The 56,093-nt window shown below is 71.5% G+C and carries 52 protein-coding genes and 2 tRNA genes (1 of these 54 running past the window's edge); 15 read left to right on the forward strand and 39 right to left on the reverse strand.

What is annotated here, in order from left to right:
- From CUC05_RS19825 to CUC05_RS19850, 6 genes are all read right to left on the reverse strand, one after another.
- Nucleotides 1–957: Ig-like domain-containing protein (locus CUC05_RS19825; RefSeq protein WP_170128070.1), on the reverse strand; the 957-nt coding region annotated here is incomplete at its 3' end.
- Complete coding sequence (locus CUC05_RS19830) at nucleotides 929–2,803, reverse strand: HD domain-containing phosphohydrolase (RefSeq protein WP_157965799.1); 1,875 nt, start codon at nucleotides 2,801–2,803, stop codon at nucleotides 929–931. The genes CUC05_RS19825 and CUC05_RS19830, both read right to left, overlap by 29 nt.
- A 129-nt stretch (nucleotides 2,804–2,932) precedes the next feature.
- Entirely contained in the window at nucleotides 2,933–3,694 is a 762-nt protein-coding gene (locus CUC05_RS19835; protein ID WP_205712446.1) for an SCO1664 family protein, read from the reverse strand.
- Between the two features lie 38 nt (nucleotides 3,695–3,732).
- The gene (locus CUC05_RS19840; protein WP_108667878.1) at nucleotides 3,733–4,251 is read right to left on the reverse strand and encodes a DUF3090 family protein; all 519 of its coding nucleotides are present in this window, start codon (nucleotides 4,249–4,251) and stop codon (nucleotides 3,733–3,735) included.
- Nucleotides 4,248–4,859: a histidine phosphatase family protein gene (locus CUC05_RS19845; protein ID WP_108667879.1), complete on the reverse strand. Its 612-nt coding sequence runs from the start codon at nucleotides 4,857–4,859 to the stop codon at nucleotides 4,248–4,250. Before CUC05_RS19845 ends, CUC05_RS19840 begins: the two co-directional genes overlap by 4 nt.
- 131 nt (nucleotides 4,860–4,990) lie before the next feature.
- The gene (locus tag CUC05_RS19850) at nucleotides 4,991–5,278 is read right to left on the reverse strand and encodes a hypothetical protein (protein ID WP_108667880.1); all 288 of its coding nucleotides are present in this window, start codon (nucleotides 5,276–5,278) and stop codon (nucleotides 4,991–4,993) included.
- 158 nt (nucleotides 5,279–5,436) lie between these two features.
- Here CUC05_RS19850 and CUC05_RS19855 point away from each other — a divergent pair, with 158 nt between their 5' ends.
- Nucleotides 5,437–6,834, forward strand: coding sequence for a class II fumarate hydratase (locus CUC05_RS19855; protein ID WP_108667881.1), 1,398 nt, complete (start codon nucleotides 5,437–5,439; stop codon nucleotides 6,832–6,834).
- Between the two features lie 718 nt (nucleotides 6,835–7,552).
- Entirely contained in the window at nucleotides 7,553–9,721 is a 2,169-nt protein-coding gene (locus tag CUC05_RS19860) for a cation:proton antiporter domain-containing protein (RefSeq protein WP_108667882.1), read from the forward strand.
- A 42-nt stretch (nucleotides 9,722–9,763) separates the two neighbouring features.
- Here CUC05_RS19860 and CUC05_RS19865 read toward each other — a convergent pair whose 3' ends face one another.
- The 5 genes from CUC05_RS19865 to CUC05_RS19885 form a co-directional block, all read right to left on the reverse strand.
- Complete coding sequence (locus tag CUC05_RS19865) at nucleotides 9,764–10,147, reverse strand: hypothetical protein (RefSeq protein WP_108667883.1); 384 nt, start codon at nucleotides 10,145–10,147, stop codon at nucleotides 9,764–9,766.
- Nucleotides 10,148–10,280: 133 nt separating this feature from the next.
- Complete coding sequence (gene glnD, locus CUC05_RS19870) at nucleotides 10,281–12,779, reverse strand: [protein-PII] uridylyltransferase (protein WP_108667884.1); 2,499 nt, start codon at nucleotides 12,777–12,779, stop codon at nucleotides 10,281–10,283.
- A gap of 42 nt (nucleotides 12,780–12,821) precedes the next feature.
- Nucleotides 12,822–13,160 carry a P-II family nitrogen regulator gene (locus CUC05_RS19875; protein ID WP_108667885.1) on the reverse strand — a complete coding sequence of 113 codons (339 nt, stop codon included), beginning with the start codon at nucleotides 13,158–13,160 and terminating at the stop codon, nucleotides 12,822–12,824.
- Between the two features lie 165 nt (nucleotides 13,161–13,325).
- Nucleotides 13,326–13,964, reverse strand: a complete 639-nt coding sequence (locus CUC05_RS19880; protein WP_108667886.1) for a response regulator — start codon at nucleotides 13,962–13,964, stop codon at nucleotides 13,326–13,328.
- A gap of 90 nt (nucleotides 13,965–14,054) precedes the next feature.
- Entirely contained in the window at nucleotides 14,055–15,206 is a 1,152-nt protein-coding gene (locus CUC05_RS19885) for an NYN domain-containing protein (protein WP_108667972.1), read from the reverse strand.
- 91 nt (nucleotides 15,207–15,297) lie between these two features.
- Between CUC05_RS19885 and CUC05_RS19890 the strand changes: the two genes are divergently transcribed.
- The 4 genes from CUC05_RS19890 to CUC05_RS19905 all read left to right on the forward strand — a co-directional run bounded on the left by CUC05_RS19890 (nucleotide 15,298) and on the right by CUC05_RS19905 (nucleotide 19,414).
- Nucleotides 15,298–17,028, forward strand: a complete 1,731-nt coding sequence (locus CUC05_RS19890) for an acyl-CoA dehydrogenase family protein (RefSeq protein WP_170128071.1) — start codon at nucleotides 15,298–15,300, stop codon at nucleotides 17,026–17,028.
- A gap of 10 nt (nucleotides 17,029–17,038) precedes the next feature.
- Nucleotides 17,039–17,112: transfer RNA gene (locus CUC05_RS19895), tRNA-Leu, on the forward strand.
- Nucleotides 17,113–17,231: 119 nt separating this feature from the next.
- Nucleotides 17,232–18,986 carry a sensor histidine kinase gene (locus CUC05_RS19900; RefSeq protein ID WP_108667888.1) on the forward strand — a complete coding sequence of 585 codons (1,755 nt, stop codon included), beginning with the start codon at nucleotides 17,232–17,234 and terminating at the stop codon, nucleotides 18,984–18,986.
- 5 nt (nucleotides 18,987–18,991) lie between these two features.
- Complete coding sequence (locus tag CUC05_RS19905) at nucleotides 18,992–19,414, forward strand: response regulator (protein WP_157965800.1); 423 nt, start codon at nucleotides 18,992–18,994, stop codon at nucleotides 19,412–19,414.
- Nucleotides 19,415–19,427: 13 nt separating this feature from the next.
- On the opposite strand, the gene CUC05_RS19910 is transcribed toward CUC05_RS19905, so the two are convergent.
- Genes CUC05_RS19910 through CUC05_RS19920 form a run of 3 tightly spaced genes read right to left on the reverse strand, consistent with a single transcriptional unit; the run spans nucleotide 19,428 to nucleotide 21,048 of the window.
- A complete protein-coding gene (locus CUC05_RS19910; protein ID WP_108667890.1) occupies nucleotides 19,428–20,186 on the reverse strand; it encodes an NAD(P)H-hydrate epimerase in 759 nt (252 codons plus the stop codon).
- Between the two features lie 51 nt (nucleotides 20,187–20,237).
- A complete protein-coding gene (locus CUC05_RS19915; RefSeq protein WP_157965801.1) occupies nucleotides 20,238–20,732 on the reverse strand; it encodes an NUDIX hydrolase in 495 nt (164 codons plus the stop codon).
- A 10-nt stretch (nucleotides 20,733–20,742) separates the two neighbouring features.
- Nucleotides 20,743–21,048 (reverse strand): MTH1187 family thiamine-binding protein, encoded by a 306-nt coding sequence (locus tag CUC05_RS19920; protein ID WP_108667892.1) that lies wholly within the window; start codon nucleotides 21,046–21,048, stop codon nucleotides 20,743–20,745.
- A 207-nt stretch (nucleotides 21,049–21,255) separates the two neighbouring features.
- Between CUC05_RS19920 and CUC05_RS19925 the strand changes: the two genes are divergently transcribed.
- A complete protein-coding gene (locus CUC05_RS19925; RefSeq protein WP_108667893.1) occupies nucleotides 21,256–22,998 on the forward strand; it encodes a nitrite/sulfite reductase in 1,743 nt (580 codons plus the stop codon).
- A 312-nt stretch (nucleotides 22,999–23,310) separates the two neighbouring features.
- Here the strand turns inward: CUC05_RS19925 and CUC05_RS19930 are convergent, their stop codons facing one another.
- The 18 genes from CUC05_RS19930 to CUC05_RS20015 all read right to left on the reverse strand — a co-directional run bounded on the left by CUC05_RS19930 (nucleotide 23,311) and on the right by CUC05_RS20015 (nucleotide 42,435).
- Complete coding sequence (locus CUC05_RS19930) at nucleotides 23,311–24,270, reverse strand: Ppx/GppA phosphatase family protein (RefSeq protein WP_108667973.1); 960 nt, start codon at nucleotides 24,268–24,270, stop codon at nucleotides 23,311–23,313.
- Nucleotides 24,271–24,275: 5 nt separating this feature from the next.
- Nucleotides 24,276–24,872 carry a DUF501 domain-containing protein gene (locus CUC05_RS19935; protein ID WP_108667894.1) on the reverse strand — a complete coding sequence of 199 codons (597 nt, stop codon included), beginning with the start codon at nucleotides 24,870–24,872 and terminating at the stop codon, nucleotides 24,276–24,278.
- A 41-nt stretch (nucleotides 24,873–24,913) separates the two neighbouring features.
- On the reverse strand, nucleotides 24,914–25,354 hold the full coding sequence (locus CUC05_RS19940; RefSeq protein WP_108667895.1) for a GNAT family N-acetyltransferase: 441 nt from the start codon (nucleotides 25,352–25,354) through the stop codon (nucleotides 24,914–24,916).
- Nucleotides 25,342–25,686, reverse strand: coding sequence for an FtsB family cell division protein (locus tag CUC05_RS24920; protein ID WP_157965802.1), 345 nt, complete (start codon nucleotides 25,684–25,686; stop codon nucleotides 25,342–25,344). Before CUC05_RS24920 ends, CUC05_RS19940 begins: the two co-directional genes overlap by 13 nt.
- Nucleotides 25,687–25,937: 251 nt before the next feature.
- Nucleotides 25,938–27,215, reverse strand: coding sequence for a phosphopyruvate hydratase (eno, locus tag CUC05_RS19950; protein WP_108667897.1), 1,278 nt, complete (start codon nucleotides 27,213–27,215; stop codon nucleotides 25,938–25,940).
- A gap of 98 nt (nucleotides 27,216–27,313) precedes the next feature.
- Complete coding sequence (locus CUC05_RS19955; RefSeq protein WP_108667898.1) at nucleotides 27,314–28,333, reverse strand: substrate-binding domain-containing protein; 1,020 nt, start codon at nucleotides 28,331–28,333, stop codon at nucleotides 27,314–27,316.
- Between the two features lie 34 nt (nucleotides 28,334–28,367).
- Nucleotides 28,368–29,531 (reverse strand): nucleoside triphosphate pyrophosphohydrolase, encoded by a 1,164-nt coding sequence (gene mazG, locus CUC05_RS19960; RefSeq protein ID WP_108667899.1) that lies wholly within the window; start codon nucleotides 29,529–29,531, stop codon nucleotides 28,368–28,370.
- A gap of 30 nt (nucleotides 29,532–29,561) precedes the next feature.
- A complete protein-coding gene (locus tag CUC05_RS19965) occupies nucleotides 29,562–30,599 on the reverse strand; it encodes a peptidylprolyl isomerase (RefSeq protein ID WP_108667900.1) in 1,038 nt (345 codons plus the stop codon).
- A 61-nt stretch (nucleotides 30,600–30,660) separates the two neighbouring features.
- Complete coding sequence (gene mfd / locus CUC05_RS19970; protein ID WP_157965803.1) at nucleotides 30,661–34,212, reverse strand: transcription-repair coupling factor; 3,552 nt, start codon at nucleotides 34,210–34,212, stop codon at nucleotides 30,661–30,663.
- Nucleotides 34,213–34,275: 63 nt separating this feature from the next.
- Entirely contained in the window at nucleotides 34,276–35,556 is a 1,281-nt protein-coding gene (locus CUC05_RS19975; RefSeq protein ID WP_170128073.1) for an EAL and HDOD domain-containing protein, read from the reverse strand.
- A gap of 64 nt (nucleotides 35,557–35,620) precedes the next feature.
- Complete coding sequence (gene pth, locus CUC05_RS19980; RefSeq protein WP_205712448.1) at nucleotides 35,621–36,202, reverse strand: aminoacyl-tRNA hydrolase; 582 nt, start codon at nucleotides 36,200–36,202, stop codon at nucleotides 35,621–35,623.
- Nucleotides 36,203–36,268: 66 nt separating this feature from the next.
- Nucleotides 36,269–36,904 carry a 50S ribosomal protein L25 gene (locus tag CUC05_RS19985; protein ID WP_108667904.1) on the reverse strand — a complete coding sequence of 212 codons (636 nt, stop codon included), beginning with the start codon at nucleotides 36,902–36,904 and terminating at the stop codon, nucleotides 36,269–36,271.
- Between the two features lie 426 nt (nucleotides 36,905–37,330).
- Nucleotides 37,331–38,302 (reverse strand): ribose-phosphate diphosphokinase, encoded by a 972-nt coding sequence (locus CUC05_RS19990; protein WP_108667974.1) that lies wholly within the window; start codon nucleotides 38,300–38,302, stop codon nucleotides 37,331–37,333.
- Nucleotides 38,303–38,307: 5 nt separating this feature from the next.
- Entirely contained in the window at nucleotides 38,308–39,702 is a 1,395-nt protein-coding gene (gene glmU / locus CUC05_RS19995) for a bifunctional UDP-N-acetylglucosamine diphosphorylase/glucosamine-1-phosphate N-acetyltransferase GlmU (protein WP_108667905.1), read from the reverse strand.
- Nucleotides 39,703–39,734: 32 nt separating this feature from the next.
- A tRNA-Gln gene (locus tag CUC05_RS20000) sits at nucleotides 39,735–39,808 on the reverse strand.
- A gap of 17 nt (nucleotides 39,809–39,825) precedes the next feature.
- Nucleotides 39,826–40,791, reverse strand: a complete 966-nt coding sequence (locus CUC05_RS20005) for a 4-(cytidine 5'-diphospho)-2-C-methyl-D-erythritol kinase (RefSeq protein ID WP_157965804.1) — start codon at nucleotides 40,789–40,791, stop codon at nucleotides 39,826–39,828.
- Nucleotides 40,792–40,802: 11 nt separating this feature from the next.
- Nucleotides 40,803–41,648 carry a 16S rRNA (adenine(1518)-N(6)/adenine(1519)-N(6))-dimethyltransferase RsmA gene (rsmA, locus tag CUC05_RS20010; protein WP_108667907.1) on the reverse strand — a complete coding sequence of 282 codons (846 nt, stop codon included), beginning with the start codon at nucleotides 41,646–41,648 and terminating at the stop codon, nucleotides 40,803–40,805.
- Between the two features lie 10 nt (nucleotides 41,649–41,658).
- A complete protein-coding gene (locus CUC05_RS20015; RefSeq protein ID WP_108667908.1) occupies nucleotides 41,659–42,435 on the reverse strand; it encodes a TatD family hydrolase in 777 nt (258 codons plus the stop codon).
- Between the two features lie 26 nt (nucleotides 42,436–42,461).
- Between CUC05_RS20015 and CUC05_RS20020 the strand changes: the two genes are divergently transcribed.
- The 3 genes from CUC05_RS20020 to CUC05_RS20030 all read left to right on the forward strand — a co-directional run bounded on the left by CUC05_RS20020 (nucleotide 42,462) and on the right by CUC05_RS20030 (nucleotide 44,953).
- On the forward strand, nucleotides 42,462–42,761 hold the full coding sequence (locus CUC05_RS20020; protein WP_108667909.1) for an AbrB/MazE/SpoVT family DNA-binding domain-containing protein: 300 nt from the start codon (nucleotides 42,462–42,464) through the stop codon (nucleotides 42,759–42,761).
- A gap of 215 nt (nucleotides 42,762–42,976) precedes the next feature.
- Complete coding sequence (locus CUC05_RS25445; RefSeq protein ID WP_205712450.1) at nucleotides 42,977–43,807, forward strand: hypothetical protein; 831 nt, start codon at nucleotides 42,977–42,979, stop codon at nucleotides 43,805–43,807.
- Nucleotides 43,808–43,849: 42 nt separating this feature from the next.
- Nucleotides 43,850–44,953, forward strand: a complete 1,104-nt coding sequence (locus tag CUC05_RS20030) for a pyridoxal-phosphate-dependent aminotransferase family protein (RefSeq protein ID WP_108667910.1) — start codon at nucleotides 43,850–43,852, stop codon at nucleotides 44,951–44,953.
- An 18-nt stretch (nucleotides 44,954–44,971) separates the two neighbouring features.
- Here CUC05_RS20030 and CUC05_RS20035 read toward each other — a convergent pair whose 3' ends face one another.
- Complete coding sequence (locus CUC05_RS20035; protein WP_108667911.1) at nucleotides 44,972–45,505, reverse strand: helix-turn-helix domain-containing protein; 534 nt, start codon at nucleotides 45,503–45,505, stop codon at nucleotides 44,972–44,974.
- 83 nt (nucleotides 45,506–45,588) lie between these two features.
- Between CUC05_RS20035 and CUC05_RS20040 the strand changes: the two genes are divergently transcribed.
- The gene (locus CUC05_RS20040; protein WP_108667912.1) at nucleotides 45,589–46,602 is read left to right on the forward strand and encodes an alpha/beta hydrolase; all 1,014 of its coding nucleotides are present in this window, start codon (nucleotides 45,589–45,591) and stop codon (nucleotides 46,600–46,602) included.
- Between the two features lie 5 nt (nucleotides 46,603–46,607).
- Here CUC05_RS20040 and CUC05_RS20045 read toward each other — a convergent pair whose 3' ends face one another.
- From CUC05_RS20045 to CUC05_RS20060, 4 genes are all read right to left on the reverse strand, one after another.
- Nucleotides 46,608–48,194, reverse strand: a complete 1,587-nt coding sequence (locus tag CUC05_RS20045) for an outer membrane protein assembly factor BamB family protein (protein WP_108667913.1) — start codon at nucleotides 48,192–48,194, stop codon at nucleotides 46,608–46,610.
- Between the two features lie 107 nt (nucleotides 48,195–48,301).
- Entirely contained in the window at nucleotides 48,302–49,126 is an 825-nt protein-coding gene (locus CUC05_RS20050) for a methyltransferase domain-containing protein (protein ID WP_205712451.1), read from the reverse strand.
- A 60-nt stretch (nucleotides 49,127–49,186) separates the two neighbouring features.
- On the reverse strand, nucleotides 49,187–49,561 hold the full coding sequence (locus CUC05_RS20055) for a DoxX family protein (protein WP_108667915.1): 375 nt from the start codon (nucleotides 49,559–49,561) through the stop codon (nucleotides 49,187–49,189).
- Between the two features lie 60 nt (nucleotides 49,562–49,621).
- A complete protein-coding gene (locus CUC05_RS20060; RefSeq protein ID WP_108667916.1) occupies nucleotides 49,622–50,377 on the reverse strand; it encodes a Bax inhibitor-1/YccA family protein in 756 nt (251 codons plus the stop codon).
- Between the two features lie 70 nt (nucleotides 50,378–50,447).
- Between CUC05_RS20060 and metG the strand changes: the two genes are divergently transcribed.
- Nucleotides 50,448–52,154: a methionine--tRNA ligase gene (gene metG / locus CUC05_RS20065; RefSeq protein WP_108667917.1), complete on the forward strand. Its 1,707-nt coding sequence runs from the start codon at nucleotides 50,448–50,450 to the stop codon at nucleotides 52,152–52,154.
- 42 nt (nucleotides 52,155–52,196) lie between these two features.
- On the opposite strand, the gene rsmI is transcribed toward metG, so the two are convergent.
- On the reverse strand, nucleotides 52,197–53,039 hold the full coding sequence (rsmI, locus tag CUC05_RS20070; protein WP_205712452.1) for a 16S rRNA (cytidine(1402)-2'-O)-methyltransferase: 843 nt from the start codon (nucleotides 53,037–53,039) through the stop codon (nucleotides 52,197–52,199).
- 63 nt (nucleotides 53,040–53,102) lie between these two features.
- Here rsmI and CUC05_RS20075 point away from each other — a divergent pair, with 63 nt between their 5' ends.
- Nucleotides 53,103–54,770 (forward strand): phospholipid carrier-dependent glycosyltransferase, encoded by a 1,668-nt coding sequence (locus CUC05_RS20075; RefSeq protein ID WP_205712453.1) that lies wholly within the window; start codon nucleotides 53,103–53,105, stop codon nucleotides 54,768–54,770.
- A gap of 13 nt (nucleotides 54,771–54,783) precedes the next feature.
- Nucleotides 54,784–55,113, forward strand: coding sequence for a hypothetical protein (locus tag CUC05_RS20080; RefSeq protein ID WP_108667920.1), 330 nt, complete (start codon nucleotides 54,784–54,786; stop codon nucleotides 55,111–55,113).
- A gap of 12 nt (nucleotides 55,114–55,125) precedes the next feature.
- Here CUC05_RS20080 and CUC05_RS20085 read toward each other — a convergent pair whose 3' ends face one another.
- A complete protein-coding gene (locus CUC05_RS20085) occupies nucleotides 55,126–55,947 on the reverse strand; it encodes a Cof-type HAD-IIB family hydrolase (protein ID WP_108667921.1) in 822 nt (273 codons plus the stop codon).
- A gap of 101 nt (nucleotides 55,948–56,048) precedes the next feature.
- Here CUC05_RS20085 and CUC05_RS20090 point away from each other — a divergent pair, with 101 nt between their 5' ends.
- Nucleotides 56,049–56,093, forward strand: partial view of a GlsB/YeaQ/YmgE family stress response membrane protein gene (locus CUC05_RS20090; protein ID WP_108667975.1) — the start only. The gene runs 210 nt beyond the window's last position; the window shows 45 of its 255 coding nt (coding positions 1–45); the start codon lies at nucleotides 56,049–56,051; its stop codon lies beyond the right edge, outside the window.

A 56,093-nucleotide genomic window follows, 5' to 3' on the forward strand; every position in this document is an offset into this window, starting at 1 on the left:
GCCCACGACCACCGCCACGCCGTCGCTGGGCGGACTGGACACCGCCAACGTCGTGTCGTCGATGTCGCCGTCGGGGTCGGTGTCGTTGGCCAGCACGTCGACCAGCACCGGAACGTCCCGTGTGGTGCTGGCGGTGTCGTCCACGGGGAGCGGGCTGCTGCCGAACGGGGTGACCGTCACCGTCACGGTGGCCGTGTCGCAGCCGGCCACGAGGTCGCAGACGGTGTACTCGAAGGTGTCGACCCCGATGAAGAACAGCGAGGAGGCGTACTGGACCTCTCCGCCGATCACGGTGGTCGTGCCGCCGTTCGAGCCGTCGGTCGCGGTGAGGCTGGTGGGATCCAGGTCGTTCTCGACGTCGGTGTCGTTGGCCAGCACGTCGATGGTGACCGGCACGCTGCGACGGGTCGTGGCCGTGTCGTCGTTGGCGACCGGCGGGGTGCCGAGGAGCGACACGGTGATCCGTACGGAAGCCGAGTCACATTCCCCGGCGGGGTCACAGACCTGGTAGCCGAGCGTCGCGGTGCCCACGAAGAAGGGTGGGCTCGTGTAGCGGATGTTCAGGTCCGAGCCAACGGTCGCCGTCCCCCGGGACGGGCCGCTGATGATGGCGACGAACATGTCGCCGCGGACGTCGTCGACGTCTGTGTCGTTGGCCAGCACGTCGACGATCACCGGCTGGAGCGTCCCGGTGGACGCGACGTCGTCGAGGGCGACCGGCGGGTCGTTGACCGCGGTCATGGTGACGGTGACGGCGGCGGATGCGCAGCGCCCGCCGGCATCGCAGATGCGGTAGGTGAAGCTGTCCGTGCCCACGACGTCGAGCCCCGGCACGTAGCTGACGGTGCCGTCGCTGAGAGGCACGGCGCTGCCCGTTCCGGCGGCCACGCTGATGGTGAGGTCGGCCGGGTCGACATCCCCGTCGGGGTCACTGATGGCCCCGGTGAGGTCGATCACCACCGGGGTGTCCTCGGCCGTGGTGACCGAGACCGAGGCGGCGCTCGGCGGCGCCGTGGCGGTGGGGGTGGGCGTCGGGGTGGGCGTGGGCGTGGCCGTCACCGTGGGCGTGGCTGTCGGCGTCACCGTGGGTGTTGAGGTGATCGTCGGCGTCGGCGTGACCGTCGCCGTGGGGGCCGCGGGGCCGGCCGGGGTCGTCCCGGTCGGCGGCTCCGGGGATGGTCCCGGCTCGGGGTTCGGGGACCGGCTGCGGGGTGGGTCCGGGCTGCGGGCTCGGCGCCGGCTGGGCAGTGGGTGATGACGACGGCGACGACGTGGCCGGGCTCGAGGCCACAGGGCTCGACGTCGGCGCAACGGTGGGTTCGTCTTCCGCGGACGGGGCGAGGGGGGTCGTGTCCGTGGGCGGCGCGATGACGGGGAGATCGATCGGCAGGTCCAACGTCGGCGACGACGGGGCTGCGGGCGACGGCACGAACGGCGGCTGCGTCGCCTCGGGTCGGACCACGACGCTCGCCGGTGGCTCCTCCGCCTCCTCCGACGCGGTCACGGCATCCAGGCCGAGGGCCTCGGGTGTGGGGGCGACCGTCAGCTGCTCGCCGGTGGTCACGACCTGGCGGGCGCCCGACTCCCCTGCAACCCCGACGGGGGCGTCGACCACCGTCGATACGCCGTCGGCCTGCGACAACGGGAGGGCCGACTCGACGGGCACCGAGGCCTCGACGACCTGCTGGGACTGGGTGACGATCGTCGCGGCCATCCCGGGCAGCACCCCGGACGTCACGCCCAGGGTCAACGCGCTTGCCGCACCGACGGCGGTCCGAACGGCGCTCGGCACCCGACCGAGCAGCGGGACCGCACCTTCGAAGAACGGCATGTTGGACAGCCACGACAGCGGTCCAGCGGCCCACCGGAGCCGGCCGAGGGAGATGTTGAGGAACGCCCGCACGATCGTGGGGTCGAAGTGGCTGCCGGCGCTGCGGACCAGCTCCTTGCGTGCCTCCTCCGGCGACATCGCCTTCTTGTAGGAGCGGGCGGCGGTGATGACCTCGTAGGCGTCGGCCACGGCGACGATGCGTCCGCCGTAGCTGATGTCGGTCCCGGCCAGCCGTCCCGGGTACCCGGTCCCGTCCCAGCGCTCGTGGTGGTGGCCGATGGCGTCGTACCACTCACCCAGCCAGGGACGCAGCGGTTCGCAGATGCGCGCACCGTGCCCCGGGTGGGACCGCAGCTCCTCCCACTCCGCCTCGTCCGGCTTGCCCGGCTTGTTGAGCGTCTCCGCCCGGACCTCGAGCTTGCCGATGTCGTGGACCATCGCGGCCCAGGTCAGCCGGTCCCGGTCGGCCTTCGACAACTTGAGCTCGTCGGACAGCATCGCGGTGAACAGGTGGGTGCGTTCGCTGTGCCCGCGGGTGCGCTTGTCGTGGTTGCTCAGCGCGGTGACGAGGACGAGGATCTCCTCGGCCGCCTTCGACGGGTCGTCCTCGAGTCCCTGCTCACGGGCATCACGAACACGTTGTTCGAGGTTCCGGATCCCTGCGGTCCTGCGCGCGACCTTGTACCGCGACGGGGCGTTGTCGGGGAACGCCAGCGTCATCCTGAACAGGCCCGCGAGCGGCAGCGCACGCTTGGCCAGGCGTTCGGTGGCGAACAGCACCGCGGTGGCCACGACGAGCACGACCAGCCAGCGCAGCACTGCATTCCAGAAGGAGGGGCCGAACGACGGCATGGCGGCGTCGACGGCCGCACCGGCTCCCCAGGAGCAGAGGATCGGCACGACGAACACGAGGACGCGCACGGTTCGGGCCGCCCATGGCCGCCCGTCCCAACGCTGGTTTCGTCCGCTCACCACCCACTCCTGCTCGCCGCTGACACGTCAACTCATCGGCCGCTGCGATGGGGGAGATGAGCCGGCGTGACATACCGGAGCAGATTCGGCCGATCCGACGGGAGGCCGGCACGTGTCAGCGGCGAGACGTCAGAGCGGGGGCCAGGGGTAGTGGCGGTCCTCGGGGTCGATCCTCGGGACGGCGTCCAGCTGGGCCACGAGGTCGGCACGTCGGGCGAGGACGTCGACCTCCGCGGGCGCCAGCAGCTCGCACAGGGCCGCGCGGAGGACGCCGTCGCTGTCGAGCCCGTCCTGCAGCCGACGGAGGTCCTCGACCCAGGCCCCGGCGAAGGGGACGTGGGCGATGTCCCACACGACCGTGCGGATCTTCTCCTCGACGTGGAAGGTCAGCCCGTTGTCGATGCCGTACAAGTGGTCGGTGTCGCGCCGGCGGAGCACGTGGCCGCCCTTGCGGTCGGCGTTGTTGGTGACGAGGTCGAACATCGCCAGCCGGGCGAGCGGGACGTGCCAGCGTGACTCCTCCACCAGGGCGAAGTAGTGCTCGGCCGGGTCGTGGGGGACGAACAGCTGCACCGACCCCGGCCCCTCCGGGCCGTCGCGCAGCACCGTCGGCGGGACCACGTCCCAGCCCAGGAAGTCGCTGACGAGGAACGTCGCGACCTCACGACGGTGGAGGGTGCCGTCGGGGAAGTCCCACAGCGGACGCTCGCCGGCCTCCGGTTTGTGAACGGCGTACAGCTCCTCCGCCGGGTCGCCCAGGCGGCAGAGCATCGTCCCGTTACTGGCCGAGGTGATCCAGCCGAGCGGCTGCAGGTCGTCGGCCGCCAGACGGGCGAGGGCCTCGTTGGGATCGTCGATCCATCCGGTCCGCTGTGCGCTGAACGGCTCCACGGCTCAGCCCCCGACCGCCGTGCAGGCGTGCGCGTCGGTCATATCCGCTTCGGCCCGCTGCCGTTGGTCAGCGGGCAGCCCATGCACCCCGCCAGCGGGTCACGCAGGCCCTCGCACACCTGGCAGCGCTCGCGCCCACCGTGCTCGACGGCGAAGGCCGCGAAGGCGACCAGCCCGATCATCCGTTCGAGGTCCATCACGAACCGCGCCGTCGCCGGTTCCTCGTCGCCCTCGACGACCAGCTCGACGATCTCCAGGACGAACATCTCGTCCTCGGGGTCCATGCCGAGGCTCATCTGCCCGGCCCGCCACAGCGGCTGGACCGGACCGTGCAGCTCCTGGTCGCCGGTCACGTCGTCGGGGGTGACGGTGATGTCGACGCGCTCGAGCAGCTCCTGTCCCAGCTCGGCGAGCGCACGCACCTGCGCCTTCTCTGCCACCAGGGCGACGTACTCGCCGTCACGCCGGGACTGCACATAGAAGGTGCGGTCGCCCGGCGGCCCGATCGAGGATGCCGTGATCCAGTCGGTGGGGTCGTGCACGACGGAGCGGCTCATGCCGCACCTCCGACGGGCGGGACATGGTTGAAGGAGTGCAGCGTGGGACGCGCGCCCTTGCCGGTCGTCAGGACGGTCACCGAGGCGGGGCTGACCACGAGGCGCTGGAACGTGTCGAGCGGCATGCCGACGTAGAAGGCCACCACCGCCTTGATGATGTCGGCGTGGCTGACGACGGCGACGGTGCGCTTGTCGTGACGCGTGGCGATCTGCTCGATCGCGGTGACCGCACGTTCCTGTGCCGCGCGGATGGACTCGCCGTCGGGGAAGGTGACCAGCGACGGGGTCTGCTGGATGACCGGCCACAGCTTGTTCCTGAACAGCGGCTTGAGCGGACGGTCGGTCCAGCGGCCGTAGTCCACCTCGATCATGCCCTCGGCCGCACGCACCTTCTTGCGGTGCGGCTTGGCGATGATCTCCGCCGTCTCGGTCGTCCGCGGCAGCGGAGAGGCGTAGATCGCGTGGTAGTCGACGTCGGAGAGGTGGTCACGTGTGGCTTCGGCCTGGTGACGTCCCTTCTCCGACAGCGGCGCGTCGGTGCGGCCCCCGAGCCGCGTGCCCGTCGCCGCGGTGACTGCATGTCGGATGAGGTGAACGGTGGCAACCATCGGCGACGCAGCCTACTGGCCTGCCCCCGCGGCGTCCGTGGCCCCGGACGCGGCGGATGCCGACAGCCCCTCCCCGGGCTGCCGGCATCGGGTGTCCCGTCGAGGGGACGGTGATGGTCAGGTGGCGGCGGTCACGCGCCGAGACGTGGGGAGGACTTGACCCAGTCGACGATGCGGTCGACGTGGATCTCCTGGTTCTCGGGTTCCACCCGGTCGATGGCGTCGACCTCGATGACGAGGTCCTTGCCGAAGAAGCGGCCGCCCGAGTGGACGACGAGGTGGTGGTCGTCGACCTCGTCCTGGTGGGGTGAGACGTGGCCGGCTTCGCCGTCGATTGCCTTGACGGTGAAGTCCTTGAGCTGCTCGGGTCGGGTCTGGACGATCCGGGCGATGTCGGTCCGTTCGGTGATCGCGCTCATGGCGCCCTCCTTGTCTGCCGGATACTGCAGTTCCGGATGGGTTGACTATCCCCGGCATGGGGTTGCGGATCACTCGCCCGGTGGGCCGTTGATCCGTCGACCACGTTTGAGTGGCCCCCATGTGCTCGTGCACCGCCCACGGGCGTATCGTTCCCGGCATGAGCGACTTCCGGACCGAACGTGACTCGATGGGCGAGATGCAGGTTCCTGCCTCGGCCTACTACGGCGCCCAGACGCAGCGGGCAGCGGAGAACTTCCCGATCTCCGGCCAGCCGATCCCCCCTGCGCTGATCAAGGCCCTCGGGCAGATCAAGGCCTCCGCCGCCGTGGTGAACCACGCGAAGGGCGTCATCACCGACGACCAGTTCAAGGGCATCAGCGAGGCGGCCCAGGAGGTCGTGGACGGCAAGCTCGACGCCCACTTCGTGGTCGACGTCTTCCAGACGGGGTCCGGGACCTCCTCCAACATGAACACCAACGAGGTCATCGCCAACCGGGCGACCGAGATCCTGGGCGGTGACCTCGGCAGCAAGCTGGTGCACCCCAACGACCACGTCAACGCCGGTCAGTCCTCCAACGACGTCTTCCCCACCGCGGTCCACGTGGCGGCCTACCAGGCCTGCGCCGACGACCTGCTGCCGGGCCTGCGCTACCTCCACTCCGCGCTCGCCGACAAGGCCGCGGAGTTCGACGACGTCGTGAAGTCCGGTCGTACCCACCTGATGGACGCGACCCCGGTGACGCTCGGCCAGGAGTTCGGCGGCTACGCCCGCCAGGTGGAGCTCGGGATCGCCCGCGTCGAGTCGGCGATGGAGCGCGTGGCCGAGCTGCCGCTGGGCGGCACCGCTGTCGGCACCGGCCTGAACGCCCCAGAGGGCATGACGGAGGGGGTCATCGCCGACCTGCGCGAGCGGACCGGCCTGGACGCCCTGCGCGAGGCCGACAACCACTTCGAGGCCCAGGGTGCACGTGACGCCCTCGTCGAGCTGTCCGGCGCGTTCAAGGTCATCGCCGCGTCGCTGACCAAGATCGCCAACGACCTGCGCTGGATGGGGTCCGGGCCACGGACGGGCCTGGGCGAGATCCGACTGCCGGAGATCCAGCCCGGTTCCTCGATCATGCCGGCCAAGGTCAACCCGGTGATCCCCGAGTCGGTCACGCAGGTCGCGGCCCAGGTGATCGGCAACGACGCTGCGGTGACGATCGGCGGCATGTCGGGGGCGTTCGAGCTGAACGTCTTCATCCCGATGATGGCCCGCAACGTCCTCGAGTCCATCACGCTGCTGGCCAACACCAGCCGCAACTTCGTCGACAAGTGCATCGCGGGCATCCAGGCCAACGTGGAACGCAACACCGAGCTGGTGGAGAAGAACCTGTCGGCCGTCACCGCCCTGGTCCCCGCCGTCGGCTACGACCTGTCCGCCGAGATGGCCAAGAAGGCCCTCAAGGAGGACCGCCCCCTCCGCGAGGTCGTCTACGAGGACTCCGGCCTCCCCCGCGACGAGGTCGACCGCATCCTCGACATGAAGAAGATGACCGAAGGCGGGGTCCTTTAGGACACGAGCTACCGAGCGCAGCGAGGTCTTGCGAGGCCCGCAAGGACCCCGCGGGGGGTCGAAGGGGGCGGAGCCTGCGAAGCCCCCCTGGGCAAACAAGGTGGCGTGCTGTAGGGCCGGAGGAGGATCCGAGCCACCGAGCGCAGCGAGGTCTCGCGAGGCCCGGACGCAGGCCCGTGCACGGCGGAGCCGTGCCAGCCAATTAGGACACGAGCTACCGAGCGCAGCGAGGTCTTGCGAGGCCCGCAAGGACCCCGCGGGGGGTCGAAGGGGGGCGGAGCCTGCGAAGCCCCCCTGGGCAAACAAGGCGGGGTCCTTTAGGACACGAGCTACCGAGCGCAGCGAGGTCTTGCGAGGCCCGCAAGGACCCCACGGGGGGTCGAAGGGGGGCAGAGCCTGCGAAGCCCCCCTGGGCAAACAAGGCGGCGTGCTGTAGGGCCGGAGGAGCACGGGCCGATGTGCAGCAGGGTCGGCGCATCGGCCGTGCTGCACACACTGGCTGGCGAGAGGTGCAGCACGGCCGGCACCTTGGCCGAGGTGCACAACTCGGGGGGGGGGCCGGACGGCGGGCTGGGGCCGGCTCCCGCGCTCCAACCGCTGTACACCGGTCGCCGACCGGATTACTGTGAACGATGATCGCTGGGGCCCCGGGAGGGCCGACGCGGGAAGATCTGGCTGACCCGGGCGACCGGGTCCACGAACTCCTCGGAGCTGCCCTGTGGTGGTGGTCCTCGCGTCGGAGGCGATGCAGCCCGGCATCGCCCATCACGACCTGCTGTTGCTCGTCCTGCAGCTCGCGCTCCTGCTCGGCCTGGCCCGTGTGCTCGGCATGCTGGCGTCGCGGGCGGGCATGCCCGAGGTCGTTGGTGAGCTGACGGCCGGTGTCATCATCGGGCCGAGCATCTTCGGCAACATCGCACCGGCGGCTCGGGAGTGGCTGTTCCCGGCCACGTCCCAGGCGCAGCTGCTGGCCGTCCCCGCGTTCCTGGGCGTACTGCTGCTGCTGATCCTGACCGGCCTCGAGACCGACCTCGGGCTGATCCGCGCGAAGGGACGCACGGCCGGCCTGGTCTCCGCCGGCGGCATCGTCGTGCCGTTCACCACGGGCCTGGCCCTGGGCTACGTGATCCCCAACGTGCTGGTGCCCGCCGACACCCCGCGAACGACGTTCGCGTTGTTCCTGGGCACGGCCCTCAGCATCTCGGCCATCCCCGTGATCGCCAAGGTGCTGATCGAGCTGCGGATGATCCGTCGCGACATCGGTCAGCTGACCCTCGCTGCCGGCATGATCGACGACACGGTGGGCTGGATCCTGCTGTCGGTGGTCGCCGGCCTGGCAACCTCCGGCGAGCTCGCTGCGGGCGCGGTGGTCGGCAGCATCGCCCGGGTGCTCGGGTTCCTGGTCGTGGCCTACACCGCCGGTGGCTGGCTGGTCAGCCGGACCCTCCGGATGGTGTCCCGACGTGCGCCCGGCGCGGGGCCGCTCATCTCCACCGTCGTCGTGCTGGCCCTGCTGTTCGCGGCGATCTCGCAGGCCCTTGGCATCGAGGCCGTTCTGGGCGCCTTCGTCCTCGGCATCCTTGCCGGCCGGGAACGACGCGTCGACCACCGGGTGGTCCACTCCCTCGAGAGCCTCACCCTGACCGTCTTCGCCCCCCTGTTCTTCGCCTCGGCGGGCCTGCTCGTCGACCTCGGTGCCCTCTTCGACCCCACGACGCTGTGGGTCGCGGCGGTCGTCCTGACCGTGGCCATCGCCGGCAAGTTCCTCGGTGCCTTCGCCGGCGCCTCGATGGCCGGCCTGGGACGTTGGGAAGCCCTGGCCCTGGGTGCCGGCATGAACGCCCGCGGCGCGCTGGAGATAATCATCGCGACCATCGGCCTCTCGCTGGGCGTGCTCACCGAGGGCATGTTCGCCATCATCGTGCTCGTCGCGATCGTCACCTCCCTGATGGCCCCGCCGATCCTGGTCCGTGCCCTCGCCCGTGTGCCGTTGACGCCGGAGGAGGACGCCAGGCTGAAGCGCGAGGCGGACGCGAAGACCAACCTGCTGGACAACGTGCACCGTGTCCTGCTGCCCAGCCGCGGCGGCACCAACTCCCAGCTGGCCGCACAGCTGCTGGCGCGGATCGCCGTCGGTCGCAGCTTCGACGTGACCGTCCTCGCCGGCGGTCCGGACCCGCAGGACACCCACGCCAACCTCACCCGCCACCTGGCGCTGCACCACGGCGAGGTCGAGATGACGCCGATGGAGCACGACGTGCCGGCGACAGAGATCCTCGAGCAGGCGCGTCGTGGCGGCCACGACCTGATCGTCATGGGGGCCACCGAAACACGGACCGACGCGCCCGACTCGGCGTTGTTCTCCGCGACGGTCGACCGCGTGCTGATGGAGTCCCCCGTCCCGGTCCTGCTGGTCAGCAACCGCTTCGACGAGGTCACGACGGTGCTGGAGCCCCGTGCCCCCGAGCGCGTGCTGCTGGTCTCCACCGGCGAGGACGTCAACAACCGCGCAGGCGAGATCGCGTTCGCGGTGGCCAGCGACCCCGAGTCCGTCGTCGACGTCGTGCATGTGGTCGAGCCGCCGCAGAGCACGTGGGCCGAGATCGACCTGACCGAGGTCGGCCGTGCACGGGAGCTCGCCGACGAGCTGGCAACCAAGCAGGCGTCGGTCGGCTTGGCCGCAGGGGTGACGGTACGGACCGACGTGCGCGTCAGCGACGAGCCGCTGGCGCGGGTGGTGGCCGACGCCGCCCGGGCGATCCGGGCGACGCTGGTGGTGATCCGTTCGGATGTGCAGCCGGTGACCCGACGGGCGTTCCTCGGCCACGAGCTGGATCAGCTGCTGCGCGAGGCGCCCTGTCCGGTGCTGGTGATCACCCGCGCCTGACGCGTCGGGCCACGAGCTGCTGGGGCACCGTGCCCCGGACGATCACCAGGCCCTGAACTGGCCGTAGTAGTCGCTGAGCATCCCCCGGTCGATGCCGGCGGGCTGCTCGTCGGGGTCGTCGATCAGGTCGGCCGGGCGTTCCGACGGCGGGGCGTCGAAGTCCGGGGCGGACTTGATCTGGTCCTTGGTCAGCGACAGGGTCACCCGCCGGTTGGCGAGGTCGACCTCGATGATGGCGCTGGCGGGCACGACGCGGCGGGTCCCGAAGATCCAGAACCCGGTGTCGACCACGATGTAGGAGTCCCCGACGTCGTGGGTCGCCTCGTCGATGGTGCCGATGTGGCCGTCGGCGGCGTCGACGTGGAAGCCGTCGAGGCCCTCGGCGTGGGGCTGGATGTCACCCCGGTAGGTCCAGAGGTCACTCATGGTGCGCTCCTTCCGCCCCGTCCGCCGGTGTGTCCGGCGCTCCCTGGGGCACGAAGAACGATCCCCCCTCTCGGCCACGGCAAGCGTGTCCGCCCGGCCGTCGTCCGACGGGCCGGTTTCGGGCTGCGCAGCGTCAGTCCGCTGCGGTCTCGAACGCGGGGACGAGGGCGGCGAACAGCGCGTCGTCGTCCGGGACGTCCCCCCGGACGAAGAAGCTGTCGCGGACCTCGGGGCCGAGGGTGGCCACGCGGGCGCCCAGCAGCGACACGCCGAGCTCGGAGAGCGTGCGGGTCAGGCGGTACAGCACGCCGGGCGAATCGGGACCGCGAACCTCCAGCCTCGTGATGCTGCCCGACGGGCGGGTGAGGACGGTGATCGGCACCGGCTGGGCCAGCAGCGGGGGCCGTGCATCGCGCTGCCGTTCGCGCTTCTCGACCTCGTCGTCGAGCTCGACGTGCCCGTCGTAGGCACGCCGCAGCGCCGGGACGATCCGGTCCCAGGACCGCGACTGCATCGTGCGCACGACGAACCAGTCCAGGGCGGTGCCGTCGGCGTGGGTGAAGACCCGCGCCTCCAGCACGTCGCACTTGTGGACCGCGAGGACCCCCAGGCAGTCAGCGACCATGCCGCGCCGGTCGGGGCCGGCGATGCTGAGGATCTGCACGCCCTCGGCGGGTCCCTCGCGCACGTCGACGTGCAGGCCGTCGGTGACGTCGTGCAGCAGCTTGGCGTGCGCGGCGATCTGATCCGCCGACGCCACGCGGAGGTACCGCTTGGGAAGGCCGTCGACGGTCGCCCGGACCAGCTCCTCGTCGAGCCCGTGGCGGGCCGCCGCACGGATCACGACCTGCGGGGTCGACGGACGGACCAACGACTCCCCCTCCAGGACCCGGCGCAGCCGATGGTGCAGCCGGGTGACGAGCAGGTCCTTCCACGTCGACCAGGCCGGCTTGCCGGTCGCGCGCGAATCGGCGAAGCCCAGCAGGAACAGCCCGTCCAGCAGCTCGGTGTTGCCGATGGTGACGGCGACCTGCTCGACCTCGTCGGCGTCGTCGATGTCGCGCTGGGTGGCGACGTCGGGCAGCAGGAGGTGGTGGCGTATCAGCCCGGCGACCCGGTCGGCCCGTTCCTGGCTGAACCCCATGTGGAGGACCCAGTCGCGGGCGACGGCCTCGCCCGACACGGAGTGGTCCCCCGGCCAGGCCTTGCCGACGTCGTGCAGCCACGTGCCGAGGACCAGCGCGTCGGGGTCCTCCATCTCCGCGAAGATCCGCGCGTGGGCCTCGTCGATCTCGCCCTCGACGACGGCGGCCAACCACGCGCTCGCCTGCATCAGGTGGGTGTCGAGGTCGAAGGTGTGCAGGGGGTTGCGTTGTGGACGGCCACGCACCCGCCCCCACTCGGGCAGGTAGGCCTCCAGCACGCCGAGGTAGTCGGCGTCCGCCATCGCAGGCAGCCCCTTGGCCCCGGCCCGGAGCAGCTCGAGCAGGGCGTCACGGGCCCGCTGGTCCCACGGCAACGATCCGGCCGCTTCCACCTCGCGCTGCAGCCGCACGGCGCTGCGCCGACCCACGACGGTCCGGTGCACGGCGGCTGCCGCGGCGGCCCGGAGCGCGAGCGAGGGGTCGTCGGCGACATGGGCAGCGGCGTCGACCTCGACCAGCCCGTCGACCATGGTCAGGTCGGGGCCGATGACCTTGGGCGTCGCGGGCCGCCGGCGTCGTCCACGCCGCGCGTCCTCCAGCAGGACCGGCCACGTGCGGGCGTGCAGGTGGGCGATGGTGCGGGTCGCCAGGCCAACCTCACGCAGCAGCTCGTCCCCGTCGGCCATGCCGAGGGCCGCGGCGACGTCGTCCTGGAGGTCCAGCCGGAGCTGGTTGCGGATGCTGCGGTCGCCGACGAGGTGCAGGGCACAGCGCGCGGCGAGCAGGGTCTCGCCGGCCGCAGCCAGCGCCGCGCGGTCCGATGCCCCCAGGTAGCGGGCGCCGACCAGCGGGTCCAGCCCGGGATCACCGAGCAGGATGGCCCCGGCCCACCGCAGGGAGTGGAGGTCACGCAGGCCGCCGGTCCCGTCCTTGAGCTCGGGTTCCAGCGCGCCGGCCGTGGTGCCGTGGCGACGGTGACGCTCGGCGTCGGCCTCGGTGATCTCGGTGGCCAGCTTGCCGCCGGCGCGCTTGAGCCACCGGGTGACGCGGGCGGCCAGGTCGTCGGCCATGCCCCTGTTGCCGGCGACGAGCCGACGGTCGGTGACGGCGGTCGCCGTGTCGACACGGTCGCCTGCGGCCTTCACCGCCTCCTTGGTGGTCCGCACCGCGTGGCCGACGGACAGGCCGGCGTCCCACAGCGGATAGCAGATGGCCTTGACCATGTCCTCGAGGTCACGACCGTTCCACCCGTCGTGGAGGATCAGCAGGTCGATGTCGCTGCGAGGACACAACGAGCGGCGGGCGTAGGAGCCGAGCGCGACCAGCGCCAGACCGCCCGAACGGTGCCCGGGTTCGGCGGTGAACGCCTCGAGCAGGCCGCTGAGTGCCTGGTCGACCCGGGCAGTCCACTCCAGCGCCCAGGCCCTGCCGGGTGCGGCGTCGATGGTGGACGCGTCCAGCAGGGCGGGCGCGTCGATGGTGGGCACTGCTGCGGGCCGGCTCGGGCTCCGTGATGCGGTGACGGTGGCCTACAGGGCCTCTGCGCCCTGCTCGCCGGTGCGGATGCGCACGACGTCCTCGAGCGGCAGGACCGCGATCTTGCCGTCACCGATCTTGCCGGTGCGGGCGGACTTGGTGATCGCGTCGATGACGCCGTCGACCTGGTCGTCGTCGACCATGACCTCGATCCGGCTCTTCGGCACGAAGTCCACCTGGTACTCCGCACCGCGGTAGACCTCGGTGTGACCGCGCTGGCGCCCGAAGCCCCTGGCTTCCGACACGGTCAGACCGGCCACGCCCACGTCCCTGAGCGCTTCCTTGACGTCCTCGACCTTGAACGGCTTGACGATTGCGACGACCAACTTCATGGCATCTCCTTGTATCGGCGCCGTCCGGCCGGCGCAACGTCAGTCGAGCCTAGTGTCAGTCGAGTTTCACTGAGGTGCTTGCGGTGTTTCGTTGGCGTTAACTGCCGACGATGTGCGCCGGGACGCACCCGGGATGCGCCCCGATCGGTCGCTCGGGGGACCGTGTCAGCCCAGCAGGCCGCGCCTGAAGGCGTGGGCGACCAGCTCGGTCCGGTCGTGCACCGAGAACTTCTTGAAGAGGTTCTCCAGGTGCTTCTGGGCGGTCCGGGCGCTGATCCCGAGCTGCTCGGCGATCTCGCGGTTGGCCATGCCCTCGGCGACCAGCTCGAGCACTTCCTGCTCGCGCTTGGTGACGTCGGGCTGGCCCATGGGGACCCCGCGCTGGGCGTCCTCCAGCAGCTTCGGCACGAACTCCTGGCCGATGACGGTCTCGCCGGCCACGGCGTTGCGGATACCTGCCGCGAGGTCAGCACCGGCCACGGACTTCAGCAGGTAGCCATCCGCACCGGCTGCAAGCGCCTCGCGCAGGTGGCGGGAGGTGTCGTGCACGCTGAGCATGAGGATCGTGACGTCCGAGCCGTTGGCGCGCAGCTGGCGTGCCACCTCCACGCCCTCCTCCTCGCCCAGGCGCAGGTCCAGCAGCACCAGGTCCGGCTCGACCTCGTTGATGACCTCGACGGCCTCGGCGATCGTGCCCGCCTCGCCCGCGACGCGGATGTCGGAGAACTGCGACAGCAGGCTCTGCAGTCCCTCGCGCACCAGCGAGTGATCGTCGACGATCACGACCCCGATGGGTTCAGACACAGCACCAGCTCCCGTTCATGCGTGTTGAGTGGTTCGTCAGCTTATCCACAACGCTGGCGGTCCATCGGGAAGTCAGCCGGTCGTCGCCCATCAGCTGGGCAGGGTCAGCATGTAGTCGTCGGCCTCGTCGTCCCACTCCATCTCGATGATCTCGCGGGTCCGGGCGGCCTTGCAGAACTGCAGGAAGCCACCGAAGCCGAACCGCTTCTCGCTGAAGTCGGCCTGACGGTTGCGCAGCCGGTCCTTCAGCCCCGACAGCGGCGCCCGGCCCTCCTCGGCCACGACGTCGTGCAGCAGGCGGAAGGCATCCTCCTCGGAGTCCGACGCCTCGGGGAAGCTGACCTCGGGGTCGCCCTTGGCCGCGCCGGTGCTGAGCTCGATGATGTCCTTGGACTCCAGGTCGCGGAGCAGCTCGCCGAAGGCCCTGAACCCCCAGTCGGCCTCGCTGAACGTGGGGTCCTTGCGGATGATCGCGCGCTTCAGCATGGAGGCGAGCACCACGCCGCTGCTCGAGCGCTGCAGGCCCGAGAGGGTCTGGGTCACCAGCTTGTTGACGTCGCGGGGCGGCTCGTCCTCGTCGTCCTCGGTGGAGTCCTCGACGGCCTCCGGCTCCTCCGGGGTCGTCTCCGGCTCGCCGCGGTCGGCGTCCTTGGGCTGCTTGGGCGCCGGACGGTTCGACCCACCGCTGCCACGCCCGCGGCCACCACGACCACGACCGCCACCACCGCCACCACCGCTGCCGCCACCGCGCTTCTTCTTGGTCGGCAGGTCGACGCCCTCGAGGCGCTCGTAGAAGATGAACTCGTCACACGCCGGCGGCAGCAGCTTGGACGTCGACGCCTCGAGGCCCACACCGATCACGCGCTTGTTCAGCTCGCGCAGCTTGTTGACCAGCGGGGTGAAGTCGGAGTCCCCGGTGCAGATGACGAAGGTCGTGATGTAGTCGCGCTCGAAGACGAGCTCGACCGCGTCGACTGCCATCTTGATGTCCGCAGCGTTCTTGCGGACCACACCCATGCGCTGGGGGATCTCGATGAGCTCGACGTTCTCCTTGGTCAGCATCCGACGGTCCTCGTCGAAGTACGACCAGTCGGCGTAGGCGCGACGCACCACGACACGGCCGCGTTCGGCGAGCGCGTCGGCCAGCGGTCGCAGCGCGAACATCATGCCGCGGAGGTCCTCGCGTGCGCCGATCGCCAGGTTCTCGTAGTCCAGGAACAGGGCGATGCGTTCCTCATCCATTGAGCTCATGCGTCGCACGGTACACGGGAGCGGCGGCTGCGCTCCGTTGGGGCGGGTGTCGGCGTCGCAGGGGGCGCACTACGCTTCGCCCATGGACTTCTTCCAGGACGCCCCGGAGCTGATCGACACGTGGACCGCCGACCCGGCGCTGCGCGCGCACCTGGAGCGTCTGCTGCCAGACGAGGTCCTCGCGGAGGTGGGCCCCGGACTGGCCGAGCTGGGTATCGCAGCGGCCACGACGCTGCAGGCCCTCGGCGACCGTGCCGAGGCCGAGCAGCCGCGGCTGGAGCAGTACGACCCCTGGGGGAGGCGGGTCGACGAGATCGTCGTGTCGGACGCGTGGCACGCCCTGCATGTCGAGCAGGCACGGCTGGGGCTGGCCGCCATCCCCTACGAGGGTGACCACGGTGAACACGCCCGGCTCGTGCAGCTGGCGGTGCAGCACCTCTACGGCCCGTCCTCGGCGGTCTACAGCTGTCCCGTCTCCATGACCGACGCGGCGGTCCGGGTGCTGCTGGACAGCGCCGACCCCGAGCTGCGCGACCGCGTCGTCCCCCGGCTGACCAGCCGTGCGGCCGACGCGTGGACGTCGGGGCAGTGGATGACCGAGAAGCCCGGTGGGTCCGATGTCGGCCGCACCGAGACGGTCGCCCGCCCACTTCCCGACGGCGGCTACGCCCTGACCGGGGTGAAGTGGTTCACCTCCGCGACCACCGCGGACTGTGCGCTGGCGCTGGCGCGGACGCTGGACGCGGACGGCAACGGCGTGGAGGGCTCGCGAGGACTGGGCCTGTACCTGGTGGAGATGACCGACCCGCGGGACGGCCGACGGCAGATCGGCGACACGATCCGCGTCCGACGGCTGAAGGACAAGCTGGGCACCAAGGCGCTGCCGACGGCCGAGCTGGACCTCGACGGCGCCTACGCCACACCCGTCGGGCCGCCGGATCGCGGGGTGAAGACCATCAGCGGCATGCTCAGCATCACCAGGCTGTGGAACGCCATGTCGTCCGCCTCGGGCCTTGCCCGGGCGGTGCAGCTGGCCCTGTCCTACGCCACGAAGCGCGAGGTGTTCGGCACGCGGCTGGTCGACCAGCCGCTGCACCGGGTGACCCTGGCCGAGCTGCAGGTCGACTACGAAGCCACCCTGGCGCTGGTGGTCCGGGCGTCGGAGCTGACCGGTCGGGTGGAGGCCGATGTGGCCAGCGACGCCGAAACGGGGATCCTGCGGGCGCTGATGCCGGTCGTGAAGCTGTTCACGGCCAAGTACGCCGTCGCAGGGGCGTCGGAGGCGCTGGAGGCCTTCGGCGGCGCCGGCTACATCGAGAACACCGGCCTGCCCGCCCTGCTGCGCAACGCCCAGGTCCTCTCCATCTGGGAGGGCACGACCAACGTGCTCGGCCTCGACCTGCTGCGGGCGGCCGTCCGCGAGGACGCGCTGCGTCCCCTGCTGGCCGACGTCGGCGAGCGGATGGCCGGTGCCGACGTGCCCGAGCTGGCGGAGTCCGTACGGCTCGTGGCGGACCGGGCGTCGGCGCTGGGCGACGCCGCGATGGGCTGGGCCGATGCCGACCAGGAGGTCGTCGAGGCCGGCATGCGGGCCTTCGCCATGCGGCTGGGCGCCGTCTACACCGGGGCGCTGCTGCTGGAGCACGCCGCCCACCGCCTGGCGAAGCACGACGACGCCGCGGCGGCAGTCGCCAACCGCTGGGTTCGCCGCGAGCTGGGTGGCCCCGACGACATCGCGCCCGACCCGGCCCGCTTGCGCGACGCCGACGTCATCCTGCAGGCTCCGCTGGCCACGATCGGCGGCACGGCCTGATCATGCGCCCGGGGGTGTAGCCCAACCGGCAGAGGCAACCGGCTTAAACCCGGTCCAGTGCGGGTTCGAGCCCCGCCACCCCTACTTCCCCAACCCTCCCGCGGCCGCACACCAAACGGCCCCCTGGGTCTCGCGAAGGTCGGCGGCCCGTCGGCCGATCACGAGCACGGGTACCCTCTTGCCAGCGACGACGAGGAGGTTGGATGCCACAGGCCATCAGCTGGGTCGTGTACGGCACCCTCGGTGTGGTCGCGACGATGTTCTGGTGGCGACGGCGGACCGAGTCGGCGGGATGGTTGGCTGCCACCTTCGTCGTCCTGGGTGCCGTCGTGCTGCAGGGCGCGCTGGTGCCGGCCCCCGATCCGGCGGACCTGCCGCTCCCCCAGTTCAGCCCCCGGGAGCTCTACACCGACCTGGTGATCATCGGGCTGCTCGGGTTCCCCTACCTGCTGCACCGGTTCGTCCGGTCGCTGCGCGAGGTCACACGGCTGTCCGACCGGCTCGCCGATGTGGGCATGGTCGGGATCGTCGTCCTGACCCTGGCCAGCCCGGGGTTCCCCGACCAGGCGGACTTCACGCCGTACCAGCAGGTCGTGCAGCTCGTCATGCTCGGATGGTGGGCCGTCCTGCTCGCCCAGGCGTCCTGGGCCCTCTGGCGATCCGGTCGTGGGCGGCCCGGCATCATCAGGAACCGCATGCGGCTGATGTCGGTCGCGGCCCTGCTCATCAACGTCGCGCTGCTCGGATCCACGCTGGGCGACGCCCAGTCGCAGGACGCCGCCTACGTCATCACCCAGGTCCTCGGGTGGGCCAGCGCCGGTGCGTTCCTCCTCGCCTTCGAACCACCCCTGCTCGTCCGTCGTTCGTGGCGGGCCCGTGAGGAAACGGCCCTTCGGACGGCCGAGAGCCGGCTCGTCGCCGCCACCAGCGCGACGGAGGCCGCCAGCGCGATCGTCGACGCCGCAGCCGCGCTCGTGGGCGGCACCCGCGCGGAGGTGCGTGACGCGGACGGAGCGGTCCTCGCACGCAGCGGCGGCCGGGAGGAGGACCGATCCGAGGACCCCCTGGAGGTGCGGCTGTCACGCTCGACGGTGATCGTGCACCGCTCGCGCCTGACGCCCGTGTTCGGCGAGGGCGAGGAGGCGCTGCTCCGCCAGCTCTGCGGCCACCTCGACCTGGCCCTCGACCGGATCTCGGCGTTCGAGGCCAGCGAGAAGGCGCTCCGGGAGGCCGAGCGGGCCAACACCGAGCTGTCGCAGCTGGTGTACGGGGTCAGCCACGACCTCCGCAACCCGCTGGTGACGGTGCTCGGCTTCCTCGACTTCATCACCGACGACGACACCCCGCTCAGCGATACCCAGATCATGGCGCTGGAGCGGATCACGATCAGCGCCCGCTACATGGAGGGCCTGATCGACGACCTGCTGCAGCTCTCGCGGGTGGGCCGGTCCGACAACGACGCCAAGCCGGTCGCGATCGCCGCCCTGGTGCAGGACATCCGCACCGACCTCGCCCCCCGCTACCCGGACCTCGTCATCGAGATGGACGGCGATGCGACCGTCCTGATGAACGAGGTCAGGGCCCGGCAGCTGTTCATCAACCTCCTCGAGAACGCCGCCCGTCACGGCGGCCGCACCCCCCTCGTCGTCACCGTGACCTGCGTGTCGGTCATCGACGGGGAGGCAACGATCGACGTCGCCGACAACGGCGTGGGCATCCCCGAGGAACACCGCGATCGGGTGTTCCAGATCTTCCAGCGGCTGGACCGGTTCGACGCCCGCACCAAGGGCAGCGGCATCGGCCTGACGATGTGCCGCAAGATCACCGAAGAGGTCGGAGGCGGTATTGTGATCACCGACTCCACTCCCGGGACGACCTTCCGCATCACGCTCCCGGCGGTCCCGCTCGGCCAGACCCCGTCCGGCCCGTTCGCCTCCACCCAAGAGAGAAAGCCGTGATCCACATGCGCCTGGTCAGAGTCCTCATCGCCGAGGACAACGAGGACCACCTGTTCCTGGCCCGTGTCGCCCTGCAGGCCGTGCAGGGCGTGCAGATCGAGGTCGTTGCGGTGCAGGACGGGCAGGAGGCGCTGGACTACCTGCATGGCCGCGGACAGTACGACGGCCGCGAGCTGCCCCACCTGATCCTGCTGGACCTGTCGATGCCCCGCAAGGACGGCCTGACCGTCCTCAAGGAGCTGCGTGCCGACGAGGACCTGCAGTCGCTGCCCGTCGTGGTCCTCACCTCCAGCGACCGGCCGGAGGACGTCAACGCGGCCTACGCCCTCGGCGCGAACTCCTACGTCAACAAGGCCAAGGGCCTGTCCAGCCTGGCCGACTACTGGACCCAGACCGCGAACCTGCCGGACCCCGCGGCCAAGCGCTGAGGACGCGGGGCGGTCACTCGCCCCACTCGGCGGGTCGGTCGACGACCTCGGCCCGCCGCAGCCCGTCACGGTCGACCACGTAGAGGTCGGCGACGAACGGCATCGCCCCGCCGGCCACGTGTCCCGGGACGAGCAACGGCGCCGTGATGGTCACGTCGGCGCTGACCGTCTCGCCGACCATGCCCCGTTCGGGGTCGATACCGCTCGGCAGGTCCACCGCGACGATCGGGGCCGAGACGTCGCGCAGCGCGCGGACGAGGCCGAGCAGCGGGTCGGCCAGCAGTCCGCGCAGCCCGCGGCCGACCATGGCGTCGACGATGACGCTGGCACCGATGAGCGTGTCGCCGTCGAGGCCGTCGATGCCGTCGGCGGCCTCGACCACCACGACGTCCTCGCCACCGGTTCGCAGGATCTCCGCCGCGGCCCGCCCCACCGCACCGACGTTGCCGGGGCCGCAGAGGACCACGACCGGTCCGTCGACGGCGACCGGCCCGGCGCGCCCCTCCAGCTGGACCAGCAGTCGCTGCACGCCCTCGGCCACCCCGCTGGCCCAGGCCCGCCGGTCCTCCTCCGTCGGCGGGATCTCCTCGGAGGCACCTCGCGGGGTGGTCGGCGTGATCACCTGCCGGCTGGCGATGTCCCCCAGCCGGGGCCGTGGCGCCGGGGCACCGGGGACCGGCACGGTCTCCCACGGCCGCACGACCCGGTCGGCCGCGAGGTCGTTCGGCCGGTGCCCGTCGCTCCAGCCGGGAAGGGCCAGGTCCAGCAGCACGCTCGTGACGACGGCGGTCGCACCCCACAGCAGGTCGCCGTCGTTGAGCTGTCAGGCCCACGTGGAGCCCGCTGCGCTGAGCGGGACGGCACGCCAACGCTCCTCCTCGCGGAGGGAGAAGATGTCGACGTGGAGGATCTCGGCGACCTCGTCCTCGGCGGCCCGCAGCGGGTGCGGGTCACGCCAGACGCCGACGACCGCGGACATCCAGAAGCGGGACGGCGGGATGTAGAAGGCGGGCAGGCGGCCCACGACCTCGACCGAGGAGGGTTCGAGGCCGACCTCCTCGTCGGCTTCGCGCAGCGCGGCGGCGACCACGGACTCGCCGGGGTCCACCCGGCCGCCCGGGAAGCTGATCTGGCCGGGGTGGCTCGACAGGTGCGCCTGCCGACGCGTGTAGAGGATGCGCGCCCCTCCCTCGTCGTCGGTGGGCTCCAGCAGCAGCAGGACCGCCCCGCGCCGGGCGGTGACGGGCGCGTCGATGCTGTCGGCCGGGAGCGTCGCGAGGCCGCGCTGCAGCTCGTCGAGCAGGTCCTGGAAGCTCATCGGGCGGTGCTCAACGGTCGGCGCCACGCTTGGCGGCCACGCTCGACAGCTTGTCGGCCCCGGTCTGGCCGGGCTTGTCGGTCCGCACGTCGAACTTGCAGGTGAACGACACCCGTGGGGCGGACTCCAGCACCGCGTCACCGGCCGCGCGCATGGCCGCCATGCACTCCTCCCACGTGCCTTCCAGCAACGTGCCCGACGGGTCGGTGCGATGGGTGATGCCGGTCGCCTCGACCGCATCGAGCGCACGGGCGACCTCGGCCGAGACGCTGCCCGACCCGGTACCGATCGGGGTGACGGAGAACCAGACGAGCACGGGAACCGCTCCTTGCAGTTGGTCGGTCGAGGGTGATGCGCCCGCAGCTGGCTGACGTTGCAAACAGTGCAAAGAACATCGTTTGCACCGTTCTCAACCCATGCGGGTGTTCCCAAGGGGGTGGCCGTTGCCTAATCTCGCAGGACGTCGACGCGCCTGCACCGGGCCGTCACCCCGCACGCCGCCCACAGTCCAGGAGTCAACCCGATGGTCGCAGCCACCTACGCCGACTACGCCGAGATCGACGAGTTCGAGGAGACGATCAAGGCCTGGCGCCGCGGTGAGGTCGACGACACGACCTTCCGTGGAAAGCGCCTGCACATGGGTACCTACGGGATCCGCAACTCCGACGCGCACATGATCCGCGTCAAGATCCCCGGTGGGCTGCTGGAACCCGACCACCTCGACGCCGTCGCCGACATCGCCGAGTCCCACTCCCGCGGGTTCGCCCACCTCACGACCCGCCAGAACTTCCAGGTGCACTTCGTGGAGACCGACGAGGTCCCCGCGCTCATGCGTCGCCTGGCCGACGCCGGGCTGACGACGCGGGAGGCCTGCGGCAACAGCGTCAGGACGATCACGCAGTCCCACCTCGTCGGCATCGACCCCGAGGAGGTCGTCGACACCAGCCCGGCCGCCGAGGCGATCACCCGCTACTTCCTGCGCCACCCGCTGACCCAGCAGCTGCCACGCAAGTTCAAGATGGCCTTCGACGGCTCGACCCGTGACCACGCCCAGCTCGGCATCCACGACATCGGGTTCCTCGGCGCGCTCGACGGCGAGGGCAACCCGGGCTTCAGGCTGTTCGTCGGCGGTGGCCTCGGGTCGGCACCCCGTGAGGCCGACCTGCTCGAGCCGTTCACCCCGCCGGAGCGGCTGCTGCCGACCGTCGAGGCGATCCTGACGGTGTTCGACGAGCACGGCGAGCGGAAGAACCGCGTCCGGGCCCGCATGAAGTTCCTCCTCAACAAGTGGGGCATCGAGCGGTTCCGCGCCGAGGTCGAGACCGTCCGCATCCGGCTCGAGCGCGAGCACACCTACCCGACCTTCGCGGTCCCGACCAAGCCCGCCGCCGACGCCGCGCTGGCCGACCTTCCCCTCCCGGCCGCGGGCGACACGCTGGCCGCCGAGCAGGTTGCCGCCTACGAGCGCTGGCGGGACACCAACACCTTCGCCCACCCCGGGAGCAACGGTGGCGTGGCCTACGGCGCCTACGCCACGTTCCACCTCGGCGACGTCACCAGCGGCCAGCTCCGCGCGCTCGCCAAGGTGTGGCGCGAGCTGGGCGAGGACGTGCAGGTCCGCACGACCATCCGCCAGAACCTGCTGTTCGTCGGGCTGACGGCCGCGCAGGTCCCCGTGCTCTGGTCGACGCTCGACGCCGAGAACATGGCGTTGGCCCGGGCGGAGAAGTCCGGCGACGTCGTCTCGTGCCCGGGGGCCGAGACGTGCAACCTGGCCGTCACCGCCTCGCGCGGGCTGGCCGGTGCCGTCACCGATGCGCTGGAGGCCAACGGCCTGCACGAGATCGAGAACCTGCGCATCAACATCTCCGGCTGCCCCAACGCCTGCGGCCAGCACACGACGGCCGACCTCGGGTTCTCGGGCATGTCCCGGCGTGACCCCGACGGCAACGAGGCACCCGGCTACCGCGTGTACGTCGGCGCGCGGGTGGGCGAGGGCGGGGCCAAGTTCGGCCACTACGTCGCCAAGGTCCCGGCGAAGAAGGCGCCGGACGTCGCCGTCCTGCTGCTGGAGCGCTACGCCGGCGAGCGCGACCTCGGCGAGGCGTTCGCCGACTGGGTCGCCCGGGTCGACCCCAAGTCACTGAAGGCCACGCTGAAGGAGTTCGACGCCATGCCGACGCTGCAGGAGGACCCGGACTTCTACACCGACTTCGGCAACTCCGAGCGGTTCTCGGTGCAGATCGGCGAGGGCGAGTGCGCCTGATCCCGTCGCCCCGGCGGGCCTGACCACCCCCTCCATCGGCCGCGCGAAAAAGAGTTTCGAAGAAAACCGTCACGCAGCCGAACACCTCTCGTTGTGACCGGCAACGAGAGACCAGTCCCGAATCGACCTCCCGCCCCACCAGGCAGGAGGTCGCTTCGGTTTTCCGGCCATCCCGGACTGTGTCGTCGAACCGGCCACATGTCGTGGTTGGGCGACACACCGCGGGTTGGCGTGCGCCTTCCACCCCAGGGGCGTGTCGTCGAACCGGCCACATGTCGTGGTTGGGCGACACACCCTGCGGGGCGGCGGGGGTCAGCCCAGGGAGCGTGCGATGCCGTCGAGGATGTCGGTCTCGCTGACGACGACCTCGACGAAGCCGAAGTGGGCCAGCACGCCGTCAAGGACCAGGGCGCCGGCGGCGATGACGTCGGCTCGGCCGGGTTCGACACCCAGCCGGTCCACCCGCTCGGCCGTGGGCATGGCGCACAGCCGGCTGGCGAGCTCGGCCACCGTGTCGGCCGACAGCCGAACGCCGTGGACGGCGCCGTCCTGCCACTCCCCCAGCCCGAGGTGGACCGCGGCCAACGTGGTCACCGTGCCGGCGGTCCCCACGAGCACGTCGCCGGGCTCGGGGGCGACCAGGCGGGCGACCGCTATCATCTCCGCCGTTACCGTCGCCCGGGCCGCCTTCACCTGCGAGGGGGAGGGAGGGTCGTCGTGGAGGTGCTGCTCGGTCAGGCGCACCGAGCCGAGCTGGCGGGACGTCGAGGCCAGGACGTGGTCGGTGCCGTGGACGAGCTCCGTGGACCCGCCGCCGATGTCGAGGACGACCACCGGCCCGTCGACGCCACCGGCCCCCGCTCGCAGCCCGGCCAGGGCGCCGTCGAAGGCCAGCGCCGCCTCCTGCTCGCCGGTCAGGACCTCCGGCGCCACGCCCGTGACGGCCACGACGGCGTCACGGAAGCCGTCGGCGTTGGAGGCGTCGCGGGCGGCCGACGTGGCGGTGATGCGGACGCGTGCGGCGCCGAGGTGTGTCCAGCGGGCGTGGTACTCCCCGAGTGCTGCGACGGTCCGGTCCACGGCGGCCGGGTCCAGCCGGCCCGTCCGGTCCACCCCGGCGCCCAGGCGGGTGATGCGCAGCTGGCGGTCGAGGGTCCGCAGCCCCCCGTCGCGGGACGGCCGCGCCACGAGCAGCCGGACGGAGTTGGTGCCGATGTCGACGGCCGCGACGACCTCACCGCTCCCGTCGCCCCGCGCCGCCGTCGGCGCCACGGGGGTCACTCCCCCGGGTGCTCGTCGGGCAGCGTCGCGCAGGGCTTGGGGCAGCCCATCGGCTCGAGCTGCTCGGCCACCCACGCGCCGATCGGGTTGTCGTCGGTCGCCAGGTGGTGGCCGTACAGGCTGTGCAGGCACTTGACCCGCTCGGGCATGCCCCCTGCGGCCGGGTCGCTGGGGACCCGGTCGCCCAACGCGTTGCGGAACGCCACGTAGCGGCCACCGGCAGCGGCGTACTCCGCGGCGAGCTCCTCGTCCTCGGCCAGCCGGGCGTTCAGGTCGACCATGACGCCCGACCCCTCGATGGTGCCGATGCGCGAGCTGGCCAGCGGGCAGGCCAGCCAGAACACGGTCGGGAAGGGAGTACCGGTCGCCAGGACCGGGTCGACCCGCATGACCGCCGGCAGCCCCCAGCCGCAGCGCACCGCCGCAGCCGATCGGCCCCGCAGCGGGCGGCCGATCATCTGCTCGCCCAGCGCACGGTCGTCGGCGTCCATCAGCGGCCGCGCCGCCTGGGCCTCGTAGGAGGCGTCTGCCGCGACGGTCAGGGCGTCGACGGTGGGTGATGGCAGGTCCGGGATGGGGTCGGTGGGCTCCATGCCTGCCAGTGTGCCTGCCCGCCCGACAGCGACCTCCGGGCTCAGGTGGCCGGTCGACGCATGGGGACGTGCGGGATGCCGTCCTCGACGAACTCCGGTCCGTCGGGGGCGAACCCGTGGGCGGCGTAGAAGCCCGTCAGGTGGGACTGCGCGTCGAGCACCGTCTCGCCGGGATGGCGGCGGAGCACCTCCACCAGCAGCCGCCCGGCCAGGCCCTGTCCGCGGGCCCAGGCGGCGGTGACGACCCGCCCGATCCGCTGCACGTCGCCGTCGTCGAGCAGCCGCAGGTAGGAGGCGATTCGGCCGTCGTCGCCGGCCAGCCACACGTGTCGGGTGCCGGGTTCGTCGTCGCGACCGTCGACCTCGGGATACGCGCAGGCCTGCTCCACCACGAACACGTCGATGCGCAGCCGCAGGACGGCCAGCAGCGACGCCGCGTCGAGCTGGTCGAAGGACCGCTCGACGAGGGTCAGCGGAACCACGCGCTCACGGTCTCCAGCACACGCTCGATCAGCGGGGGTTCGGGGGCGACGGCCGGGGCGTCGGGCTCGACCGGCGGTTCGGTCGGCGGGTTGACCACGATGTAGGGGATCTCGCCCGGGCGCGTCATGCCGAGCTGGCTGCGCGCCTCCTCCTCCAGCGACACGGGGTCCTCCAGCCGGGTGCGTTCGGACTCCAGGGACTCCACCGCCTCCAGCAGGCCGCGCTGTTCGTCGGTGAGGGTGTCCACCCGCCCACGGGCCGCGGTGTAGTCGGCGTAGGGGCCGATCGCCATGGCCCCGAGCAGGACGACGATGGCCACCAGCCCGCCCATCGCAAGCCGGAGCGTCGGCCGGCGCTGGGCCACCGGACGCTTGGCAGGCGCCTTGCGCCCGGACGACGACCGACCCTTCGCCGGTGTCTTCCCCGCTGCCGCCCGACCCTTCGCCGGCGCCTTCTTCCCGGAAGCCGCCTTCCTGGAAGCCGCCTTCCCGGAAGCCGCCTTCCGCGATGTGGGCGCGCGACGACCGGCCGGTCGCGGGGACCGGCCGGTGGAGCGGGATCGGGCGGGCTCTGCCATGTGTCCTATCGGCGCTGCTTGAAGGCGCTCGCCCCCGCGTAACGGGCGGCGTCGCCGAGCATCCCCTCGATGCGCAGCAGCTGGTTGTACTTGGCGACCCGGTCCGACCGCGCCGGCGCGCCGGTCTTGATCTGCCCGGCGTTCACCGCGACGGCCAGGTCGGCGATGGTGACGTCCTCGGTCTCGCCCGACCGGTGGCTGACCATGCAGGTCCAGCCGTTGCGGTGGGCCATCTCCATCGTCTCGAGGGTCTCGGTCAGGGTGCCGATCTGGTTGACCTTCACCAGCACGCTGTTGGCCGACTCGAGCTCGATGCCCTTGGAGAGGCGCTCGACGTTGGTCACGAACAGGTCGTCGCCGACCAGCTGGCAGCGGTCACCGATCGCGCTGTTGAGCGCGGTCCAGCCGTCCCAGTCGTCCTCGTCCAGGCCGTCCTCGATCGACACGATCGGGTACCGGTCGACGAGGTCGGCCAGCAGGTCGACCATCTCGGCGGAGGACAGCGAGCGGCCCTCCCCCTCCAGGCGGTAGGTGCCGTCCTCGAAGAACTCGCTGCTCGCGACGTCCATCGCGAGGGCCACGTCATCGCCGACGGCGTACCCGGCGTTGCCGATGGCCTCGGCGATGAGGTCCAGGGCAGCGTCCACCGACGGCAGGTCCGGGGCGAAACCACCCTCGTCACCCAGGGCGGTGTTCAGGCCGCGGCCCGACAGCACCTTCTTGAGCTGGTGGTAGACCTCGGTGCCCATCCGGAGGGCCTCGGCGAACGTGGGGGCACCGACCGGGGCGATCATGAACTCCTGGAAGTCCACCGAGGACTCCGCGTGCGAGCCACCGTTGATGATGTTCATCATCGGGACGGGCAGGACGTGGGCGTTGGGCCCACCCAGGTAGGCGTACAGCGGCAAGCCGCGCGAGACGGCCGCGGCCTTGGCGACGGCGAGGCTGGCGCCGAGGATGGCGTTGGCGCCGATCTCACCCTTGTTGGCGGTGCCGTCGAGGTCCAGCAGCGCATCGTCGATGTCGCGCTGGTCGGTCGCGTCGTAGCCGACCAGCAGCGGACGGATCTGCTCGTTGACGTTGGCGACGGCCTGCAGGACGCCCTTGCCGCCGTAGCGGTCACCGCCGTCCCTGAGCTCCACGGCCTCGAACGCGCCGGTGGACGCACCGCTCGGCACGCCGGCCCGGCCGGTGCTCCCGTCCTCGAGCAGCACCTCTACTTCGACTGTCGGGTTGCCGCGTGAGTCCAGGATCTCCCTGGCTGCGACGTCGATGATCTCCATGATGGGTCCTCCTCGGGGGAACCGCTGGGCCTCATGACACCACACGAGCCACAGCAGCAACTTTAGGTCACTCCAGCCACACCACAACGCGGGCCGGGTCAGCGGGGGTGCTGCACCAGCGGCGCGGCGGTCTCGCGGACCACCAGCGACGTGGGCAGGTGGCGCGGATAGTGCCCGATGTCCTCGTCGCGGGCCAGCGACAGCAGGATCTCCCCGGCGGTCCGACCCAGCAGGTGCATGGGCTGGGAGACCGTCGTCAGCCCGATGTAGGAGGACACCTCGTGGTCGTCGAACCCGACGACGGACACGTCCTCGGGACAGCGGAGGCCGCGCTCCTTGATCGCCCGCAGGGCGCCGATGGCCATCTCGTCGGACATGCAGAAGACCGCCGTCAGGTCGGGGTGTGCCGAGAACAACGTGTCCATGCCGTGCACGCCGTCGATGAGGCGGAAGTCACCGTAGAACTCCCACGACGGGTCCGGGGCGACATCGTGTTCCCGCAGCGCCCGCAGCCAGCCCTCTCGCCGGTCGCGGCCGACCCGGAACCGCATCGGGTCCTCCAGCAGCCCCCCGATCAGCCCGACGTGGCGGTGGCCGAGGTCCAGCAGGTACTCGGTGGCCGTCCGACCCGCGGCGGTGTTGTCGATGGACACGCCCGGGTAGTGGGCCCCACGCTCGCCGACGCTGACGATGTCGGTCCCGAGGCCCGCCAGCATGCGCTGCTCGGGGTCGGTGAGGGGGATGTCGATCAGCAGGACGCCGTCGACGCGCTTGCGGAACGGCAGGAGCGTCAGGAACCGCTCTCGCGCGGCCGGGGTCGGCAGGGAGTACAGCAGCATGTCGTAGCCCTGCCCCTCCAGCACCGACTGGGCGCCGGCGAGGACGGCCTGGAAGTACCAGCCCTGCGTGTGGGGGACGACCGCCGCCACGGTCAGGTTGCGGCCGGCAGCCAGCCTCGACGCGTTGGGGTTGACGACGTAGTCCAGCTCGGCCGCGGCACGCAGCACACGTTCGCGGGTCGACCCTGCGACGTTGGGCAGGCCCCGGAGGGCACGGCTCACCGTCGCGACCGACACGCCGGCCCTCGCGGCTACATCTCCGATTGTGGCGTTCATCATCCTGCGGCCTGTAAGCGGTTGCAGTCAGGTGAGCCTACTCGGCGTCACGCGCCTCGGTCCAGCGTGCCCGCCAGTCGTCCTCCGACAGGCCAGCAGGGTCGACACCCTCCGTCGCCAGCGTGTCGACGGTGCGTTCGAACCGGCTGCGGAACCGGCTGACCGCGCCGCGAAGGGCCTGCTCGGGGTCGGTGCCGGCGGCACGGGCCATCGAGACGACGGCGAACAGCAGGTCGCCGATCTCCTCGGCACGATGGGTGTCGTCCTCGGCGTCGAGGACCTCCTCGAGCTCCTCGGCCACCTGCTCGGCGGCCGAGGCGACGTCGGGCCAGGCGAAGCCGAGGCGTTCGGCCCGCGACTGGACCTTGGCGGCGGCGGCGACCGCCGGCAGGCCGCGCGGCACCCCGTCGAAGGGGCCGGTCCGCTCGGGCTTCTCCTCGGCCTTGATGTCCTCCCAGTTGGCGACGACGGTCTCGGCGTCGTCGGCCACCACGTCGGCGAAGACGTGGGGGTGCCGCCGGATCAGCTTGTCGCTGATCCCCTGGGCGACGGCGTCGATGTCGAACTCCCCGGACAGCTCGGCGTGGAACGTCACCTGCATGAGCACGTCGCCGAGCTCCTCGGCGATGCCCACAGGGTCACCCTCGGCGATGGCCTCGGCCAGCTCGTGGGCTTCCTCGATGGCGTAGGGCGCCAGGGACTCGTGGGTCTGCTCGGCGTCCCACGGGCAGCCGTCGGGCGCGAGCAGCCGTTCCTGCACCCGCACGAGGTCCAGGACCTTGACGCCCTTGGGTGCCAGGCCGAAGTAGACGACCTCGACCTCGACGGCCTCGCGGGCCGCCTCCATGCCGAGGGAGCTGGTGAAGGCGTCGGTGTCGTCGGGGCCCAGCACGTAGCCGACGGACCCGACGGCCTTCGCGCGGTCCAGCACCCAGGTGGCGCGGGCCTTGTCGACAAGCGACAGGCCGCCGAGCATCTCGGCGCGGCCCATGGCACGTTCGCCGACGTCGGTGGGCACCGTCTCGTAGCGCTCCTCCGCCATGTCCAGGTGGTGGGCCATGGGGTGCTCGGGACCGGACAGCACGATCAGGTCGCAGCTGCGGAGCGCCTGGAAGGCGTGCAGGGGAAGGAGGCCCGGCAGCTGGTCGACGGTGTCGATCAGGACCAGCCGGGGCATGGGGGCGGCGGTGGTGTCGTCCATGTGGGGTGCGCCGGTGGCGCGGCCCGTGGGCTAGCCGGGCTGCTCGGTCGGCGGCAGCGCAGGCTGGTCCTGCAGGCCGTCCGCTGCGGCTCCGCCAGCCGGCTGGAGGTCGCCCAGCGGGTCACCGGCGACGACGATCTGCTGCGCCCCGTCCCAGCGACCGAAGCGCGGGTTGACGGTGACCTCCTCGACGTTGCTGAGGCCGATCATGAACGCCTGCATGGCCTGCTGGCTGCCCTGCTGCTGGAGGCTCTCCTCGATCTGGGCCCGCAGCTCGTCGTCCAGCTCCGGCGGGGCGGAGGTGCGGATGACGTGCCAGCCGAACTGGGTCTCGACCGGCTCGCTGATCTCGCCCGGCTCGAGGTCCGAAGCGGCCAGCTCGAAGGGCTCGACGAAGGCGCCGGGGGTCAGCTGGCCGACGACGCCACCCTGCTGGGCGCTGCCGGTGTCGAGGGAGCGCTCGAGCGCCAGGGCCTCGAAGTCCGCGCCGTCCTCCAGCTCGGCGATGACGTCCAGCGCCTCGTCCTCGGTCTCGACCAGGATGTGGGCGACCTCGGGGAGGGCGACCTGCTGCTCGTAGAGGTCCTGGATCTCCTCGTCGGTGACCTCGACACCTGCCGCGATGTCGGCCTCGATGGCCTGGGCGAGGGTCTGGAGGCGAACCTGCTCGGTCAGCCCCTCCAGGGTCAGCCCGGCGGCGGCCAGCTCGGTCTCGAACGTCGCCTCGTCGGGGAACTGGTCGATGATGCCCTGCAGCTCGGCCTGCACATCCTCCTCGGTCGGCAGGTCCAGGCCGCGCTGGTCGAGCGCGGCCTCCAGCAGCGCCTCGACGATGAACTGGCCGAGGATGCGGGACCGCTCCTGGATCTCGGCGTCGGCTTCGCCCAGCTGGGCGACCGCCTCGGCGTAGGCAGCGGAGTCGGCGCGCTCGAGGAAGCGGTCCTGGACCAGCGACACCTCGATGTTGCGGTCGCCGACGGCAGCGGCGACGCCGGGGTTGCCGACGGTCTGCCCGCAGGCGGTGGCCAGCAGGCCGAGGACGAGCAGGAGTGGGAGGAGTCGAGGCATCGGAGGGTGGGGGTAGACAGCTGCAGGGGACGACAGGGCCACGATGGGCCCCGGCGGAATGCTACTTGCTCGCGAAGAGGTCCTTGAGCCGCTTGGCCAGCCACCCGATCAGGTCGACCGATCCCTTGGCCGGCATGCGCAGCTCGACGAGCTCCGCCGACGGGTTGTACAGGGCGTTGCGGTCGGTCCGCTGCAGCCGCACCTGCTGGGACTCCGTCAGCTTCACCGGGTGGATCCGCACCGTCCGCCGTGGCGTGGTGGAGATCTCCGTCACCCCCCAGCGTCGCAGCGCCGCCTTGAGCGCGGCCACCGTCAGCAGCCGCTCGACGGGGTCGGGCAGCGGGCCGTAGCGGTCCTTGAGCTCGGCCTTGGCGTTCTTGACGCCGCGGGCGTCGCGGACGCTGGCGATCGTCCGGTAGGCCTCCAGCCGCAGGCCCTCGTCGGCGATGTAGTCCTTGGGGATGTGGGCGTCGATGGGCAGGTCGACCTTCACCTCGGGCTCGCGTTCGGTCGGCTTGCCCTGTGTCAGCTCGGTGACGGCCTCGGCCATCAGCTGGCTGTAGGCCTCGAAGCCGACGGTGGCCACCGAGCCGGACTGGTCGGCCCCAAGCATCGAACCGGCGCCACGGATCTCGAGGTCCTTCAGGGCGATCGACATGCCCGACCCCAGCTGGGTGTGCGTGGCGATGGACTCCAGCCGCTTGTAGGCCTCCTCGGTGAGGGAGGCGTCGGCCGGGTGGAACAGGTAGGCGTAGCCGCGGGCGCGGGACCGCCCGACGCGGCCGCGCAGCTGGTACAGCTGAGCCAGGCCGAAGAGGTCGGCGCGCTCGACGATCAGCGTGTTGGCGTTGGGGATGTCCAGGCCCGACTCGATGATCGTCGTGGCGACGAGCACGTCGAACTCGCGATGCCAGAAGTCCAGCATCACCTGCTCCAGCTCCGACTCGCTCATCTGGCCGTGGCCGATGCCGACCCGTACGCCGGGGACCAGCTCCTTGATGCGTTCGGCGGCCGCGTGGATGGTGCGCACGGAGTTGTGCAGCCAGAAGACCTGGCCCTCGCGCAGCATCTCGCGACGGATCGCCAGCGCCGCGAGGTTCTCGTCCATCGGCCCGACCTGGGTGACGATGGGCTGGCGTTCCTCGGGTGCGGTCTCGATGGTGGACAGGTCACGGATGCCCGTGATCGCCATCTCCATGGTCCGCGGGATGGGTGTTGCCGACATCGTCAGCACGTCCACCGAGGTCTTCATCTGCTTGAGGCGTTCCTTGTGGGTGACGCCGAACCGCTGCTCCTCGTCCACGATCAGCAGGCCGAGGTCCTTGAACTCGATGTCCTTGCTGAGCAGGCGGTGGGTCCCGATGACCAGGTCGACGGTGCCGGCGGCGAGCCCGTCGAGGATCTCCTTCTGCTCCTTGGGGCTGGCGAACCGGCTGAGCACCGCGATGTTGACGGGGAACCCGCTGAACCGTTCGGTGAAGGTCTCGCCGTGCTGCTGGGCCAGCAGGGTGGTGGGCACGAGGACCGCGCACTGCTTGTGGTCGAACACGGCCTTGGCGGCGGCGCGGACGGCCACCTCGGTCTTGCCGAAGCCGACATCGCCGCAGATCAGCCGGTCCATCGGGACCGGCGACTCCATGTCCTCCTTGACCGCGTCGATGGCCTCGAGCTGGTCGGGGGTCTCTGGGTACGGGAAGGCCTGCTCGAGCTCGGCCTGCCAGGTCGAGTCGGGGCTGAATGCGTGGCCGGGCGAGTGCATGCGCGCCTGGTACAGCCGGATCAGCTCGCTGGCCATCTCCTCGACGGCGGCCTTGACCTTGCCGCGGGCGCGGTCCCAGTCGGCCCCGCCCATCCTCATGACCTTGGGGTCCTCGCCGCCCACGTACTTGGCGAGCGTGTCGACCTGGTCGGAGGGGACGAACAGCCGGTCGGCGCCGGCGTACTCCACGATGACGTAGTCGCGGGTGATCTTCCCGGCGCTGCCGCCGCCCAGGGTGGTGGTGCCCCGCAGCTCGCGGGTGACCATCCCGACGTAGCGGCCGACGCCGTGGACGCTGTGGACGATCGGGTCGCCCTCCTCCAGGTCCAGGACCGCCTGCTGGGCAGCTCGGCGGCTGGGCAGCCGTCGGCCGGCGCGGGTCCGTCGGGGTCCGAAGAGGTCGAACTCGCCGAGCAGGCAGATGCCCTCGCGTTCGCTCAGGAAGCCGGTCCGCAGGTCGCACTCGACGATGTGGGCGCGGCCGTCGGGGCTGGAGGGGACGAGGGCGAGGGGGTCGACGTCGGGATCGTCAGGCCGCTTGGGCACGTCGACGGGGACGCCCTCGGCACGCAGGACCTCGGCGAGGCGCAGCGCCGGACCGTGCCCGGCGGTGGTCAGCACGACCGTCATCGGGTCGCGTTCGTCGGTACCGGCCAGGTAGCGCTTGACGGTCTGGGCGGCGCTGACCACGTCGCCCTTGAAGGTGTCCCACGGACGGGCCGTCAGCTTCAAGAACGAGTCGGCGGTCGTGAACGGGGTCAGCCGCCAGACCTTGCCGGTCCCGCCCCGCTCGTAGCCCTCGACGACCTCGTCGAGGTCGGCGAACCCGGCCCGCTCGTTGCGTTCGTGGGCCGCGTCGACGGCCGCACGCCCGTCGGTGCCGGCGGCGGCCGCCAGCTGCTCCCAGTCGGTGATCATCAGCTCGGCGGCCTGGTCGACCAGCTGGGCGGCACGATCGTGGGACTGGGTCGGGTCGACGATGACCAACCCGGTGCGGTCCGGCATCAGGTCGGGCAGGTGGGCCGGGGTGGGGTGGATGGCGGTGACCAGGCCCTCCACGCCCTCGAAGGCGACGCCGTCGGCCAGCATGTGCAGCTGGTCGGCCAGGGCCGGGACCTGCTCGGCCATCTTGCGGGCGGTGCCGGCGGTCTCGGCGTCCAGCACCAGCTCGCGGGCGGCATGGATGACGACCTCGTCGACGGTCTCCAGCGCACGCTGGTCGGCGATGGCGAACTCGCGCAGGCCGTCGACGTCGTCGCCCCAGAACTCGATGCGGACGGGGTGGTCGCCGGTGGTCGGGAACACGTCGACGATGCCGCCGCGGGAGGCGAACTCACCGCGCTGGGTGACCAGCGACGAGCGGGTGTAGCCGAGGGTGGCCAGCTGGTCGACCAGCACCGTCGGCCCACCGTCCCATCCGGCGGAGACCGTCAGCGGCACCCGTTCGGCCAGCCGCGGGTCCATGGGCTGCAGGACGGCACGGACGGGGGCGACGACGATGCGCAGCGCGTCACGGCGCAGCTGGTCGAGGACCCGCAGGCGCTGTCCGACCGTGGCGGGTTGGGGCGACAGGCGTTCGTGCGGCAGCGTCTCCCACGACGGGAAGATGGCGACCGCGTCGGTGCCGACGAACGCGCCGATGTCGTCGGCGAGGGCCTCGGCGTCCTTGGTCGTGGGGGTGACGACGAGCAGCGGACGCCGCTTGGCGAGGTGGGCGATGACGTAGGGCCGCAGCGGCGGACTGACGGTGGCCTCGCTGGTGAAGGCGAGGTCGTCGAAGTCCTCCCCGGCGCGCGAGAGCAGGGAGGAGAGGGGGCCGCGCACATCGGTGGCGGGCAGCGGGGCGGCGCTCATGGGGGCGTCAATGGTGACGTGCCGACCGTCCTCGGACAACCGGCCCACCGACCGGTCGGCGGCTCAGGCAGCCACTGCGGTGGACCCGAAGAACTCGCGACCCCACTCGATCGCGTCGAGGTACAGGCCGATGAGCTCGGTCTCGGGCCAGCGGTGCTGCTCGGCGATGGCCGACACGGTGTCCCACTGGCCGCGCTCGTAGGCGACGACGATGTCCAGCAGGTCCTGCAGCGCACCGGGTTCGCCCTGCAGGGCGTCGGTCACCTCGGGGTCCATGGAGACGTCGGCCAGCGCGTCGGCCATCGAGCGGCCGAGCATGACGTCGATCAGGCTGAACATGCCGAGGCTGAAGCAGGCGTGGGGCGTGGCGACGCCCAGCCGGGTGCCGAGCGACTCGCAGAACCGGGCCCGGATGGCGCACACGAGCGCCAGCTCGCGCGGGCCCGGGTCCGACAGGCCGCTGACGGTGGCGACGCTGACCCACCGACGCACGTTCTCGATGCCGAGCATCACGAGGGCACGTTCGAGGGACTCGATGCGACCGCGGAACCCGAAGTGGGCGCTGTTGACGAACCGCAGCAGCTTGAACGACAGGGCGACGTCGGTCTTGATGACCCGTGCGACCTGGGCGAAGTCCATGTCCTCGGCGTAGGCCAGCCGCTGCAGCTGCAGGTAGGCGACCTTGTGGCCGGGCAGCTCGCGGCCCTCGATCACGCGGGCGGAGGAGAAGAAGAACCCCTGGACGTAGTCGACACCGGCGGCCACGACGTGGTCGCGGTCCTCGGCAGTGTCCACGCTGGTGGCGATGACGGCGCAGCCGTGCTCGCGGATGGGTGCCAGGGCCGCCTCGATCTCCTCGCGGTCCTTGCCACGGAGGTCGACCTTGACGAAGTCCGCGATGGCCAGCAGGGGTTGGCACGACGCGGTCCAGAAGAAGTCGGCCAGGGCGATGCGGTAGCCGCGTCGGCGGTACTCCTGGCAGCGGGCCAGGACGGCGTCGCGGTTGCGGGACGCCCACACGTCGCGGCCCAGCTCCAGCGTCGACTGGTCCGGCGGCATCAGCAGCGGGGTGGAGTCGACGAACTGGGCCAGCGGGAAGCGGACGAACGCCAGGTGGTCGCCGACGACGGTGTCCACACCGAGGGTCAGGACGCTGTGGCTGACGACCTCGGAGGTGGCACGGAACTCGTCGACCTCGGTGAACGCGCTGAACAAGCCGCCGCTGTCACGGAACAGCAGCTCGTAGCCCAGCGGGGTGTGCTGGTCATCGGCGGTGAGGATCGGGCGACGCGCGACCTGGACGGTCGCAAGGGCGCCGGCTCCGAGCTTGAGGGTCTCGGTCATGGCGTGAGTCCTCATCGGCGCGCCCGGCCGGGGACGAAGCGATGTGGGGAAGTTTTCCGCCGCCTCAGGCGGTGTGGACCCGGTTCTGGGTCGCCTCGAGGCCCTCGCTGATGACCTGGACCAGCGCGTCGACGGCATGCTCGACGGCCACGTCGATGACGTCGGCGCGTTCCTTGGCAGGGAACTTCTGCAGGACGTACTTGGCGCCGGGCATGCGGCCGGGCGGCCGGCCGATGCCGAACCGCAGCCGGATGTAGTCCTTGGCCCCGAGGCGCTGGTTGATGTCCCGGATGCCGTTGTGCCCGCCGGAGCCGCCGCGCTTGAGGCGCAGGACGCCGGGATCGAGGTCCAGCTCGTCCTGGACCACGACGAGGCGTTCGGTCGGCACCTTGTAGAACCGCACGAGCTGCTGGACGGGCCCGCCGGAGTTGTTCATGTACCCGTAGGGCACGGCCAGGGTGACCGGGATGCGGTCGGCGCCGGCCTGCACGAAGGTGTCGGCGACCAGCGCCTGGGCCTTGTGCGGCTTGAGGTCCACGCCGTGCCGCGCGGCGGCGGCACGGATGACGTCGGCCCCGATGTTGTGTCGGGTGCCGCCGTACTCGGCCTCGGGGTTGGTCAGGCCGACCGCGAGCCAGCGGTCCATGGTGGACTCCTCCTCGCGGTCGCGACCGTGTTCACGTCGCGCTCGCCAGCGGGCGAGCATCGCGTGCTACTCCTCGCCGCCCTCGGCAGCCTCGGCGGCCTCGCCCTCAGCGGCCTCGCCCTCGGCAGCCTCGTCCTCGTCCTCGACGGGGGAGGTGTCGGGCAGGTTGATCGTGACGGCGGTGCGCTCGGGGTCGTCCAGCAGGTCGACGCCCTCGGGCAGCTCGACCTCGCCGGCGCGGACCACGTCGCCGACCTCGCGGCCCTCGACGGTGGTGGTGAAGTACTCGGGGACCTCGAGGGGCAGCACGTCCACGGTCAGGTAGTTCATGACCTGGTTGACCACGGCACCCTCGACCTCGCCCTCGACGTGCAGCGGGATCTCGACGGTCACCTTGACGTTCTTGTCGATGGCGACGAAGTCCACGTGCAGTACGTCACGACGGACGGGGTGGCGGTGGATCTCGCGCGGCATCGTCAGGTGGGTGTCACCGGCGATGTCCATCTGGATCACGACGTTCTCACCGGCGTCGGTGGCCAGCGCGTGGCGCAGGTCGGCGGCGTCGACGTGCACGGCGGTGGCAGCGTCCAGACCGGCGCCGTAGGCCACCGCGGGGACACGGCCGGCACGACGCAGCGCGCGCGCCTCACCCTTCCCGTCGCCGGGACGGGGGTCAGCGTTCAGCACAACTTGGTCAGCCATCTTGGGAACTCCTTGGGTGGCTCGCGGGCTCCGCGAGATGTCGTGAGCACGACAGAATCCGGGGTGGCGCGCGGGCGTGCCGAAACGCCGCGGCGCGCGGGAGCAGAGGAGTGTACGCCAGCCCTTCGCGTCCCGCCACCCGACGGGTCACCGGTGGGCCGATCAGCCGGCCGAGACTGGCATCGCGCCACGATCGTAGCCAGCGGTGCACCCGTGCACCCGATCGCACAATCGTCGCCGACGACCAATTGTCCGGGATCGGCTTTCCCCCACGATTGTGGCGAGGGGTGCACCTGTGCACCCGATCGCACAATCGTCGGGGAAAGCCAGCCTCGGGAGGATCGGGGCGTGCTGCCTGACCCGACGCAAGCCCACACCGGTCGACTCCCCGCCCATTCGCGGGGAGCTGACCGGACGCAGCGGCGGTCAGATGTTGTCGTCGTCGAAGAGCTCCGACACCGACTCGTCCTCGAAGATCGCGCGCATGGTGCTGGCGATGATCGGGGCGATCGACAGCTGCACGATCTTGTCGCTGCCGCAGTTGTCGGGGATCGGCAGGGTCGAGGTGACCACGATCTTCTCGATGACGCTGTCCTCCAGCCGCTGACAGGCCGGGCCCGACAGCAGCGGGTGGGTGGCCAGGGCGAGGACGCGCTTGGCCCCGCGCTCGGCCAGCGCCTCGGCCGCGCCGCACAGGGTGCCGGCGGTGTCGATCATGTCGTCGACCAGCACGACGGTCTTGCCCTCCACGTCGCCGACGACCGCGAGGGTCTTGGCGACGTTGTGCGCGGTGCGGGTCTTGGCCAGGAAGGCGATGCCGGCCTCGGGGACACGGGACTGGAACTTCTCCGCGAGGCGCACGCGCCCGGCGTCGGGGCTCGCGAAGACGATGTCCTCGTCGGAGGGGATGTTCTCGGTGACCCAGTTGACGAGCAGCGGCAGCGCGGTCAGGTGGTCCAGCGGGTCGTTGAAGAAGCCCTGGATCTGTCCGGTGTGCAGGTCGACGCTGACGACCCGGTCGCAGCCCGCCGCGGTCAGCAGGTCGGCCAGCAGCTTGGCGGTGATCGGCTCGCGCGACTTGGCCTTCTTGTCCTGGCGGGCGTAGCCGTAGAACGGCACCACGGCGGTGATCCGCTTGGCCGACGCGCGCTTGGCGGCGTCGATCATGATCAGCTGCTCCATGATGTTGGCGTTCACCGGCTCGCAGTGGGTCTGCACGATGAACACGTCGCTGCCGCGGACGTTCTCCTGCATGCGGCAGTAGATCTCGCCGTTGGCGAAGCGGTGGATGTCGATGTCGCCCAGCTTCATGCCGAGATGGGCGGCGACGTCCTCGGCAAGCGCGGTGTACCCCGTGCCCGAGAAGATCTGCATCCGCTTCTTGTTCATGATCTCCATGCTGGTCACTCCTCGCGCTCGTGGTCGCGCTCGTGACGGGCGCGACGTCGCGCTGCCCACCCGTCGATGGTTCGGGGCTGTGCTCGCTCGACGACCAGCGCATCAGCGGGCACGTCGGTGGTGATGGTCGATCCCGCGCCGACGAAGGCGCCGGTTCCGATGTCGATGGGGGCCACCAGCATGCTGTCGCTGCCGACGAACGCCCCGTCACCGATCGTGGTCGTGTGCTTGTCGAAGCCGTCGTAGTTCACCGTGATGGTACCGGCTCCGAGGTTGACCCCCTTGCCCACCTCGGCATCCCCCACGTAGGACAGGTGCGGGACCTTGGACCCCTCGCCGATGTGGGCCTTCTTCATCTCCACGAACCCCCCGGCCTTGCTGCCGCGCTCGAGGACCGTGCCGGTGCGCAGGTGGGTGTAGGGGCCGACGGTCGCCTCGGGCCCGATGCGGGCCTCCGTGGCGACGGTGTAGGTCACGCTCGCCCCCTCCCCCACAACCGTGTCGAGCAGCCGACTGTGAGGACCAACGGTGGCGCCCGCGGCGATGTGGGTGCGACCCTCCAGCATCGTGCCGGGCAGGATCGTCGCGTCGGCCTCGACCACCACCTCGGCGTCGACGTAGGTCGTGGCGGGATCGACGACGCGCACGCCGGCGGCCATGTGCCGCAGGAGGATGCGCTGCCGCAGGACCCCCTCGACCTCCGCCAGCTGGGCCATGTCGTTGACACCGGAGACCTCGTCGGGGTCGGCCTCGGTGGCCCTGACGCCGCCGTCGACGGCGAGGGCTGCGACGGTGTCGGTGAGGTACTCCTCCCCCTGGGCGTTTTCGGTGGTCAGCGACGACAGCGCCCGCAGCAGGTCGGGGGTGCGGAAAGCGAACATCGCGGTGTTCACCTCGTCGATGGCGCGTTCCACGTCGGTGGCATCACGGTGCTCGACGATGGCGGTCACGTTGCCGGCGTCGTCCCGGACGATCCGGCCGTAGCCGGTCGGGTCGGGCATGCGGGTGGTCAGCACCGACGCGGCGGCGTCACCCCGGTCGGCACGCAGGCGGGTGAGGGTCTCGGTGGTGATCCCGGGCACGTCGCCGGGCAGCACGAGGACCTCGTCGAGCCCGTCGAGCGCACCGGCTTCCACAGCCATGCGCACGGCGTGGCCGGTGCCGTTCTGCGGGTCCTGCAGGACGGTGACCAGGCCCGGGACGTCCATCGCCTCGGCCGCGGCGGCGACGTCGTCGGCCTGGTGGCCGACCACCACCACGACGCGGTCGAGGCCGAGCGGGCGCAGGGCTTCCAGGGCCCAGCCGAGCAACGACCGGCCGGCCACCTCGTGCAGGACCTTGGCCCGCGAGGACCGCAGCCGCGTGCCCTTGCCCGCGGCGAGCACAACAGCGCCGATCACTCCCGGATCCCGGGGTTCGACGCGTGTGCGGTTGGCTGGGGGGGAAGGTATCGAACCTTCAACTTCGACTCCAAAGGACGACGTGATGCCATTTCACCACCCCCCAAGGCTGGGGCAGTCAGGTTAGCAGCGCTGGACGACGGGACCCCCCGAGGGGGAGGTGGTGATCAGTACACGGGGGAACCGACCGGCGACCCTTCGGGCGATCCGCTGGGCTTCCTGCGCGTCCGCGGCGAGGCCGATGATCGTCGGACCGCTCCCCGAGACGACCGCCCCGAGCGCCCCGGCGTCCAGCAGCGCCTTGCGGTCCGCCGCCAACCTCGGCAGCAGGACCTCGGCCGCAGGCTGCAGGTCGTTGTGCAGCGCCGCACCGAGGGCCTCGGGGTCGCCGCCGGCGACGGCCGCGAGGACCGCGTCGGGCTCGACCTCCGACGGCGTGCAGTGGTCGTCCCAGGCCTTGTAGACCGCCGGGGTGGACAGCTCCTCCTCCGCGGCGCAGACGACCCAGTGGAAGGCCCCGCGGCACAGGACGCGGGCGAAGCCGGTGCCGGTGCCGGTGGCAAGCGCCGTGCCACCCATGACGGTGAAGGGCACGTCGGCCCCGAGGTCGGCGGCCATGTCCCGCAGCTCGCTGCGCGGGATGCCGAGGTCCCACAGCTCGTTGAGCCCGACGAGCGCAGCGGCGGCGTCCGCGGACCCGCCGGCCATGCCGCCGGCAACGGGGATGCGCTTGGCCAGCTCCAGCCGGGTTCGCACCCCGACGACGGGGTCGTGTTCGTGCACGAGCTCCATGCGGATTCCACGGGCGTCGGCCAGCAGCTGGGCCGCACGGACGATCAGGTTGTCGGGTCCGGTCGGGACGGCGGACCCGGCGTCGTGCGCCAGGCTCAGCTCGGTGCGTCGCCCACCCGCCGGGTGGTTGAGCAGCTCGCTCCGGCCCTCGATCCGCAGCGTCAGCTGGTCGGTGATCGCCACGCTCTGGAAGATCGTGACCAGCTCGTGGTACCCGTCGTCACGGATGCCACGGACCGCCAGGAACAGGTTGACCTTGGCGGGGACGCGCACGTTCGTGCAGGGGGCGGATGACACAGGCGGTGACCTTATGCGTGGCCGGCGAGCCGTACCCAATCCTCCGGGCCGAGCTCCTCGGCACGGGTGGTCAGCGGCATGCCCGCGGCCTCCAGCATCTCATCGACGTCGGCGGGTCGTCGTCCGTCCACGGCCAGGGCGTTGCGCAGCAGCTTGCGTCGCTGTCCGAAGCCCGCGTCGACCAGCGCCATGACCGGTTCCATCTCCGCCGGGTCCACGTCGGGCAGCGGTCGCACGTCGACGGTGACGGAGTCGACCTTGGGCACCGGGTGGAACGCCTGACGGCTGATCGGACCGGCGATCCGTGCGGTGGCGAGCAGCGCGATCTTGATGCTCACCGCCCCGTGGGCCTTCTGCCCGGGGGTCGCGACCCACCGCTCCCCCACCTCGCGTTGCACCATGACGTGGTAGCCCGACAGCGCCCCCTCGCGCAGGGCCGTCAGCAGGATGGGGGTGGCGACGTTGTAGGGCAGGTTGGCGACCATCACGGCCGGGGTGTCGCCGATCAGGTCGGCGTAGCTGACCCCCAGGGCGTCGGCGACGAGGATCTCGACGTCGGCGTCGCCGATCACCTCGGCCAGCGCGCCGGCCAGTCCGTGGTCCAGCTCGACCGCGAGCACGCGCGCACCGGCCTCGACCAGCGCCAGGGTCAGGCTGCCCAGCCCGGGGCCGACCTCGACGACCAGGTCGCCTGCGGTCACGCCGGCGTCGCGGACGATGCGGCGCACCGTGTTGGGGTCGGTCACGAAGTTCTGTCCGCGGGTCTTGGTGGGCCGCAGTCCGTGGCGGTCGAGGATCGCGCGGATCTCCCGTCCGCCGAGGAGGGCGCGCGTCCCCTCGCCGGCGTCGTCGGTCACGAGGCCCCCGTCACGAGCCCGACGCCGGGTCGGGCAGCGCGAAGGCCCGGACGGCGTTGGCGCTGGTCGCCGTACCCATCTCCTCGGGCGTGCAGCCGTGCAGCTCGCCGAGGAACGCCGCCGTGACCGCCACCCGCGCGGGTTCGTTGGTCTTGCCCCGGTGGGGGTGGGGGGACAGGAACGGCGAGTCGGTCTCGGTGAGGAGCAGGTCGATCGGCGCGACTGCGGCGGCCGCCTGCAGGTCCTTGGCGTTCTTGAAGGTCACGTTGCCGGCGAAGGACATGAACCAGCCCTCGGCTGCGCAGGTCTCCACCAGGTCGGGGCCGCCGGAGAAGCAGTGGAAGACCACCCGCGGCAGCGGCTTCTCGTCGTGGAGGACCCGCACGATGTCGTCGTGGGCCTCGCGGTCGTGGATGACGAGGGTGCGGTCGTGGTCCCGTGCGATGCGGATGTGGGCGCGGAAGGACTCTTCCTGCCGGATCCGGGGGGCGCCCTCGCGGAACCAGTCCAGCCCCGTCTCGCCGACGGCGACCACCGACGGGTTCGTCGCCAGGCCCTCGATGTGGTCGAGCACCGCGTCGGTCGCCTCGATGGAGTCGTTGGGGTGGATGCCGACGGATGCCCACACGCCGGGTGTGGTGGCGGCGATCCGCACGCACTCGGCGCTGGAGGCGAGGTCGGTGCCGACGCAGACCATCGTGGTCACGCCGGCCTCGCGGGCACGCGCAACGGTCGCCTCGACCCCGTCGGGGGCCATGGTCAGGTGGCAGTGGGTGTCAGTGAACACGTGGCAGGAGGGTATCGTGAGCCGTCATGACCGACGGTGTGGGTGGCGCATCGGGCGACGACGCGACGTCCGACACGAGGGGTGTGCGACGCAAGGTCGACCACCTGGGTCGTGTGGTCATCCCGGCATCGATGCGTCGGATGCTGGGCATCGGCGACGGTGACGAGCTCGAGGTCCGCCTGGACGGCGAGGTCCTGCGCATGCGCAAGCCGCGGGAGTCGTGTGCGTTCTGCGGCACCCGTGAGGACCTGACCGAGGTCCTCCAGCATCCCGTCTGCTGGTCGTGCGTCGCCGCGGTCCGCGCCCGTGGAAGGGAGGGACGATGAACCAGAAGCCATGGGTCAAGGGGGTCGTGCTGGTCGTGCTGCTCGGCATGATCGCGGCGCTGCTGGCGGTGGCCATCCTGCCGTCCGGGGCCTGACGCCAACCGACATCTGACAGATGGGGAAACGGGGGCCCTGCTGCTGCGCGCACGGATTCGGGGAGTGGTAGACCACTGTCCGTGCCGGGATGTCCGGCGAGCTTCCATCCCGGAGGGGACATGACCACCATCACCCGAACCGGGGCCGCCCTGCTGGCCCTCGCGTTCTTCCTCGCTGCCTGCGGCGGCGACGACGCCCCGGTCGCCGAGCTGGCCGCCACGACGGAGCCAGCGGAGGACGAGGAACCCACGGTGCCGCCCGCGCCACCGGCCCCCACCACCGAGGAGGAGTCCGGGGTGAAGGACGCCCCCACGATCGAGGCGACGGTCCCACCCGCCCCGACGCCGACCGCGGCCCCGGCTTCCCCGCCTGTCGCCCCGGCGGCTCCGGCAGCCCCGCCTGCCCCGGCCATGACGGAGGCCATGGAGCAGTTCGGTGAGGACATGGGTGCCGGTGGCGCCACCAGCTACGACAGCTACGTCACCATCACCGACGACACCGGCGCCATCCAGCTGGACGTGCCAGCGGAGTGGACCGACATCGACGGCCGGCCCTACACCGACGACCAGGGCCGGCAGCTGTTCGACGTCCGCGCCTCACCGGACCTGCAGGGGTACCTCGACACCTGGGACGTGCCGGCCGTCATCGTGACCGCCTCGCGCGAGGTGGCGCAGACCGAGAACGAGGTCACGCTGCTCGACGAGCTGGTCGGGCCGTTCTCCGAGGCCTGCACCTACCTCGGCCGCGAGCCCTACGACGACGGCCTCTACGTCGGCCAGGTCGACGTGTTCGACTCGTGCGGTGGGACGCCGACGGGATACATCATCCTCGGGGCCGTGCCCTCCTCCCGCGCGTTCGTCATCCGGGTGCAGGTGCAGGTCGTGGAGGAACGTGACATCGAGGCGCTGATCCAGGCGCTGAACACCTTCGTGATCGTCGGGGACGTCTAGGGTCCTGTCGACCCATCGCCGACCCCTCGAGGTGACCGTCCCGTGAGCTTCCCTCCCGACCGCATCCTGCTGGGCCCCGGCCCGTCCGACGTGCACCCCGCGGTGCTGGAGTCGCTCGGCCGGCCCCTGCTGGGGCACCTCGACCCGGCGTTCCTGCCGATCCTCGACGAGGTGGTGGCGGACCTGCGCACGGCGTTCCGGACCGACAACGCCGCCACCCTGCCGATCAGCGGGACGGGCAGCGCCGGGCTCGAGGCGGCGATGGTCAACCTGATCGAACCCGGTGATCCCGTGGTCGTCGGCGTCAACGGTGTGTTCGGCGGCCGCCTGGCCGAGGTGGCGCGCCGTGCCGGTGCGGACGTGCACACCGTCGAACGCGACTGGGGCCGGATCATCGAACCCGAGGCGTTCCTCGACGCCTGCCGGGCCCACGACGCCCGTGTCGCGGCGATCGTGCACGCCGAGACCTCCACCGGTGTCGCACAGCCCGTGGCCGACATCGGTGCGGCGCTCGGCGAGACCGACACGCTGCTGGTGCTCGACACCGTCACCAGCCTCGGCGGCATGCCGGTGGAGGTCGACGGATGGCAGGTCGACGCGGCCTACTCGGGCACCCAGAAGTGCCTGAGCGTGCCGCCGGGCCTGTCGCCCGTGACGTTCAGCGACAAGGCCGTGGCGAAGCTGCGGGCCCGCGCCACCCCGGTGCAGTCGTGGTACCTGGACCTGTCGCTGATCCTCGCCTACGTCGACGGGGACGGCGGTCGCACGTACCACCACACCGCACCCATCTCGATGCTCTACGGGCTGCACCGCGGGTTGAAGCTGCTGCTGGAGGAAGGCCTCGAGGCACGCTGGGCCCGTCATGCACGGCTGGGCGGGATGCTGCAGGACGGGCTGGTCGAGATGGGCCTGCCGCTGCTGGCCCAGGAGGGGCACCGCCTGCCCCAGCTGACGACCGTCGGGCTGCCCGACGGGGTCGAGGAGGCGACGCTGCGTCGTCGGCTGCTCGACGAGCACGGCATCGAGGTCGGCGGCGGCCTCGGACAGTTCGCCGGCCGCGCCTGGCGGATCGGCCTGATGGGCCACTCCGCCAGCGAACGCAACGTGCGCATGGTCCTCGCGGCGATCGCGGACCTGCTGGGCTGACCCGCCCGCTCGGGCCGGTCAGGCGTCGGGCAGCAGCACCGTGTACAGCAGTCGGCGCCGCCGACCAGCCGTGGGGTCGTTGTCCAGGACTCGTCCCACCACCGCGCGCAGCTCCTCCAGCACGGCGTCCACCTCGTCGTCGGTCAGCCACAGCGGCGCCACCCGGTAGCCGATGCGCTCGGCGACCGCGTCGACCCCGTCCGGGCCCTCGGCCGCCTCGACCGCCCGCCCGAAGCTGGCCAGCATGGTGGCGGCGAAGACGTGGAAGCGCTGCGCGTGGTCCCGTGCGGAGAGGCCCGCCAGGTCGTCGGGACCCAGGGAGACCGCGTCCCTGACCACGCCGTAGGTCCGCTCGGTCACGCCACGGACCGGCCGCTCGGACACCACCGTGAGCATGCCGCCGTCAGCCAGCTTGGCGACATGCCGGTACAGCGTGGCCTGTGGCACGTCGCCGAGCACCTCGACCAGCTGCTGGGGCGTCATCTCGCGTCCCAGCAGGGCCTGCACGACGCGCAGCCGAACCGGGTGCAGCAGCAGGTCCGCCTTGGTCATCGACTCACCCCTTCCTCGGTCACGGCGCTAATGTTATCATCCATGAGAACATAAACGTCCATCCGACCGAGGGACCCGCCGCCATGTCCGAGCACACCCAGCCCGAACACACACAGCCCGAGCACACACAGCCCGAAGCCACCGCCATCCCCCGCAGCGGGACGTCGACCGACGTCACCTTCCCATCCGGTGACCTGACGCTCGCCGGGTCGCTGCGTCACCCCGACGGCCCCGCGACCGGCGCGGCCGCGCTCCTGATCAGCGGATCCGGGCCGCTCGACCGCGACTCCAACACCAGGAAGGCCCGGCTCGGTGTGTCGGCGCTGCTGGCCGATGCGCTGGCCGACGCCGGGGTGCTGTCGCTGCGCTACGACAAGCGCGGCGTCGGCGACAGCGACGGGGACTACGACTCCGCTGGGCTGCGCGACAACATCGACGACGCCGTCGCGGCCCTGTCGTTCCTGCGAAGCCAGGAGGGCGTGGATCCCGAGCGGGTCGTCGTCGTCGGCCATTCCGAGGGCGCGCTGATCGCGCTGGACATCGCGGCCACCCATGGCGAGGACGTCGGTGGCGTGGCGTTGCTGGCCGGCACGACGCACAACGGTGAGGAGGTGCTGCGCTGGCAGGCCACCCGGGTCGCGGAGTTCCTGCCCACGCCGGTCCGCCTGCTGCTGAAGCTACTGCGCACCGACATCGCCGCCAGCCAGACCAAGCGGCTGGCCTCGATCAAGGCGTCGAACAAGGACGTCATGCGCGTGCAGCTCGTCGCGAAGCTGAACGCCAAGTGGCTCCGCGAGTTCATGGCGTTCGAGCCGGCTCCCCTGCTGGAGCGGGTGTCGGTGCCGGTGCTGGCGGTGACGGGCGCCGGCGACGTGCAGGTCGACCCCGAGGACGTCGAGGCGATGCGGCAGCTCGTCACGGCGGCTCCTTTCGAGGGACACGTGGTGGACGGCGTCAACCACATCCTGCGGGCCGGCGACCCCTCACCGACCACCTACCGCACGCAGACCGGCAACCCCCTGGACGCGCGGGTGGTCTCCCACGTCACTCGCTGGCTCGCGCGCCTGCCGCTGTCACGGGAGGCGGCGGAGGGCTGAACCGGTCAGCCGGTCGGGCCGACGGCGACGACCTGCCCGGAGCGGGTGCCGACCCAGATGCGGCCGTCCCACACGGCGGGGGTGGACTCCACGCACCCGCCGATGGGCAGCGTCCACAGCGGCTCGGGGGTCACGTCGGGGTCGCCGGAGAGGTCGAAGGCGTGCAGGTTCCCGGCGCAGTCCCCCTGCACCAGCACGTCGTCGACGACGACCGGTGAGGACCACAGGTGGTCACCGAGGTCCAACGCCCAGCGCTGGGCCCCCGTCGTGCGGTCCAGGGCGAGCAGCAGCCCCGCCGTGGTCGGCACCAGCAGCAGGTCGTCGTGGATCGCCGGCGTGCCCCACACCCCGGCCACGTCGGGCCGTTCGGCGACCGCCGGGTCGTGGACGGCCCACACCACGGGGTCCTCGGGGCGGGTCGGGTCGAGCTTGACGACCTGCCCGAGGGTGGCCGCTCGGTCGGTGTGGCGTTCCCACTCGGCGGCGGCGTAGAGCATCCCCTCCTCGTCGACGACGACCGAGGCGTCGGTGTCGTCGCCGATCCAGAACCGCAGCGTCCGCGCCGGGGGATCGGTGGAGGTGCCGTCGAGGATGTCGGCGACGTCCCAGCCCTGGATCAGCCCCCCGGAGTTGCCGAAGTAGACGATCCCGTCGTGCAGGGCGACCGAGGACTCGATGGAGACGTTGTTGCCGACGGCGGCCAGCAGCTCGTCGTCGAAGCCGGCCACGTCGGCGATGACCTCCGGGGTCATGGTGACGAGCCCGTCGGCGTCCAGCGCCCGGTTGAGGCGGACGACGAACAGGCGGCTGTTCTCCCCTCCCACGATCAGGTGGTCGTCGACGACGAGGCCGCTGCCGTCCCAGTCGTCGTTCCAGCGGGTCGGGCCGGTGGCGTCGGCGGCCGTCAGCGCCCACAGCTCGCGCGGTTCGGGACCGTCGATGGCGATGGCCCGGTAGCGCCCGTCACGCGACCCGGAGTAGACGATTGGGAACCCGTCGGGATCGACGGTGACCGACCCCTTGATGATGTCGCCGGTCGGGAACGGCGGGAGGATCGCCTCGCCGGTGTCGGCGTCGACGAAGTGCACGTTGCGGTCGTAGGCGCCGAAGACCAGCCAGGTGCGGTCGTCGCGTTCGACGACGGCCGGCTGGCCGGTCCAGCCCGTGCCGCACCAGGTCTTGGTCTCCTCCCCCACCGTGGAGTCCGCGCACATGGCGTGGCCGGGGTAGCGCCACTCGACATCGGGCGTCGTGCGCGGGACGGGGCCGGTGCCGTGGAAGGTCCGGTGGGCGTTGCCGCGGAAGGTCAGCAGGCCCGGGACCGCCTGCGCCTCCTCCACCGGGGTCGGGGTCGGGGTCGGGGCGAGCGTGGGTGTGGCGGTCGGCGACGCAGTCGGCGCCGGTGGTTGCGTCGGCGTGTGCGCTGGGTCCGCGGCGACGAGCAGCGGACCATCGATCGGCACCATCTCGGGCACCCGGTCCACGACCCCGGCGACCAGGTCCACCGACCCCACCTGTCGGACCAGCGCGGCCGTCAGGAAGGCCGCCAGCACGGCGGCCCACACCGTCCACTCCCTCGTCGACAGGACCATCCGTCCACAACGCTAGACCCTGGGTCCGCCTGCACCGGGCAAGCCGGACGACACACCTCGGACGTGCGTCGCCTCAGCGGCCCCCACCGCTGGCTGGGCGACACGCGTCAGGGGGTGAAGGTCGTGACGTCGACGGCGACGGTGACGGTGAGGGGGTCGGGCAGGCCGGCGATCCGCTCGGCGATCTCCTCGGGGGTCAGGTGGAAGGCGTTGGGCCCCATGGCCACGATCGACCGGGCCAGCCCGTGGTCGACGGTCACGCTGTCCCGGACCGGCGCGTGGCCTGCCAGCCGCAGGTCCGACAGGCCCGCCTCCAGCCGCTCGCGCTTGTCGGCGTCGACGGTCAGCAGGTCGAGGGGGCCGACCAGCTCGGCCAGGTGGTCGGGGGTCGGGGTGACGACGAGCAGCCGTCCGCCGGGGCGCAGCACCCGGGCGATCTCCGGGCCGTTGCGCGGCGCGAAGACGCACAGGACCACGTCGGCGACCCCGTCGCCCAGCGGCAGCTCGCCGGTCACGTCGGCCACCACGGCGAACACCCGGTCGTGGGCCCGGGCCGCACGTTTCCCGGCGGGCTTGGCGCTGTCGACGGCGATGCCGTGCCGAGCAGGGTCGGCGTCGACCACGGCGGCCAGGTGGTGCCCCGTCCCGGCCCCCAGGTCCACCACCATCCGCGCATCCGCGGGGACCGCCTCGACCAGCGCCCGGGTGATGGCCGACTGGACGCCGGCGTCCTGCACGACGGTGCGCGCGTCCAGCATGGCCGGCGTGTCGCCGGGGTGGCGGATCGCCCCGGACGACAGGGTCGCGTAGCCCTGCCTGGCGAGGTCGACGCGGTGGCCCTCGACGCATCCGAGGACCCGTCCGTCCAGCGCCAGGGCGCCGTGGCAGACGGGACAGCGGAGGGCGGCGATGGCCTCGGGGGTGGCGGTCACGTCGACCAGCATGCCCGCCCCCGGCGGCGGCTCGGGCGAGGGGGGATCAGGCAGTGGGTGTCAGGAGACCGGCTCGATCAGGCGGCCGATCGCGACGACCAGGGCCAGACCGCCCAGCACCGCGTGGGGAACGATCGGTTCGTTGCGCGGCCGGTGCACGGTGACCGCGGCCAGTCCCATGATCGTGGCAAGGCCGAGGGCCGCCACGGGGACGAAGTAGGCCGGCAGGCCGGTGGGACCGGGGAGGATCAACCCGAAGGCCCCGACGATCTCGGCGTAGCCGGCCATGCGCGCCCGGAAGATGCCGGTGTCGGCGACCCACCCCATCTGCTCGACCGCCAGCAGCCGTCCCGGCGGCAGGAGGCCCTTGACGGCGCCGGCCCCCAGGAAGACGGCGAACAGCAACCACTGGAGGATCCACAGAAAGGTGTCCATGCCGCCACTTCTACCCGGCGTCGCGGACGGGACACCCCCGTCCGTCCGTCCCGCCCGAGGTCAGTCCCTCGACTGCAGCTTGGCCAGCAGGCGGAGGATCTCCAGGTACAGCCACACGAGGGTGACCAGCAGCCCGAACGCGGCATACCACTCGACCTTCGCCGGGGCCCCGCGGTTGGCGGCGTTCTCGATGAAGTCGAAGTCCAGGGCCAGGTTCAGGGCGGCCACGACGATGACCACCGCGGAGATGCCGATCGACAGCAGGCTGTTGCCGTGCAGGAACCCGAAGTTGATGCCGAAGAAGCCCAGGACGAACGACAGCAGGTAGGTGACGAAGATCGCGCCGGTGGCCGTGGCGACCACCATGCGGAACCGCTGGGTGACCCGGATGACACCGGTGCGGTACAGCGCCAGCATGACGGCAAGGACCACACCCGTGCCGACCGCGGCCTGCACGGCGATGCCCGGGTACGAGCGTTCGAACAGCAGCGACACGGCGCCGAGGACAACACCCTCGACCAGCGCGTACAGCGGTGCCGTGACGGGCGCCCATGCCGGCTTGAACGTGGTCGCGATCACCAGGGGCAGGCCGAGGATCACGCCGCCGATCACCGCGACGGTCAGCATCGAGTCGGGGACCAGCAGGGCGGTGGCCAGCGCCGTGACGACGGCGATGGCCAGCAGGAGGGCGGTCTTGTAGATCGCCCCCTCGACGGTGAAGGCGTCGGTCCGGACGTAGGCGCCGGCGGTGGTCGCCCCCGGCTGCATCATCCGGTTGAACGCCGATTCCGACAGGGTGGGGTTCGAGGTGCGCATCGACCCCCAATCTACTGACCTCCGACAGCCGTCGTCAGCGGAAAGCAGGCCCGGCTACCCTCATCGCACGATGGCACGCCACCTCATCACCAGCGCCCTGCCGTACATCAACGGCGTCAAGCACCTCGGCAACCTCGTCGGGTCGATGCTGCCCGCCGACGTCTACGCCAGGTACCTGCGGATGCAGGGTCACGAGGTACTGGCGATCTGCGCCACCGACGAGCACGGCACGCCGGCCGAGCTGGCCGCCGCGGAGGCCGGGCAGACCGTGCAGGAGTACTGCGACGAGCAGTACACGATCCAGCGTGACCTCGGCGAACGGTTCGGCCTGTCGTGGGACTGGTTCGGCCGCACCAGCCGTCCGCAGAACCACGAGCTGACCAACCACTTCGCCCGCAAGCTGGAGGAGCACGGCTACCTCGAGGAGCGGACGATCCAGCAGGTCTACTCCCCCAGCGAGGACCGGTTCCTGCCCGACCGCTACGTCACCGGCACCTGCCCCCACTGCGAGTTCGAACGTGCGCGTGGTGACCAGTGCGAGAACTGCGGCCGGCTGCTGGACCCCACCGACCTGATCGACCCCCGCTCCACCGTGACCGGCGCCACGGACCTGGAGATCCGCGAGTCCAAGAGCGTCTTCCTGCTGCAGACCAAGCTGGCCGACCGCGTCCGCGAGTGGATCGAGGCGCAGCAGCAGTGGCCGAACCTGCCCCGCTCGATCGCGCTGAAGTGGCTGGACGAGGGCCTGCAGGACCGTGACATCACCCGCGACCTGACGTGGGGCGTGCCGGTCGAGCGGCCCGGCATGGAGCACAAGGTCTGGTACGTCTGGTTCGACGCGCCGATCGGCTACATCGCCTCCACCAAGGAGTGGGCCGACACCGACCCGACGGGGCAGCGCGACTGGCGCAGCTGGTGGTACGACTCCGACGACGTCACCTACACCGAGTTCATGGGCAAGGACAACGTCGCCTTCCACACCGTCAGCTTCCCGATCACGCTCATCGGGTCGGGCGAGCCGTGGCACAAGGTCGACTTCCTCAAGGCCTTCAACTGGCTGACCTACGAGGGCGGCAAGTTCTCGACCTCGCAGGGCATCGGCGTCTTCATGGACGACGCGCTGGAGCTGCTGCCGGCCGACACGTGGCGCTGGTACCTGATCGCCAACGCCCCGGAGTCCGACGACGCCTCGTTCACCTGGCCGCTGTTCCAGCAGGCCGTCAACGGTGACCTCGGCGGCAAGCTCGGCAACTTCGTCAACCGGACGCTGTCGTTCACCCGCAAGCAGTACGGGGAGGAGGTCCCGGCGGGCGGCACCACCGGCGACGTCGAGGCGCAGCTGGCCGTCGACGTCCGGGCCAAGCTCGACGAGCTGGCCGGCCTGTACGAGGCGATGGAGTTCCGCAAGGTCGCCCGCGCCGTCCGTGAGCTGTGGACCCTCGGCGACGCCTACCTCGAGGCGCGCGAGCCGTGGCGGCTCCGCAAGGCCGAGCAGGCCCCGTGGGGCGACCAGACCGGCGACGAGGCGGCCCAGGCCGTCCTGCGCACGGCGATCAACCTGATCCCCGTCCTCGCGGCCGCCGCGGCCCCGATCATCCCGACCGCCGCTGCCACCGCCGCCGCGTCGGTCGGGGCCACCACCGACATCTGGCCGACCGTCGACCTGGAGGCCCTGCAGCCCGGCCACCCGTTCGACGTCCCGCCGATCCTGTTCGGCCGCATCGACGACGACATGGTCGAGGCGTGGAAGGCACGGTTCTCCGGAACCGACGCCTGACGCGGGGCTGGCCGCCCCCGGGACCGAGGGACGCCCCCGGGCTCAGGTGGCCAGGTCGTAGATCCGGCGCTTCGGCAGGCCGGTCTCGGCGACGACCTGCTTGACGGCGTCCCGCGTGGAGGTGCCCGCGGCCGCCAGCTCGGCCAGGCGTGCGGACAGGGCCTCGTCGGTCCACGCCTCCACGACCGCCGGCGCCGGGCCGACGACGACGGTGACCTCACCACGCGGCGGTGTCGCCTCGGCGGCCTCGGCCAGCTCGGCGAGGGGCCCGCGCTGCACCTCCTCGTACAGCTTGGTCAGCTCGCGGGTCACCGCCGCGGGCCGGTCGGCCCCGAACGCCTCGGCCATCGCCTGCAGGTCGGCGGCCGCCCGGTGGGGGGCGACGTAGAAGACCAGCGTGCGATCGTCGGCCGCGACGGCCTCCAGGCGGGCCCGACGAGGGCCGGACTTGCGCGGCAGGAACCCCTCGAAGGCGAACCGGTCGGTCGGCAGTCCGCTGATGACGAGGGCGTGGATGACGGCGGCCGGACCGGGCACGGCGGTGACGGTCAGGCCGGCGTCGGCGACAGCCTTGACCAGCGCATACCCCGGGTCGCTGATGCCCGGCGTCCCGGCGTCGCTGACCAGCGCCACCGTCTGGCCGTCGCGGATCCGCTGGACCACCCCGCGGGCCCGTTCGACCTCGTTGTGGTCGTGCACGGCGAGCATCTGCCCCTCGATCCCGGCGTGGTGCAGCAGCTTGCCGGTGCGCCGCGTGTCCTCGCAGGCGATGAGGTCGGCCGACCGCAGGGTCTGGACCGCCCGCGGGGACAGGTCGTCGAGGTTCCCGATCGGTGTGGCGACGAGGACCAGATGGCCATGCGGGCGTTCGCGGAGGGAGTTCACGCGCACTATCGTCGCGGCACGAACGGTGCCCGTCACCAAGGCGGTACGGTTCGCCATCGCCGAATGACCGCATCACTCGACACGCGCGACGACGCCACCGCAGACGAGACCCCGTCAGCACACAGGGGCCCGTCGTGGCGCGACCGGACGTCATCGCAGTGGCTGTGGGCCGTCGTGCTGCCCCTCGTCGTGGTGACGCTGGCCGGGGCCGTCCGCTTCCACCAGCTCGGCCAGCCGGAGCGCTGCTACTTCGACGAGACGTACTACTACTACGACGCACGGGACTACCTGGCGGTCGGCACCGAGACGTCCTTCGCCGTCCACCCCCCGGTCGGCAAGTGGCTGATCGCGGTCGGGGTGGCCACCTTCGGGGTGGAGGAGGGTTCGCCGATCGACGCCGCGGTCACCGAGGAACCCGACGGCTGCGTGGTCCGCGAGGGCGAGGAGGACAACCCGGCCGCCCGTGCTCGCGAAGCGGAGGAGGCGTTCGCCCGTCGCGTCATGTCGGCGCTGTTCGGCACGGGAGCGGTCGCCGTCGCCTACTTCGTGGGCCTGCGGCTGTTCCGTCGCCGGTCCACGGCGCTGCTCGGGGCCACGCTGCTGGCCGTCGACGGGCTGGCCGTCACGATGTCGCGCATCTCGATGCTGGACATCTTCCTGCAGTTCTTCGTGCTGCTGGGCGTCCTGGCCCTGCTGATCGACCGGGACCGGCTGTGGGACGGCGCCCCTGACTTCGTGCCCGACGACCCGCCGGACGTGCCGCCCGACCGCGACCGCAAGTGGCTGTGGGCTGCCGGGCTGTTCCTGGGGCTCGCCGTCGCCACGAAGTGGTCGGGGCTGGCCCCGCTGGGTCTGGCCTGGGCGTTCGTCGCGTTCAGCGAGCTGGCGTGGCGTCGACGGTGGACCGGGTCGCCGTGGCCGGACCTGGTGCGGGGCGTGTCCCGCGCGATCCTCGCGCTGGTCCTGGTCCCCATCGTGGTGTACCTCACCTCCTACGCGGGGTGGTTCGCCAACTTCGAGGACACCCGCAAGGCGGACCGCTGCAACCTCGCGGCGACCGCCGAGGAGCAGGCTGGACCCGACGACGCCACCGTCCCCGTGCTGCCCGGCGACGCGACCGAACCCGGATGCGAGGGGTTCCTCGAGTCCTTCGAGCAGATCACGGGGGGCTGGTGGGAGGAGCAGGGTGAGATCTTCCGATTCCACCGCGACCTGGAGGCCGAACACCCCTACCGTGCGCCGGCGACGACCTGGCCGCTGATGACCCGCCCGGTCGCCTACTACTACGAGTCCTGCTCGGCGGACCGCGAGCCCGGCACGGAGTGCGCCGTCGCCGAGGGCAACGTGGCGGAGGTGCTCGGCATGGGCAACCCCGCGACGTGGTGGCCGGCGCTGCTCGGCTACCCGGTCCTGCTGTGGTTCGCCTTCGCCCGGCGCCGCTGGGAAGCCCTCGTCATCGCGCTGTTCCTGTTCGGCCAGTCCGTGCCGTACCTGCTGTCCCCCCGCCCGGTCTTCCTGTTCTACCTGACCCCGGTCGTGCCGTTCGTCGCGCTGTCGCTCGCCTACCTCGCCGACCGCGCCCTGGACAGCCGATCGGCCCGCTGGGTTCCGGCGGCCATGACGATCGTGGCGCTGGTCGGCTTCGCGTACTGGTCCCCCCTGTTCCTTGGCCTGGAGATCCCCCGGGGTCTCTGGGACGCGCTGATCTGGGTTCGCCCCGGCTGGATCTGATGGAGAGGCTTCGATGAACGACGGGTGGGTGACGGTGGACGTGTTCCCCCACCGTGGGCTGGCCGAGGTCGCGGCCAGCGCACTGCGCGCAGAAGGCATGTTGTACCGGCTGATCGCAGACGACCTCGGCGGCACCACCGGACTGCCCCTCGGCGGCGCCTACCAGGGGGTCGAGGTGCAGGTCCTGGAGTCCGACGCCGAGCGCGCCGCCTCGATCCTGCAGGTGGAGAAGCGGTCGAGCTCGCGCGGGTGGGATCCGACCCAGCTGACGTGGCAGCGGGTGGTCGCCACCGTGCTGCTGCTGGCCCTGCTCGCCGCTGCCGTCCTGACCCAGATCACCTGAGCCGCCGCCCGGCTACCCGAGCACCCGCTCGATGACCTTCGCGACGCCGTCGTCGTCGTTGGAGTCCGTGACCTCGTCGGCGACCTCACGGACCAGCTCGTGGGCGTTGGCGACCGCCACCCCGTGGCCGGCCCACTCGATCATCGGCAGGTCGTTGGGCATGTCCCCGAACGCCAGCACGTCCTCGGCGCCCAGGCCGTGGTCCTCGGCGAACCGGTGCAGGGCGGCAGCCTTGGTCACCGCGGGTGCGGACACCTCCAGCAGGCCGACGCTCGACCACGTGACCGTCGCCAGCTCGCCCACCTCCGCGATGGCCCGTTGCGCCAGCTCGTCCAGCGCCAGCCGGTCACGCGCCTGGGCACGGGCCAGCACCTTCACGACGGGTCGGACGAACAGGTCGTCGACGTGCGCCACGTCCTGGGCGGCCCCGCGGGCAAGCTCCGAGGACCGGGTGCCGCGCGGGTAGGACGCCTCGTGGGCGAACCCGTCGGCCCACTCGACCCCGAACACGAGCGTGTCGTCCATGGCACGCAACCGGTTCAGCACCTCCAGGCCGAGCCCATCCGGGAAGGCGTCGACGCGGACGATCTCCTCGGTGTGCAGGTCCATGACGATGCCGCCGTTGGCGCAGATCGCCAGCCCGCGGTGGGCGACCTGCTCGGTGATCGGCCGCAGCCAGCGCGGCGGCCGACCGGTGACCAGGACGAACAGCCGCCCCGAGTCCTCGACGTCGGCGATCGCACGGCGGGCACGGTCGCTGACCGTCCCGTCGCTGCGCAGGAGGGTCCCGTCGATGTCGGTGGCGATCAGCTGGCAGGGTTGCGTCGTGGTCATCCGGTGGCCGAGCGTAGCCGCGGTGCGTGGACCACTCCCGACGCCACCCGTAGGGGTCTTCCCCGATGGTGGCGCGCTGCCGCGGTGGCAGGCTGGCGCCCATGGGAATCCTCGCCTGGCTGCTGTCCGGTTTGATCGCGGGCGCC

The organism is Euzebya rosea (genome assembly GCF_003073135.1).
GTDB lineage: Bacteria > Actinomycetota > Nitriliruptoria > Euzebyales > Euzebyaceae > Euzebya > Euzebya rosea.

What these genes read in the sequence shown, in the direction of transcription:
- CUC05_RS19840 (WP_108667878.1), bottom strand. Translation starts at nt 4,251, where the DNA reads ATGAGCCGCTCCGTCGTGCACGACCCCACCGACTGGATCACGGCATCC.
- CUC05_RS19845 (WP_108667879.1), bottom strand. Translation starts at nt 4,859, where the DNA reads ATGGTTGCCACCGTTCACCTCATCCGACATGCAGTCACCGCGGCGACG.
- CUC05_RS19850 (WP_108667880.1), bottom strand. Translation starts at nt 5,278, where the DNA reads ATGAGCGCGATCACCGAACGGACCGACATCGCCCGGATCGTCCAGACC.
- CUC05_RS19855 (WP_108667881.1), top strand. Translation starts at nt 5,437, where the DNA reads ATGAGCGACTTCCGGACCGAACGTGACTCGATGGGCGAGATGCAGGTT.
- CUC05_RS19865 (WP_108667883.1), bottom strand. Translation starts at nt 10,147, where the DNA reads ATGAGTGACCTCTGGACCTACCGGGGTGACATCCAGCCCCACGCCGAG.
- CUC05_RS19875 (WP_108667885.1), bottom strand. Translation starts at nt 13,160, where the DNA reads ATGAAGTTGGTCGTCGCAATCGTCAAGCCGTTCAAGGTCGAGGACGTC.
- CUC05_RS19885 (WP_108667972.1), bottom strand. Translation starts at nt 15,206, where the DNA reads ATGGATGAGGAACGCATCGCCCTGTTCCTGGACTACGAGAACCTGGCG.
- CUC05_RS19890 (WP_170128071.1), top strand. Translation starts at nt 15,298, where the DNA reads ATGGACTTCTTCCAGGACGCCCCGGAGCTGATCGACACGTGGACCGCC.
- CUC05_RS19900 (WP_108667888.1), top strand. Translation starts at nt 17,232, where the DNA reads ATGCCACAGGCCATCAGCTGGGTCGTGTACGGCACCCTCGGTGTGGTC.
- CUC05_RS19905 (WP_157965800.1), top strand. Translation starts at nt 18,992, where the DNA reads ATGCGCCTGGTCAGAGTCCTCATCGCCGAGGACAACGAGGACCACCTG.
- CUC05_RS19915 (WP_157965801.1), bottom strand. Translation starts at nt 20,732, where the DNA reads ATGAGCTTCCAGGACCTGCTCGACGAGCTGCAGCGCGGCCTCGCGACG.
- CUC05_RS19925 (WP_108667893.1), top strand. Translation starts at nt 21,256, where the DNA reads ATGGTCGCAGCCACCTACGCCGACTACGCCGAGATCGACGAGTTCGAG.
- CUC05_RS19935 (WP_108667894.1), bottom strand. Translation starts at nt 24,872, where the DNA reads ATGGAGCCCACCGACCCCATCCCGGACCTGCCATCACCCACCGTCGAC.
- CUC05_RS24920 (WP_157965802.1), bottom strand. Translation starts at nt 25,686, where the DNA reads ATGGGCGGGCTGGTGGCCATCGTCGTCCTGCTCGGGGCCATGGCGATC.
- eno (WP_108667897.1), bottom strand. Translation starts at nt 27,215, where the DNA reads ATGGAGATCATCGACGTCGCAGCCAGGGAGATCCTGGACTCACGCGGC.
- CUC05_RS19955 (WP_108667898.1), bottom strand. Translation starts at nt 28,333, where the DNA reads ATGATGAACGCCACAATCGGAGATGTAGCCGCGAGGGCCGGCGTGTCG.
- mazG (WP_108667899.1), bottom strand. Translation starts at nt 29,531, where the DNA reads ATGGACGACACCACCGCCGCCCCCATGCCCCGGCTGGTCCTGATCGAC.
- CUC05_RS19965 (WP_108667900.1), bottom strand. Translation starts at nt 30,599, where the DNA reads ATGCCTCGACTCCTCCCACTCCTGCTCGTCCTCGGCCTGCTGGCCACC.
- mfd (WP_157965803.1), bottom strand. Translation starts at nt 34,212, where the DNA reads ATGAGCGCCGCCCCGCTGCCCGCCACCGATGTGCGCGGCCCCCTCTCC.
- CUC05_RS19975 (WP_170128073.1), bottom strand. Translation starts at nt 35,556, where the DNA reads ATGACCGAGACCCTCAAGCTCGGAGCCGGCGCCCTTGCGACCGTCCAG.
- pth (WP_205712448.1), bottom strand. Translation starts at nt 36,202, where the DNA reads ATGGACCGCTGGCTCGCGGTCGGCCTGACCAACCCCGAGGCCGAGTAC.
- CUC05_RS19985 (WP_108667904.1), bottom strand. Translation starts at nt 36,904, where the DNA reads ATGGCTGACCAAGTTGTGCTGAACGCTGACCCCCGTCCCGGCGACGGG.
- CUC05_RS19990 (WP_108667974.1), bottom strand. Translation starts at nt 38,302, where the DNA reads ATGGAGATCATGAACAAGAAGCGGATGCAGATCTTCTCGGGCACGGGG.
- CUC05_RS20020 (WP_108667909.1), top strand. Translation starts at nt 42,462, where the DNA reads ATGACCGACGGTGTGGGTGGCGCATCGGGCGACGACGCGACGTCCGAC.
- CUC05_RS25445 (WP_205712450.1), top strand. Translation starts at nt 42,977, where the DNA reads ATGACCACCATCACCCGAACCGGGGCCGCCCTGCTGGCCCTCGCGTTC.
- CUC05_RS20035 (WP_108667911.1), bottom strand. Translation starts at nt 45,505, where the DNA reads ATGACCAAGGCGGACCTGCTGCTGCACCCGGTTCGGCTGCGCGTCGTG.
- CUC05_RS20040 (WP_108667912.1), top strand. Translation starts at nt 45,589, where the DNA reads ATGTCCGAGCACACCCAGCCCGAACACACACAGCCCGAGCACACACAG.
- CUC05_RS20045 (WP_108667913.1), bottom strand. Translation starts at nt 48,194, where the DNA reads ATGGTCCTGTCGACGAGGGAGTGGACGGTGTGGGCCGCCGTGCTGGCG.
- CUC05_RS20055 (WP_108667915.1), bottom strand. Translation starts at nt 49,561, where the DNA reads ATGGACACCTTTCTGTGGATCCTCCAGTGGTTGCTGTTCGCCGTCTTC.
- CUC05_RS20060 (WP_108667916.1), bottom strand. Translation starts at nt 50,377, where the DNA reads ATGCGCACCTCGAACCCCACCCTGTCGGAATCGGCGTTCAACCGGATG.
- metG (WP_108667917.1), top strand. Translation starts at nt 50,448, where the DNA reads ATGGCACGCCACCTCATCACCAGCGCCCTGCCGTACATCAACGGCGTC.
- CUC05_RS20075 (WP_205712453.1), top strand. Translation starts at nt 53,103, where the DNA reads ATGACCGCATCACTCGACACGCGCGACGACGCCACCGCAGACGAGACC.
- CUC05_RS20080 (WP_108667920.1), top strand. Translation starts at nt 54,784, where the DNA reads ATGAACGACGGGTGGGTGACGGTGGACGTGTTCCCCCACCGTGGGCTG.
- CUC05_RS20085 (WP_108667921.1), bottom strand. Translation starts at nt 55,947, where the DNA reads ATGACCACGACGCAACCCTGCCAGCTGATCGCCACCGACATCGACGGG.